The sequence below is a fragment of the Marinomonas phaeophyticola genome (genome assembly GCF_026966905.1).
Classification (GTDB): Bacteria; Pseudomonadota; Gammaproteobacteria; order Pseudomonadales; family Marinomonadaceae; genus Marinomonas; species Marinomonas phaeophyticola.
Genome location: NZ_JAPUBN010000017.1, coordinates 288,358 through 329,453, shown reverse-complemented (window position 1 = coordinate 329,453; position 41,096 = coordinate 288,358). Strand labels below are relative to the sequence as shown.

General features: G+C 40.9%; 27 protein-coding genes and 1 pseudogene. 18 read left to right on the top strand and 10 right to left on the bottom strand.

Annotated features, from left to right (window positions below; all coding sequences use genetic code 11):
* Positions 1 to 12 precede the first annotated feature (12 nt).
* The 3 genes from O1D97_RS12790 (at position 13) to O1D97_RS12780 (ending at position 11,173) form a co-directional block, all read left to right on the top strand.
* Entirely contained in the window at positions 13 to 9,021 is a 9,009-nt protein-coding gene (locus O1D97_RS12790; RefSeq protein WP_269126105.1) for a Calx-beta domain-containing protein, read from the top strand.
* A 163-nt stretch (positions 9,022 to 9,184) separates the two neighbouring features.
* Complete coding sequence (locus O1D97_RS12785) at positions 9,185 to 9,796, top strand: helix-turn-helix domain-containing protein (RefSeq protein ID WP_269126103.1); 612 nt, start codon at positions 9,185 to 9,187, stop codon at positions 9,794 to 9,796.
* 30 nt (positions 9,797 to 9,826) lie between these two features.
* Positions 9,827 to 11,173 carry a class II 3-deoxy-7-phosphoheptulonate synthase gene (locus tag O1D97_RS12780; protein WP_269126101.1) on the top strand — a complete coding sequence of 449 codons (1,347 nt, stop codon included), beginning with the start codon at positions 9,827 to 9,829 and terminating at the stop codon, positions 11,171 to 11,173.
* 124 nt (positions 11,174 to 11,297) lie between these two features.
* On the opposite strand, the gene bfr (O1D97_RS12775) is transcribed toward O1D97_RS12780, so the two are convergent.
* Together bfr (O1D97_RS12775) and bfr (O1D97_RS12770) are read right to left on the bottom strand one after the other, a co-directional pair.
* Entirely contained in the window at positions 11,298 to 11,765 is a 468-nt protein-coding gene (gene bfr, locus O1D97_RS12775) for a bacterioferritin (RefSeq protein ID WP_269126099.1), read from the bottom strand.
* Between the two features lie 17 nt (positions 11,766 to 11,782).
* Complete coding sequence (gene bfr, locus O1D97_RS12770; protein ID WP_269126097.1) at positions 11,783 to 12,247, bottom strand: bacterioferritin; 465 nt, start codon at positions 12,245 to 12,247, stop codon at positions 11,783 to 11,785.
* A gap of 185 nt (positions 12,248 to 12,432) precedes the next feature.
* Between bfr (O1D97_RS12770) and O1D97_RS12765 the strand changes: the two genes are divergently transcribed.
* A complete protein-coding gene (locus O1D97_RS12765; protein ID WP_269126095.1) occupies positions 12,433 to 12,633 on the top strand; it encodes a (2Fe-2S)-binding protein in 201 nt (66 codons plus the stop codon).
* Positions 12,634 to 12,648: 15 nt separating this feature from the next.
* Here the strand turns inward: O1D97_RS12765 and O1D97_RS12760 are convergent, their stop codons facing one another.
* A complete protein-coding gene (locus O1D97_RS12760) occupies positions 12,649 to 13,383 on the bottom strand; it encodes an SDR family NAD(P)-dependent oxidoreductase (RefSeq protein ID WP_269126093.1) in 735 nt (244 codons plus the stop codon).
* Positions 13,384 to 13,613: 230 nt separating this feature from the next.
* Between O1D97_RS12760 and O1D97_RS12755 the strand changes: the two genes are divergently transcribed.
* Positions 13,614 to 14,945: a DUF3422 family protein gene (locus O1D97_RS12755; RefSeq protein ID WP_269126091.1), complete on the top strand. Its 1,332-nt coding sequence runs from the start codon at positions 13,614 to 13,616 to the stop codon at positions 14,943 to 14,945.
* Positions 14,946 to 14,966: 21 nt separating this feature from the next.
* Here O1D97_RS12755 and fdhD read toward each other — a convergent pair whose 3' ends face one another.
* On the bottom strand, positions 14,967 to 15,791 hold the full coding sequence (fdhD, locus tag O1D97_RS12750; RefSeq protein ID WP_269126090.1) for a formate dehydrogenase accessory sulfurtransferase FdhD: 825 nt from the start codon (positions 15,789 to 15,791) through the stop codon (positions 14,967 to 14,969).
* A 172-nt stretch (positions 15,792 to 15,963) separates the two neighbouring features.
* Between fdhD and O1D97_RS12745 the strand changes: the two genes are divergently transcribed.
* A complete protein-coding gene (locus O1D97_RS12745; protein ID WP_269126088.1) occupies positions 15,964 to 16,368 on the top strand; it encodes an MmcQ/YjbR family DNA-binding protein in 405 nt (134 codons plus the stop codon).
* 193 nt (positions 16,369 to 16,561) lie between these two features.
* Here the strand turns inward: O1D97_RS12745 and O1D97_RS12740 are convergent, their stop codons facing one another.
* Positions 16,562 to 17,974, bottom strand: coding sequence for a sigma-54-dependent transcriptional regulator (locus O1D97_RS12740; RefSeq protein ID WP_330221483.1), 1,413 nt, complete (start codon positions 17,972 to 17,974; stop codon positions 16,562 to 16,564).
* 75 nt (positions 17,975 to 18,049) lie between these two features.
* On the bottom strand, positions 18,050 to 19,804 hold the full coding sequence (locus O1D97_RS12735) for a transporter substrate-binding domain-containing protein (protein ID WP_269126086.1): 1,755 nt from the start codon (positions 19,802 to 19,804) through the stop codon (positions 18,050 to 18,052).
* Positions 19,805 to 20,185: 381 nt separating this feature from the next.
* On the opposite strand from O1D97_RS12735, the gene O1D97_RS12730 reads away from it, so the two are divergent.
* Complete coding sequence (locus O1D97_RS12730) at positions 20,186 to 21,160, top strand: TAXI family TRAP transporter solute-binding subunit (RefSeq protein WP_269126084.1); 975 nt, start codon at positions 20,186 to 20,188, stop codon at positions 21,158 to 21,160.
* 194 nt (positions 21,161 to 21,354) lie between these two features.
* The gene (locus O1D97_RS12725) at positions 21,355 to 23,964 is read left to right on the top strand and encodes a TRAP transporter permease (RefSeq protein WP_269126082.1); all 2,610 of its coding nucleotides are present in this window, start codon (positions 21,355 to 21,357) and stop codon (positions 23,962 to 23,964) included.
* Between the two features lie 78 nt (positions 23,965 to 24,042).
* Here O1D97_RS12725 and O1D97_RS12720 read toward each other — a convergent pair whose 3' ends face one another.
* Positions 24,043 to 25,578, bottom strand: coding sequence for a M10 family metallopeptidase (locus O1D97_RS12720; RefSeq protein WP_269126080.1), 1,536 nt, complete (start codon positions 25,576 to 25,578; stop codon positions 24,043 to 24,045).
* Positions 25,579 to 25,835: 257 nt separating this feature from the next.
* Between O1D97_RS12720 and O1D97_RS12715 the strand changes: the two genes are divergently transcribed.
* Positions 25,836 to 26,126 (top strand): putative quinol monooxygenase, encoded by a 291-nt coding sequence (locus tag O1D97_RS12715; protein WP_269126078.1) that lies wholly within the window; start codon positions 25,836 to 25,838, stop codon positions 26,124 to 26,126.
* Between the two features lie 134 nt (positions 26,127 to 26,260).
* Here O1D97_RS12715 and O1D97_RS12710 read toward each other — a convergent pair whose 3' ends face one another.
* Entirely contained in the window at positions 26,261 to 26,740 is a 480-nt protein-coding gene (locus O1D97_RS12710; RefSeq protein WP_269126077.1) for an Lrp/AsnC family transcriptional regulator, read from the bottom strand.
* 235 nt (positions 26,741 to 26,975) lie between these two features.
* On the opposite strand from O1D97_RS12710, the gene O1D97_RS12705 reads away from it, so the two are divergent.
* Both O1D97_RS12705 and aceE read left to right on the top strand, forming a co-directional pair.
* A complete protein-coding gene (locus tag O1D97_RS12705) occupies positions 26,976 to 27,620 on the top strand; it encodes a hypothetical protein (RefSeq protein WP_269126076.1) in 645 nt (214 codons plus the stop codon).
* Positions 27,515 to 29,647: a pyruvate dehydrogenase (acetyl-transferring), homodimeric type gene (gene aceE / locus O1D97_RS12700; RefSeq protein ID WP_269126118.1), complete on the top strand. Its 2,133-nt coding sequence runs from the start codon at positions 27,515 to 27,517 to the stop codon at positions 29,645 to 29,647. The genes O1D97_RS12705 and aceE overlap by 106 nt, the downstream gene beginning before the upstream one ends.
* Positions 29,648 to 29,672: 25 nt before the next feature.
* Here aceE and O1D97_RS12695 read toward each other — a convergent pair whose 3' ends face one another.
* Complete coding sequence (locus tag O1D97_RS12695) at positions 29,673 to 30,770, bottom strand: GGDEF domain-containing protein (protein WP_269126074.1); 1,098 nt, start codon at positions 30,768 to 30,770, stop codon at positions 29,673 to 29,675.
* A gap of 216 nt (positions 30,771 to 30,986) precedes the next feature.
* Positions 30,987 to 32,930, bottom strand: coding sequence for a RecQ family ATP-dependent DNA helicase (locus tag O1D97_RS12690; RefSeq protein WP_269126072.1), 1,944 nt, complete (start codon positions 32,928 to 32,930; stop codon positions 30,987 to 30,989).
* A 205-nt stretch (positions 32,931 to 33,135) separates the two neighbouring features.
* Here O1D97_RS12690 and O1D97_RS12685 point away from each other — a divergent pair, with 205 nt between their 5' ends.
* The 7 genes and pseudogenes from O1D97_RS12685 (at position 33,136) to O1D97_RS19945 (ending at position 40,963) form a co-directional block, all read left to right on the top strand.
* Positions 33,136 to 33,738 carry a response regulator transcription factor gene (locus O1D97_RS12685; RefSeq protein ID WP_330221482.1) on the top strand — a complete coding sequence of 201 codons (603 nt, stop codon included), beginning with the start codon at positions 33,136 to 33,138 and terminating at the stop codon, positions 33,736 to 33,738.
* 128 nt (positions 33,739 to 33,866) lie between these two features.
* Entirely contained in the window at positions 33,867 to 35,066 is a 1,200-nt protein-coding gene (locus tag O1D97_RS12680; protein WP_269126071.1) for a sensor histidine kinase, read from the top strand.
* Positions 35,053 to 35,259, top strand: coding sequence for a sensor histidine kinase (locus O1D97_RS12675; protein ID WP_269126069.1), 207 nt, complete (start codon positions 35,053 to 35,055; stop codon positions 35,257 to 35,259). Before O1D97_RS12680 ends, O1D97_RS12675 begins: the two co-directional genes overlap by 14 nt.
* Positions 35,256 to 36,308 carry an ABC transporter substrate-binding protein gene (locus O1D97_RS12670; RefSeq protein WP_269126067.1) on the top strand — a complete coding sequence of 351 codons (1,053 nt, stop codon included), beginning with the start codon at positions 35,256 to 35,258 and terminating at the stop codon, positions 36,306 to 36,308. Before O1D97_RS12675 ends, O1D97_RS12670 begins: the two co-directional genes overlap by 4 nt.
* A 263-nt stretch (positions 36,309 to 36,571) precedes the next feature.
* Positions 36,572 to 37,702: a 4-oxalomesaconate tautomerase gene (locus O1D97_RS12665; protein WP_269126066.1), complete on the top strand. Its 1,131-nt coding sequence runs from the start codon at positions 36,572 to 36,574 to the stop codon at positions 37,700 to 37,702.
* Between the two features lie 72 nt (positions 37,703 to 37,774).
* A complete protein-coding gene (locus O1D97_RS12660) occupies positions 37,775 to 38,884 on the top strand; it encodes a Bug family tripartite tricarboxylate transporter substrate binding protein (protein WP_269126064.1) in 1,110 nt (369 codons plus the stop codon).
* Positions 38,885 to 38,969: 85 nt separating this feature from the next.
* Positions 38,970 to 40,963 (top strand): annotated as a pseudogene (locus tag O1D97_RS19945) (tripartite tricarboxylate transporter permease).
* Positions 40,964 to 41,096: the final 133 nt, after the last annotated feature.

The following is a 41,096-nucleotide window of genomic DNA, read 5'->3' as shown; positions in this document are numbered from 1 at the left end:
TTTACGGTGAGCTTGGATAAAGCGGCAGAGACGGATGTGACGGTGAAATTGACGTCTTCTACTGACGGTACGAACAGCGCGGAAGCGGATGATATTGGCGCGATGACGGCGACTTACGACGATAACGGTACGCCAGCCGTGTTAACGATTGATAGCAATGGCAACGTGGTGATTCCAGCGGGTGTGAAAGACATCACCGTCAGTGTCGCGACGACAGACGACAGTAATTACGAAGGCGATGAAACCTTCAGTGTGACGGTGGCAGGCGTGACGGGCGCGACGGGCACGGATACCGGCATCGCGACGATTAAAGACGATGGCACGGGTCCAGATCCAGAAGGTCCAGACACCCCAGATGACGATCGCCCAGCGGTGAGCATCACAGAAACCGTGAGCGTGAGCGAAGGGTCACCAGCGGCCTTTACGGTGAGCTTGGATAAAGCGGCAGAGACGGATGTGACGGTGAAATTGACGTCTTCTACTGACGGTACGAACAGCGCGGAAGCGGATGATATTGGCGCGATGACGGCGACTTACGACGATAACGGTACGCCAGCCGTGTTAACGATTGATAGCAATGGCAACGTGGTGATTCCAGCGGGTGTGAAAGACATCACCGTCAGTGTCGCGACGACAGACGACAGTAATTACGAAGGCGATGAAACCTTCAGTGTGACGGTGGCAGGCGTGACGGGCGCGACGGGCACGGATACCGGCATCGCGACGATTAAAGACGATGGCACGGGTCCAGATCCAGAAGGTCCAGACACCCCAGATGACGATCGCCCAGCGGTGAGCATCACAGAAACCGTGAGCGTGAGCGAAGGGTCACCAGCGGCCTTTACGGTGAGCTTGGATAAAGCGGCAGAGACGGATGTGACGGTGAAATTGACGTCTTCTACTGACGGTACGAACAGCGCGGAAGCGGATGATATTGGCGCGATGACGGCGACTTACGACGATAACGGTACGCCAGCCGTGTTAACGATTGATAGCAATGGCAACGTGGTGATTCCAGCGGGTGTGAAAGACATCACCGTCAGTGTCGCGACGACAGACGACAGTAATTACGAAGGCGATGAAACCTTCAGTGTGACGGTGGCAGGCGTGACGGGCGCGACGGGCACGGATACCGGCATCGCGACGATTAAAGACGATGGCACGGGTCCAGATCCAGAAGGTCCAGACACCCCAGATGACGATCGCCCAGCGGTGAGCATCACAGAAACCGTGAGCGTGAGCGAAGGGTCACCAGCGGCCTTTACGGTGAGCTTGGATAAAGCGGCAGAGACGGATGTGACGGTGAAATTGACGTCTTCTACTGACGGTACGAACAGCGCGGAAGCGGATGATATTGGCGCGATGACGGCGACTTACGACGATAACGGTACGCCAGCCGTGTTAACGATTGATAGCAATGGCAACGTGGTGATTCCAGCGGGTGTGAAAGACATCACCGTCAGTGTCGCGACGACAGACGACAGTAATTACGAAGGCGATGAAACCTTCAGTGTGACGGTGGCAGGCGTGACGGGCGCGACGGGCACGGATACCGGCATCGCGACGATTAAAGACGATGGCACGGGTCCAGATCCAGAAGGTCCAGACACCCCAGATGACGATCGCCCAGCGGTGAGCATCACAGAAACCGTGAGCGTGAGCGAAGGGTCACCAGCGGCCTTTACGGTGAGCTTGGATAAAGCGGCAGAGACGGATGTGACGGTGAAATTGACGTCTTCTACTGACGGTACGAACAGCGCGGAAGCGGATGATATTGGCGCGATGACGGCGACTTACGACGATAACGGTACGCCAGCCGTGTTAACGATTGATAGCAATGGCAACGTGGTGATTCCAGCGGGTGTGAAAGACATCACCGTCAGTGTCGCGACGACAGACGACAGTAATTACGAAGGCGATGAAACCTTCAGTGTGACGGTGGCAGGCGTGACGGGCGCGACGGGCACGGATACCGGCATCGCGACGATTAAAGACGATGGCACGGGTCCAGATCCAGAAGGTCCAGACACCCCAGATGACGATCGCCCAGCGGTGAGCATCACAGAAACCGTGAGCGTGAGCGAAGGGTCACCAGCGGCCTTTACGGTGAGCTTGGATAAAGCGGCAGAGACGGATGTGACGGTGAAATTGACGTCTTCTACTGACGGTACGAACAGCGCGGAAGCGGATGATATTGGCGCGATGACGGCGACTTACGACGATAACGGTACGCCAGCCGTGTTAACGATTGATAGCAATGGCAACGTGGTGATTCCAGCGGGTGTGAAAGACATCACCGTCAGTGTCGCGACGACAGACGACAGTAATTACGAAGGCGATGAAACCTTCAGTGTGACGGTGGCAGGCGTGACGGGCGCGACGGGCACGGATACCGGCATCGCGACGATTAAAGACGATGGCACGGGTCCAGATCCAGAAGGTCCAGACACCCCAGATGACGATCGCCCAGCGGTGAGCATCACAGAAACCGTGAGCGTGAGCGAAGGGTCACCAGCGGCCTTTACGGTGAGCTTGGATAAAGCGGCAGAGACGGATGTGACGGTGAAATTGACGTCTTCTACTGACGGTACGAACAGCGCGGAAGCGGATGATATTGGCGCGATGACGGCGACTTACGACGATAACGGTACGCCAGCCGTGTTAACGATTGATAGCAATGGCAACGTGGTGATTCCAGCGGGTGTGAAAGACATCACCGTCAGTGTCGCGACGACAGACGACAGTAATTACGAAGGCGATGAAACCTTCAGTGTGACGGTGGCAGGCGTGACGGGCGCGACGGGCACGGATACCGGCATCGCGACGATTAAAGACGATGGCACGGGTCCAGATCCAGAAGGTCCAGACACCCCAGATGACGATCGCCCAGCGGTGAGCATCACAGAAACCGTGAGCGTGAGCGAAGGGTCACCAGCGGCCTTTACGGTGAGCTTGGATAAAGCGGCAGAGACGGATGTGACGGTGAAATTGACGTCTTCTACTGACGGTACGAACAGCGCGGAAGCGGATGATATTGGCGCGATGACGGCGACTTACGACGATAACGGTACGCCAGCCGTGTTAACGATTGATAGCAATGGCAACGTGGTGATTCCAGCGGGAGTGAAAGACATCACAGTCAGTGTCGCGACGACAGACGACAGTAATTACGAAGGCGATGAAACCTTCAGCGTGACGGTGGCGGGCGTGACGGGAGCGACGGGCACGGATACGGGCATCGCGACGATTAAAGACAACGACACTGTTCCAACCATTGGTGATGGTTCCGCTAGAGTTTCAGAAGAGGGACTTACTGGAGGTATTCAAGATTCGGATGCTCTTTCAGGTTTCGATGATCAAACGAATGCGAATGCTGTTCAGGGTAGTTTAGTGCTAACAGCTTCAGGTACTTCTGCTTTAGTTGGAGAAATTGAGATAGGCAGTTTGCCTGGCGATCTTTCTTCAGGTGGGGCTCCTGTTACCTGGTCATACGATGCTTCCTCTGGTTCAGAGAATAAAGCCATCGTGATTGGTGCTTTAGCCGATGGTACAGAGGTCGTTCGTATTGCACTTAATGATGGTGATACTTCTGTAAATGTGGCCGGACAAATTCCAGCTGCATCTGTCGGTTATTTGGTTACTTTAAGTAATCCGTTAGATCATTCTGACATTACAGGTGAGGACACGCTTCACTTCGATTTTAATGTGAGTATATCTGATGGAGTGAATGATGCAGATAAAGCTAAAGTCTCTATAGCAGTGGAAGATGATGCACCAGTGATAACATCTCCCAATGCCATTATCGAAGTTGTTGATACAGGCATCCCTGAGGTTTTCACTGGTACTGTTAGCTTTAAAGGTAATGGTGGCGGTAAAGATTCCTTTAGTTTTGCTGAAGATGCCATTTCTGTGACAGCTAAAGGTTTTACCTCGACTGGCGACTTAGCTTTAATTGACCGAGATGTTTTCCAAACTAGTGAAGGTTTAGGTGTTAAAAGTTTGCCTGACGACACAAAAGTTCAAGGAACGGATTTCGAATTTAATGGACAGATTGATTTCAGAGAGATTAACGGTACAAGCCAATCTGAAGAACTCACTTTCAAACTTGCGGATGGCAAAGTTGCTTACGGCGTTAAAATTGAATTTGAGAGACTGTTCGGCAGTGAGGCTGATGGAGAGACTGGTGTTGCAAAATTTTATAGGGATGGTGAGTTAGTTTCAACTGAAGTCTTTACTGGTGCTGCAAACAGTAGTGATTATGCGGCTAATTTCGATGTTCATGACGGTGGCTTTGACACTATCGTTATCACGGCAACGGATAATGGCGCTTCAGGATTTGATAATAGTGACTTCTCGGTTACTAGCATGACATTTAGTGGTGAGTCCAGTACTCCGGAAGCTATAGGCTATGCAGAAATCGATTCCATAAATTATCAGTTTGGTGCTGATGGCCCTGGTAAAGCGGCGTTTAATGGCCTTGCTGAATCAATAACACTCGCAGATGGTAGTCTTGTTTCTGTAGTGGTTACTGATAACTCCATTATCGCGAAAGACATATCTGGTGAATTGGTTTTTGAAGCTCAATTCACCCCTGCAACAGGCAAAATTGAATTCTTCCAGTATCAATCTTTTGTTACTGATAACTCAAATGGACCATCACAATTAGATTTCTCATTAAAAGTAATTGATGGCGATGGTGATTATTCAATAGCCACAGTGTCGATAGGCTCTAAATCAAACCATGTTCCTGTTATTGATGATGTCAACTTAGTGGTTGATGAGGCTAATCTTGCTGATGGAACCGCACCAGACTCAAGTGGTCTTGTTAAATCAGGTTCCTTTACTATTGAATCACTCGATGATGTATACGGTTTGACGATTGGTAACTCTGATATTATTTCGAATGGTGTTTACACTAATAATGTTGAAGTTGAAATCGGTTCCGGTACCTTTAAAGTAACGGGTTATGATGTTGATACTGGTGTTCTCCAATATGAGTTTACTTTAGATGATAGCTTTGAATCGGTAGTCGATGAAGCTCAGCACAAATTTGATCTTGATATGGTTATTACGGATAAGGATGGTGATTCAGCTTCATCTAAATTAAATCTTACTATTCTTGATGATGAACCTATTATAAATACATCGACGATTGATAACCCTAGTATTGATATTATTGTCAGTGATACCAGTGTAAGTAATTTTAAAGCTGGTTTTGTTAATGCACTGGGCAGCAATAGTATTGTCTTGTCTAATCATGACTCAGATTCTTATGATGATGAAGTGACTTGGGGGACTGGTGTCGAAGCAAATAAGACTTCAGGTTATACGTTCGTGGATAATGAAGATCTTCGTTCTAACATTATTGAGCCTCTAGATCAGCAGTTTAAATTGGGCACTTTCTCTCACAATAATTTCACTCTAACAAGTTCAAGCCAACCGATAGAGAGTGTCTCTTTGAAACTTGAGTTTGATATTGTAATTGATGGTGTTACAGAGACAGTGACCCACCTAATAAATCTAAATCATACTGAGACACCGAATTCAGGTGACGCTAATCAAAATCGTGACATTGTGACCATTTCTGATTCAACGTTGACTAAAGCGATCACAGTCGGTGGCCGTAGCTTTGAGTTAGTTATTGAGGGCTTTAAAGATGCTGATGGTAATCTTGTTAGTGAAATAAAGACTCTTGAAAACCAAAGCAATCCGTTTGAATTGTTTGCGACCATCAAATCAACAGATGATCTTCCTGATGTATCAGGAAGTGTTAAGGAAAATGTTGATTTTCTAGTAGGGGCCGATGGTTCTGATACGGGGGTTGTATGGGAAGGAGGAACGCTTGTTGATGGCAAATATGTTATTGAAACGGCGGATGGCGTTTTCGTTGGGGAACCAGATGGTTCTTACACATTTACACCAAGTAGAGAAGTCAGAGCTGCTCTTGAAATTGGCAGCGTTAAAGAGGTTACTCAACACTTTAGTGTAACTGACAATGATGGTGATAAAGCGGAAAGTAACGTAACGATCACCTTGAATGGTGTGGCGAATGGCATTGTCCCGATTATAGAAGACAAACAAGATGGCATTGAAGATCAGACACTTAATGTTGCTGCTATCAATGGCGTTTTGGCAAATGACGGTGATCCTTCTTTAGAAGTGACTGGCTTCCATGTTGGCGGAAAATCTGCATTGGCAGGAGAGAGCATTTCAATTGATGAAGGTGTTCTTACTGTTCAACCTGATGGTGCTTACACATTCGCTCCTACTTTTAATTGGTCTGGTTCAGTTCCAGAAATAACCTATATTACGAATAAAGGAGCTAGTACAACTCTTGATATTTCAATTGAGGCCGTTGCGGATAAACCTACATTAGAAGTAAATGCCAAGATTGATGTAGTAGAAAGTCAATCAATTGTTGTTGATAATGTTAATGATAGAGACAGTGGTTTCTCAGTAGAAGCATTCAACTCGTCAGGCAATTCAACCACCATTAGTAAGCATGGTAGTCCAGTAGGTTTTGGTGTTTCTGGTGTTAACGATAATAATGAATCTGGTAGTGGGCATGCGGATGAAATTGGTGGTTCAGAGTTATTGAAAGTGACTTTCGATAACTCCGTAGCATCCGTTGACGTTTCATTCTCTTGGAAGCATCCAGGGGAAAACGCGAAATACACTTTTTATAATGGTGATGACGTTGTAGGAATGGGTATTAGTGTCGGCGGTAGTGATGGCATTGACCCAGCTGTTGAGCTGAAACCAGAAAGTGGCGCTCTTTTTGATAGAATAGAATTTAGTGCTCCTCGTGCTGGTGATGATTACCTTATTCACTCTATCACTTTTGATAAAGTTGAGAGTCAGGACGTTACAGGCGCAATTGTGGTTGATGAAGAAGCTTCAATTAAGCTTGATATAGCCTCTAGCTTAACGGATAAAGATGGTTCTGAATCCCTTGTTGTAATGGTAGAAAGTATCCCAGTTGGTTTTACTTTGACTGATGGTAACCATACCTTTACGGCCGATGCTTCTACAACGAACGTCAACATTACAGACTGGGTGATGAGTAATTTATCATTACAAACAATTGATATTGTGGATACAACGTCTTATACGTTGGACGTTGTTGCTACGTCTACAGAAGCGTCAAATAATGATGCAAAGAGCACATCTTTACCAATCAATATTACAGTGAATTCCCTAAGTACTGTTCTTCAAAAGGATACGGCTCAAATTGATGAGGATAGAACTCTAATTGTAGAGTCATCAAAAGGTGTTTTATCTAATGATACCGATGATAATACAGCCGTTTCTAAATTTGTCGTTGATGGTAATTCGAAAGATGCTGATGAGACGATGAGAATAGATGGAAAAGGGGAGCTTACTATCAATAAAGATGGTTCTTATTCCTTTACTCCAACGCCAAATTGGTCCGGTGTTGTACCTGAGATAACTTATTATACAAACACGGGCCAGAGTTCAACGTTAAACCTAACGATTACTCCTATCGCTGATGATCCTGAGCTGATTGTTAAAATAGAGAAGTCTACGGATTTGTCACCGGTTATCGTTGAGGGTGAATCTATAGAGAACCTTGGCTCGAAATTTGGTGATAGTGTCATTAATAATACTGAGGACTTTACCGAAACTAAAATCCAGACACTTGACTTCGGTAAAGAAAATGCAGGAAAAATGGTTACTTTAAGCTTTACCGCTTTATTTGAAGGCTCTTGGAATGTAGACACATCATCAACCAGAAAAGATTCGTTTATTGCTGAAGCTAATGATCAAAAATTGGGGGATTATGCATATAACGATACTATACCTTCCGGTTTCACGGTTGCTTTGGATGATGACGGTAAATTGGAGCTAGTATTTAAAGTAGATAGTACTGAAAAAGCTGAGACAGTGGATGTTACAAATATTCAAGCGACATTAATTAACTCGGTGTTTGAATACTCTTTAACTATTGATGCTAATCTGACAGACAAAGATAACAGTGAGACACTTGCTGTTACATTATCTAATTTACCTGCTGGTGTTGTATTAGATATTGATGCCAGTAAGTATGATTCTGATACTAAGGTTTGGACTTTAACGCAAGAGGACATTAAAGAACCTATTAAGTTGACGAGTCCTTTAGAGCTAAATTCTAAAGATTCGCTCACCGTTACGGCTATATCTACTGAAGGCTTGAATTCAGTAACCTCTTCTACTGTTCAAACAGTGCTCTTCACTTCAGATATTATTGATACGGTTGTAAGAACTGGTGGTAATACTTCAAATATATTATCTACCAGAGCCTTTTCTGTTGATGAAGAAGAGCAAGAAACGGCATTAGCAGAAAGTTCGGGTTCTGAAAAAGTGGCTGTACAAATTGAACCTGAATTAATGGCAGATTCGTTAGAGGATACCTCTCAACAAGCCGACGTTTCTAATAAAGAAGATAAGTCTGATAAAGAAGATAAGTCTGATAAAGAAGATAAGTCTGATAAAGAAGATAAGTCTGATAAAGAAGATAAGTCTGATAAAGAAGATAAGTCTGATAAAGAAGATAAGTCTGATAAAGAAGATAAATCTGATAAAGAAGATAAATCTGATAAAGAAGATAAATCTGATAAAGAAGATAAGTCTGATAAAGAAGATAAGTCTGACGGCGATAATGTCTCAGAAGAGTCTTCATTTATGGGTGAAAGTGATGAGTTGTTTACCGAGTCTGATGACAATTCAGTAGGTGAGGCGCTCTTTATAATGAGTGAAGAGGATCAAAGTGATGTTCTTCAATTTAATAATGAAGAGGAAGCATTGGATGTTACTGAATTACTTGTTGGTGCAGAAGATGAACCTCAGGATTCTGATGATGTGGATGCCATTAAAGAGTTCTTGGATTCTCATGTTTCAGCTGAAGATGGTGAAGTACAGGTTGATGGTGAGCCTGTAGCTAGATATGAATCTGATGTTTCAGGAGGTTCTGTTACTGTTGTCTTTAATGATCAAGCTCACGACATTAATCCAGACGGATAGTTTGTTGGTTTTATATACAAAAGACTCGCGTTAGCGGGTCTTTTTTTTGGAAAAAACTATAAAATCATCGTTGTTTTGTAGGTTATTAGATCTTCTTTTAGTAAACTCAGTAGTAAGGAAAGTCAATTTGACTTTGGTTACATGTCATTGAGGTTAAAATATTATGGTGAGTCGACCGTCTCTTGAAACCGCTCAAGCCTCAGAACCGGATCGCTTTGTTGAACCTTTAGATTTAGGAAAAAGGGTTAAAGAAATTCGTTTAACAAAAGGGTGGACTCTTGAAGAAGTCAGTAAACGGACTGGTATCGCGCGTTCAACCCTTTCTAAAATTGAGAATGATCAAGTTTCACCAAGCTTTACAATTGTTCAAAAATTGATAAATGGTCTAGAAATGGATCTGCCACAGTTATTTGTTGAAACGAGTGAACACTCGATTGCTGGCAGAAGAGACGTTACCAAAAGAGGTAAAGGGGTTCCACATCCAACGGCTACTTATGAACATGAATTATTAAATTCGTCCATTAGCCGCAAGAAAATGGTGCCTTTTAAAACAATTGTTCGTGCGCGCTCATTTTCTGAATTTAAAGAATGGGTTAGACACGATGGTGAAGAGTTTTTATTGGTTTTGTCTGGGACAGTTCATTTTTTCTCTGAATTCTATGAACCAATTGAATTACATGAAGGCGATAGCGTGTACTATGATGCTGCTATGGGGCATGCTGTTGTTTCAAGCTCCATACAAGATGCTGAAATATTGTGGGTTGTTGCGCGCTAAAACTAAAAATAGAGAGGTAGTTAACATTTTATGAAAACGTGGGATATTGCAAGTTGGAGAAATAAAGAGGCATTACAACAACCAAATTATCCAGATATGGATAAATTGAATCAAGTTGAAAACATGCTAACGGATGTTCCTCCACTTGTATTTGCTGGAGAAGCTCGCCAATTAAAAACGGCTTTAGCTTCAGTATCTAAGGGTGAGTCATTTCTGTTGCAAGGTGGGGATTGTGCAGAGAGTTTTGCGGAGTTTCATGCAAATAACATTCGAGATACTTTTAAAGTTATGCTGCAAATGGCGGCTGTGCTTACCTATGCTGGCAAATGCCCTGTGGTTAAAGTAGGACGAATGGCGGGCCAATTTGCTAAGCCTCGCTCAGCTGACACCGAAGTAATCAATGGGATTGAACTACCTAGCTATCGTGGCGATATCATTAATGGCATAGAGTTTACTAAAGAAGCTCGTATTCCTGACCCTGAAAGATTGTTACAAGTATACAATCAAAGTGCTTCTACGATGAATCTTCTGCGAGCCTTTTCTCAAGGTGGTTTTGCTGATTTACATCAGGTTCATAGATGGAATCTTGATTTTATTGCTAATAGCCCTGCAGGTGAACGCTATGAAGACATTGCGGCTAAAATTGATGATGCCCTGCAGTTTATGGACGCATGTGGTGTAGGCTCTGGTGCTAACCAGTTAAAAGAAACAGAATTTTATACTTCTCATGAGGCCTTATTGCTACCTTATGAACAAAGCTTGACACGTCAAGACAGTTTAACAGGTGATTGGTATGATTGTTCAGCCCATATGTTATGGATTGGTGATCGTACTCGCCAATTAGATGGTGCTCATGTTGAGTTTTTACGTGGTGTTAAAAACCCAATAGGCGTGAAAGCCGGACCAAGTATGAACCCAGATGATTTAGTTCGTCTTGCGGATACTTTAAATCCAGAAAATGAACCTGGTCGTTTGAATATTATTGTTCGAATGGGTGCAGATAAAGTGGCGGATGGCATGCCAAAACTTATCCAGGCAATTAAAAAAGAAGGGAAAAATGTTGTCTGGAGCAGTGACCCAATGCACGGTAATACAACGAAAGCATCAAGTGGTTATAAAACGAGAAGTGTTACCAGTGTATTACGTGAAGTTGAGCAGTTTTTTCAAGTCCATAAGTCAGAAGGTACCTATGCCGGTGGTGTCCATTTTGAAATGACGGGCCAGAACGTTACAGAGTGTGTCGGTGGTGCATTTGAAGTAACAGAAGATGACTTAGGCAATCGTTATCATACCCATTGCGATCCACGCTTAAATGCGGATCAATCTTTAGAGTTAGCGTTTATGATCTCTGAGTCTTTAAAAAGAGCAAGAGCATAATAATAGATGATGAAAGCATTCTAGTATTATATCTAGTATGAGAAAAAGAAAAACCTCTCTTGTGTATTGAATACATTCAATTGAAGAGAGGTTTTTTTATCTTTAGAAAAAATAATTAACAGACTTACATTTGAGATTGAAGGTAGTTTTCCAAACCAATCATCTTAATTAAACGTAATTGCTGTTCTAACCAATACGTATGGTCTACTTCTGTATCCTCAAGCAGTTTTTCTAAGATCTCACGAGATTGATAATCTTGTTCTTCTTCGCAAATTTTAATGACTTTTTTGAGTTGATCGCCAACCTCATATTCAATACGTAGGTCGCTTTCGATCATTTCTATAACATTTTTACCAATTTCAAGCCCTACACGTGTCACCATATCGGGTGTGCCTTCAAGAAAAAGCATTCTTTCTATTAATAGTGCGGCATGGCCCTTTTCATCTTCTACTTCGTGATCGATACGTTCAAAAAGTTTGCTTAATCCCCAATCATCATACATACGGGAATGGATAAAATATTGATCCATTGCGGCCAATTCCATAGCTAACAATGAATTAAGTCCGTCAATAACTCGTTGGTTACCTTTCATGCCTGTCTCCACTCATTTTATAGTTTACTTTGTAAGTAATTTTCTACACCGACTTGACTGATTAAGTGTTGTTGCGCTTCGATCCAATCTAAGTGTGATTCTTCGGCTTCAAGTATTTCTTCTAGCAGATCTCGGCTTACATAATCTGAACGTTGCTCACATAGAGCAATGGCCTCACGTAAAACAAGTAATTGATCGGTTTCAAAATCGAGATCACATTGTAGCATTTCTGGAGCACTCTCACCGATTCGTAATCGATCAAGATGTTGCAGATTAGGCAGACCTTCTAAAAATAAAATACGTTCAATTAGTTCGTCAGATTGTTTCATATCTTTGATGGATTTTTTATATGACTTGTCATTCAGTTCTTGCAGTCCCCAATTTTTATACATACGGGCATGTAAAAAGAATTGGTTAATGGAAGTCAATTCCGCTGTTAATACTTTATTGAGTATTTTAAGTACCTGTGGATCGCCTTTCATAATCTTCTCCTAATAGATTTAAGGAAAACCATATAGGAGAAAAGAGCATATTTCAAAGAGAAATAGGAGAAGTCTGATTTATTTTAGAATTCTCTGTGAAAATGGTTGAAATCCAAGAGGATGAGAATTATTATCAATTCATATGATAATCATTATTAACTACACTATCATGTGAGTCTTTCAATATGTTCATTTGTATTTGTAATGCCGTAACGGATAATCAGATTAAGTCCGCTCTTGATAGCGGAGCAAAAAGTATGTCAGATCTAAATAAAACCCTTGCCGTTGGTAGTTGTTGTGGTAAATGTGTGCGTCCAGCAAGAGAAATTATGAAGCAGCATCAGCTAGATAAAAAATTGGAACTATTGACTTACAATGCCGCCTAATTTCATGGCTTTAGATTACCAGGGAATATCTTCTCCTTTCCAATCGATGAAGGCTGGCTCGCGATTAGATTGATGAGTGAATTTCTTTTGTTGGATTTCTAATAATTGTCTGGCCACGAATTCAGTTGAAAAGAGTTGACCATTGATTACGCTCTTATGGAAAGGCTTGGACAACTCTGTGTCGGTCGTTCCTGGATGAAATAAAATCAATTTTGTCAGCTTTGCTTTTCTTTCTATTTCTATCGCAGCTGATTTAAAGAGCATATTAAGGGCGGCTTTTGATGCTCTGTAACTGTACCACCCACCTAGTTTATTATCTTCAATACTACCTACCCGAGCACTAAAGGCGACAATTGTACAAGGGGTTTTATGGTTCAAAAGAGGCCATAAACTTGAGACACATTGTATAGGAATCAAAGCATTGGCTGTCATGATATCTTGGAAATAATCAACATCAAGCTCGGATAATTTCTTCTCAGGCATTTTGCTTTTTACATGAAGTTGACCATTAAAAATAATTGCCTGCGTTAATATTGTGTTTTTTTTAAGATTCGCGATGATATTGGTTAAACTGTCTTTTGAATAGTCGCTTTGAAAATAAGCCAGTTTTACCGTGTCGCTCTTGATTTGATCCGTGCTGGATCGACTAATACAAATAAGCTGAATGCTTCTATTCAGTGTTTCTAGTTGTGAGATATAGGCCCTCGCAATAGCGCTGTTGGCACCAAATAAAATTACGGTTTCTTTCATGATAGAACCTATTGCTGAATGACAGTTAAGTGATATACGTTCTAATATCCAAAATGGATGCCTATATTTCTTCTTTGCTGCCTATATTTGCAGTTTATAGTATGAATAAGTTGGTTTATCGTGATTTAATGAACAGAATTTCATGCTGTATTTCTTTTATTGTGCTCGTCATTAATAATAAAAAATGCATGTTATTCAGCTCAAAATAGATTTAATTGTTAGGTGATAATGTGGAAAGAGCGAAAAATTCTTATGGGTTGAAAGTGCATCCAATGAGGGATCAGCTTTATGCCGAATTACACTCAAGACCGTTTCAAGTATTGATGAGTCCCGCTAGAGTGAGCTATGTAGCCGTTCTTTCTAGCCCTGAGGAAAAAAGTCAAGATTTTGAACACTTCTGTGGCTTGTACCAGATTAACGGTGAGACGCCTCCAAAGGAAGATGGTGTTTGTATCGAAGTAGATTTGGGGTATCTGAGAATAAGACGAGAAAAGCATGTTGAGTTTATCTCTTATACTTTTATTCGACTTGCTACAAATGCTGATGATGATCCATTTAAAGATAATGCGTTTAATTTTTTACCCGATAACTGGCTGTCAGGTCTACCAGGGACGGTCATCGCGGCATTTCATATCGCGGTAGAAGATGCTAGAAATCAAATTGATCCCGATTTGAGTATCGCAAAGGGCTTATTTGAGAATATGAGGTTAATTGGGAGTCGCCCTCAACATGGAGATGCTCAAGTATGGACGAGTTTTCAAGTTCATAGTGATGGATGTGGGCGTTTTTTAATTTACAATAAAAATATGAGTGATAGTCAGCTTGGTCGAATGGTTCAACGGATAGTTGAAATAGAAACTTATCGACTAATGGCGCTTTTATCCCTTGGCTTAGCTCGTCAATACAGTGCTCAGTTAGCAAAAATGGATGATAAATTAGCGGAAGCAACAGGTCGATTATCTGAATCGAAAGAAAAATTAGATGAGTCTGCCTTGCTTCGTGAGTTAATTGATATGGCGGCTTGGGTGGAAGCGGCCAGAGCTAGGACGACATTTCGATTTAGTGCCACCATGGCGTATCAAGAACTGGTAATGACTCGACTGTCAGAATTAAAAGAGGACGAAGTTTCAGGGCATTTGACCATGACAGAGTTTATGGGGCGTCGACTTGAACCCGCTGTAAGAACGTGTAAGACAACGGGTGAGCATTTAGAAAATCTGTCCAGACGAATAGATCGAGTATCCGATATGATGAGAACTCGAGTGGAAATGTCAATTGAGGTTCAGAATCAAGACGTACTTGCATCGATGGACCGCCGTTCAGAGATACAGCTTGCAATGCAACATACAGTCGAAGGACTTTCTGTTGCGGCTATCAGTTATTACAGTGTGGGCTTAATTAAATTTTTAATTGAAGCGGTTTATGATAAAGGTATCAAATTTGATAAAAGCCTTGTTGTAGGCATTACTGTGCCACTAGTTATCGGTGGAGTTTGGTTTGCAACTCGTCAGATCCACAAACGCTTTTTACGATTAGCAGAAGAGAAAGCCAATTCCAAGTAATGCCATGCTTTAGTGCTTTTTTTATGAGGAGCTAGTAGATAGGTTGAAAATTCGGGGGGAGTCTTTCCGAGGTAAGTGAATGAGTGTTAAGTTGCTTTGCTTTGCCAATGCAACCGCTAAGGTGCTGGGTGATGCCAAATGGATTAGTCGAGAAAGCCCAGCTCGAACTGCTTTTTGAATCAATTCAGTACTGCAACGGCTAGACATGACGACACTGTGATTATGCAATTTGATATTATTCATGAGTGCATAACCAATGACTTTATCCAGTGCATTATGACGCCCTATGTCTTCCATACAGATAATGGCTTTTCCTTGAGGTGAGAGCAGTAAAGCGGCGTGAATTGCGCCGGTTTCCTGTCCTAATGTTTGCTGAGAGAAGAGTAACTCTCTTAAGTGAGCTAATTCTTTTTCTGTTATTGGATCACTTGCAGGTAAAATAGAGAGAGTAGGTAAGGCATGACTAATAGATTCAACCCCACACAAGCCACAGCCCGTTGCTCCTAAACGCGCTTGTTTTGTTTGCTTGAATTCTGATAACTTTCTAGGGCTTAATTCTATATCTATGGTTAAGCTTAATAGGCTAGATTGAGTATCGTGATGTTCTAGTGTTCGTAGGTTTAAATCTCTAATTTCATTTTTATGATTAATTAGTCCTTCACTTAATGCGAAGCCGATCACAAAGGCATCTAAGTGAATCGGTGTTGTCATCATTACAGCATGGGCAATACCATTGACGGTAATAGCCAAAGGCATTTCTTCAACTAAAGAGGCTACACCTGATATGGATGCATTGAGTCCGTACAAGTAAGTAATTTCTTTGGCACTTTGAAAAGAAAAAGACATATATTGACCTAGCTAATAGTATAGATCTGACATACTACTGAAGCGGATTTTATGCGTCTATAGGTTATTGACCAGACCTGTATGATTCAAGTGTTTAGTTGATTGTGTCTGTGTTTATGTGTTTGGATAATAATTGATTTATCCTTTAATTTGATTTTATAAGAGTTGTTGTATGTCGAAAGAAATGTCAATAGAGCATTTAGGGAAAGCATCTGAAGAATGGGTGGACTACTTTTTAAGTAAACTTGGCGCTGTGTATGAGTTTCCTTTTGGCATCGAAGTCATGGTATTTAAAGTGCGTAACAAAATGTTTGGCTTTCTTATGAGGTATCAAGGGCAGTTGGCAATGAACATCAAATGTGAGCCAAACCATGCTTTAGAGTTAAGAGAGGTGTTTAGCTGTGTAATGCCAGGCTATCATATGAATAAGAAGCATTGGAATACGATACTCATTGATGGCAGTTTACCTGAAGGAGAGTTGCAGCGACAAATTGATCATTCTTATGATTTGGTCGTATCTTCTTTGCCCAAAAAATTGCGTCAGTTATTATCCGTAGAACACAGCACTGGAGCCTAGATTAACACCGAATTAGGCTTGATGCTTTGGTTAGATAGCCAGCGGAGGAACAGAGCGAATACGAGTGTTATTTTCAATGGTATTCTTTGAATTGGCTGTCCACCGTCCTTGGTAAGATTTATTCCCTCTAACAAGAGAAGTTTAGGTAAAATTACTTACTGCCCTGTTAAATCACCAGTCACAAAGTATGAACTTAGCGGCCTGTCTTGTTCATATTCTTTAGTCTCTTACTTAACGCGGGTTGAGAAATGCCAAGCATCTGAGAAGCAGTTGATTGGTTGTTGTTAGAACGATTCATGGCTTCTTTTACTAGTTGATCCGCTAATGCCGAAAGAGTCGGTAACCTAGTATTGTTCGGAAAAATTGCAACCGGCTCTTGTTGTTCTAAAAGGCTATCTTGAACAAATAAATGTTTGAAGGCCGATTTATTAAGCTGTCCATTTTGAGAACGACTTACAGCATCAAATATCAAGGATTTTAATTCTCTTGTATTTCCTGGAAATGCATAATGTGACAGTTGTGATGGGAGTGAATTATCATATGACAAGGTATCAATGGACATATCTTCACAGGCTTGTTTGATAAAATGTTCGATCAATATAGGTAAATCTGAGAGGCGATGTCTCAGTGGAGGAATGGTGACCATGTGTATTTTTAATCGATAATAGAGGTCCTTTCGAAATTTACCTTCTATTTGCAAGTGTTCAAGGTTTTGATGAGTGGCGACGATAATTCGAGCTTGAGAACGTTTTGGTTTATCACTGCCCAAAGGATAATATTCGCCTTCTTGTAAAAGTCTTAATAATTTGACCTGTGATGAAGCGCTTAAATCGCCTATCTCATCCAAAAATAATGTGCCTTCACTGGCTTTCTCTATCAGTCCAGAACGGTCTTTATCCGCCCCAGTAAAAGCGCCTTTATTATGACCGAAAAGAGTGTCGGCAAAAATATTATCGTCTAATCCTGCGATATTTACCGTGATGAGAGGCCCTTTTCTTTGGCTTAAATCATGCGTTGCTTGGGCGATTAATTCTTTTCCTACACCGCTTTCACCCATGATCAAAACCGGATGACGGGTGGTAGCAATGGATTCTAAATACTGAAAAATGGACCACATATTGGCATCCGCTGTGACAAAGCGGGTAAATGCTTCCGGTGAAAATACGTCATTGGAGAGTACTTTGCGGCGTAATGCTTGGTTTTCAATAGAAAGCTCTTGAGTTCGTATAGCCCTTTTTAAACCTTCTAAAATTTCACTAGGATCGGAGGTTTTAACAAAATAGTCAAAAGCACCCAGTTTCACGCATTCTACTGCAGTATCTAGCTGATTTATGCCACTTAAAATAATGACACAAACGTCAGGGTATTCTTCATTAAGCCAAGTCAGTAACTCTTTTCCTGAGACGTTAGGCATGGTTAGATCAAGCAAAACTAAGCCGATATTGTGCTCATTCATTAAAGAGGGGACTTGCTCAGGTTGAGAACAAGAAACCAAGTTGGTAAAACCATGTCGTTCAAAACTGAGTAATGTACTGCGTAAAAAAGGAATTTCATCATCCACTAATAAAATTTTAAATTGTGGGTAGATGTGAGCGGCTATGGTCATAATGTTGCTCTCATAATGGCGAGTTTGTTGTCTTTGTAATTAATGGCTAGGGTGAGTATCCGCTTCTATAATAGATCAAGTAATGGTTTGTACTACTGGCAAGGTCACCGTTACTGTTGTGCCTATGCCTATAGCTGAATTAAAACTGATCGAACCATGATGAGACGCGATAATACCTGATGAAACAGAGAGCCCAAGCCCGGTACCACCAATGTCTCTTTTTGTTGTAAAAAAGGGTTCACTTAACCGAGATAAATGCTCTTCTTTAATGCCATGGCCCTGATCTTCAAATTTCATAATAACGCTTTGTTGGTCTTCGTAGTAGGATGTGGTGAGCCGAATGCGTTTCGTTGTATCCTCAAGTGCATCACAGGCATTGATTAGAAGGTTAATGATGACTTGCTCAATACGTTGGGCATTAGCATAAATATGAGGATTCTTTGGATCTAGGCTGAGCTCGAACTGAGTTGTGGCATTGCGTATAGAGGTATCGACCAATCTCACCGCGGTAGAGACCAAGTGATTTAGTGAAACATGGCTTTTGTTGTCCTCAGATTCTATACGAGCAAAATCTTTAAGATCATTAACAATGTCTCTGATTTTGATTGTACTGTGGTTCATCTCATCAATTATATATGGCATTTCTGTTTTTATTCTTTCGAACGACAACCCAGCAAGAGAAATGGGTTCATTTTCCTGCAGGCGTTCTAAATAGGGTAAAGCATCTTCCCAAGCGGATTTTAGTAAAGGTAAGTTGACAATCAAAAGACCTGTCGGGTTATTGATTTCATGAGCCACTCCTGAAACTAAAACACCTAAAGACGCCATTTTATCCGCTTGAATTAATTGTTGTTGTTGGGCTTTGAGTTGTTGAGAACGCTTTTCAACTTCTTTTCTAAGCATACTGTTCCAGACAATGATGCCAATAAAAATTAACCCTAAAAAGCCCAGTATGTAGATAGCAACGGGCCCAATAGTTTTAAGTAAAGATTTTTTATTTTCAAGTGCACCTAGCCACTTATCGTATATTTTTTGTTGCACGCCCGTGTTTTTTAAAATCGCGAGGCCTTCACTGAAACGAGCGATTAAATCTTCGTTTCCTGCTAAAGCCCCATAACTTAAGCGTTGCCCATCAACTGGGTTAAAGATGGGTTGAATGTTATTCAAATTAAACTCTTTACTTAAATAGAGACTAGGTAGATTTGCGACAAGTGCAAAATCATATTTGCCAGCGGACAATTGCCTTAATGCATCAGTATGCGTTTTTGTCGGGACGATAACCGCGTCAATGTTTTTTGCTATAAGGTACTCATGCATAATACTGGCATTTTGCACGAGCACAGTCTTATTCTTTAAGGCTTCAAGGGAGTGAATTTTTGGATCCTCAGTACGAGCAAAAATGGCTTGGTTGGCAATGGAGTGAGGAGGGGAAAAAATAATGCTTTTCGCTCTTTCATCAGAGTAGGCGATGTTCTGAAGTGCATCAAATTCACCACTATATAAACCGCGTAACGCATTTTGCCAATCGGTCATAACAATGTTGACTTTAAATCCCATCACCTGAGCGATCGCTTTGGTTAATTCCACACTGTAGCCAGCAGGTTCTCCTTGATCGTTAAGAAATTCGTAGGGAGGATAGTTACTGTCGGCGGCAATATTAATGGTTAAGCCTTGTGATAACGCGTTTTCTGCTATCAAAAGGCCACTTTCTTTTAAGGAAACTTGGGGTGCGGGCTCAATAGTATTCGCTAGAGTTGAAGTTGAAAAGATCAATATGATGAGAAAAAAACAGTAAGGATAAAAGCCGGATTCTGAAAGTTTTTTGATCATATAGCAGCCTAACATGATAATTGAATTGTGCTTTGTTGAAGAAAACAGCGCCGTACCTTAGCACTTAACGTGAATGATTCAAATATTTGGGGCAAACCGATTAGGCGTATAACTTATATTATAGTTGTTGTTATTAATATAGCTTTGGTTATGAACTGGTTTTCTTCAGTAATATCAATGCGATTTTCACTAGTCATGTCTTGAACAAGGTTATGTAAAGTTACTTGCTATAACTAAAGTTATAAAAAATCTGGAGCAATTTTTAAGATACTAAATAAAATTGTTATTTTTCATTAGGTTAAGGTTATTTCGGTGCTTGGCACACCCCTTGCTATGTCAGTTAACTGTAAGCATTAATATTAAAATGTAAAAGAGGGTGATATGACCATTAAAAAAACAATTCTTAAATCATTAATTGTACCTGCATTTGTAGGAGCATCGACTCTGGTAACCGCGGCAGGCACACAGTTTGTTTCTATTGGAACTGGTGGTGTAACGGGTGTGTATTATCCTGCCGGTGGTTCCATTTGCCGAATGCTAAATAAAGAGCGTAAAACAACGGGTATTCGCTGTTCGGTAGAATCGACAGGTGGTTCTGGCTATAACGTCAACAGTATTCGTGCTGGAGAATTAGAGTTTGGTATCGCTCAATCAGATGTTCAAGCTGCTGCTCTTGCTGGTATCGGACAATTTGAGGGCAAACCTTATCCTAAATTGCGTTCGGTCTTCTCATTGCACCCAGAGCCCATTCATATGATGGCTAGGGCAGATTCTGGTATTAAAACCTTTGATGATTTACAAGGTAAACGAGTAAATATTGGTAATCCTGGTTCAGGTAACCGTTCAATGATGGATCTTTTGATGGCTGAAAAAGGTTGGACAAAAGATACTTTTGCGATTGCGGCTGAATTGAAGTCATCTGAACAGGCGCAAGCCTTATGCGATGATAAGTTTGATGTGACAATTTGGCTGTCAGGCTTACCTAATGGATCCGCGCAAGAGGCAACCACTACCTGTGACATTAACATGATTCCGATGAATGATAATGCGGCCAAAAGCATTATGTTGACACGCAATGAATTTTCATCCGCTATTATTCCAGGTGGTATGTATTCAGGTAATGAAAATGATGTACCAACATTTGGTCCAAAAGCTACCTTGGTTACCTCCTCAGATGTGTCTGAAAAGGTTGTGTATGAATTAACGAAAGCCGTCTTCGAGAATTTTTCTTCTTTCAAACGTTTACACCCTGCATTCGCTAACCTTGACCCTGTAGAAATGGCCAGTTCTTCATTGGTTGCACCTTTACATCCAGGTGCTGAGAAGTACTACCGTGAAAAAGGGTATTTGAAATAAGTTTGTGTTGATCCTAAATCAATAGCTATAAAGCGGACGGCCATTTAGGTCGTTCGTTGATTCTAAATAACACTCCCTACCTTTTTATTCTAATTACTTAGTGTTCGATTGCTTAGTATTCAATTTCGTAGTGCTTGCTAAAATAAGCATTAGGTTGAGTACATAAACTAGAATGCTTTGTTTCTGGAGCTTGTATGTCTATGAATACAAACGGGTCCCCAACAGCAGAAGATTTAGACGATCTTATTGCTGAAGCGGATACAGGAAACCGCCAACCCAAAAGCCGTTTTGCGATTGCTTTGTTGCTAACATTACCGCTTATTTGGTCATTGTTTCAATTGTGGATTGGTTCTCCTTTGCCTTCTCAATTTGGCATTGGCTTTTTAAATGATACTGAGTCTCGAGCTTTGCATTTAGCATTTGCTGTCTCGTTGGCCTTTTTTGCCTTTCCTGCTTTTAAATCAAGTCCAAGAAGTCGTATTCCGTATATTGACTACATTCTGGCATTCATTGCGGCTTTCTGTGCTGCCTACTTATTTTTGTTTTATGAAGATTTGGCGATGCGTCCAGGTTTACCAACGACAGTAGATCTGATTGTGGCGGCGATAGGTATCGTATTGACACTTGAAGCCGCTCGTCGAAGTCTTGGCCCCCCATTAGTGGTGGTGGCTTTATTCTTTTTAGCTTATGTATTTTTTGGTGATAGCGAATATGTGCCTGAAATTTTACGTTGGAAAGGCGCTTCAATAGAAAAAGCCATGACTCATATGTGGTTAACTACTGAAGGTGTTTTTGGTATTGCTCTAGGGGTTTCTTCCGGTTTTGTCTTTTTGTTCGTTCTGTTTGGTGCGCTATTAAATCAGGCTGGTGCTGGCAATTACTTTATTCAAGTGGCTTTTTCGTTACTTGGACACATGCGAGGAGGACCAGCAAAGGCGGCCGTTTTATCGTCCGCAATGACGGGTTTGATTTCTGGTTCCTCTATAGCGAATGTCGTTACAACTGGCACTTTTACGATTCCACTAATGAAAAAAGTAGGTTTTAGTGCAGAAAAAGCCGGCGCGGTAGAGGTCTCATCTTCCGTAAATGGTGTCATTATGCCGCCAGTAATGGGGGCTGTTGCTTTCTTGATGGTGGAATACGTTGGTATCTCTTATATTGAAGTGGTTAAACATGCTTTTCTGCCCGCGACGATTTCCTACATTGCCTTATTATACATCGTTCATTTAGAAGCACTAAAAAGCAATATGCAAGGCCTGCCTAGAGTGACACCTGCTCGTGGTTGGAAAATGCAAGTGCTGAGAAGTGGCATTATTACCGCCAGTTTACTTATTCTTGCCGGGGCTTTGTATTACGTGGTTATGGCAATTCGTTGGCTGTTAGGTGATATTGCAAATATCGGGTTATTAATGCTGGTGGTTTTTGGCTACATTGGATTGTTGTATTTGTCTGCAAAATCAGATGATTTACATATGGATCACCCGGATACAGAAATTGTACGTTTGCCTCTATTTAGTGACATTTATAAGGCCGGTTTATATTACTTAGTGCCTTTAGTCTTGTTGATCTGGTTTCTAATGGTAGAGCGTAAATCCCCTGGTTTGTCTGCTTTTTGGGCTAGTATGTTAATGGCGTTTATTCTCATTACGCAAAAGCCGCTAAAAGCGTGGTTTAGACAGCAAGACAATATCAAAAGTCATGTTATTGCAGGATTGTTAGACTTGGTTGATGGGCTCAACACTGGGGCTCGTAATATGATTGGCATCGGTGTTGCGACAGCGACCGCTGGTATCATTGTAGGTACAGTTACATTAACTGGAATTGGTCAGGTGATGGCTGAATTTGTTGAACTCGTTTCCGGTGGTGTATTAATCATCATGTTATTAATGGTGGCTTTGATTTCACTGGTACTTGGAATGGGGCTGCCAACAACTGCAAACTATATCGTCGTTTCTTCTTTGATGGCCAGTGTGGTGGTGGAGCTAGGTTCACAAAATGGTTTGATTGTTCCTTTAGTGGCTATTCACATGTTCGTTTTCTATTTTGGTATCATGGCGGATGTGACGCCACCTGTAGGGTTGGCTTCCTTCGCTGCTGCTGCCGTATCGGGTGGTGACCCCATTAAGACCGGTTTTACTGCCTTTTTCTATTCCATGAGAACTGCATTACTACCCTTTCTGTTTATCTTTAATACGGACTTATTGCTGATAGATGTGACCTTTATTCAAGGTGTCATCGTGTTTTTTGTGTCTTTAGCGGCCATGTTGATCTTTGCCGCAGCGACACAGGGGTATTTTATGGTCCGTAGTCGATGGTATGAGAGCGCGTTGTTGATCTTGGTTGCGTTTACCTTGTTCCGCCCAGGATTTTGGTTGGATCAAATAATGGAACCTTATGAGGTTTATCAGGCGAATCAAATGCTAACTTATATAGAAAACCATGATGACCTTCATTTCATGAGAGTGTCGGTTGAAGGAGAAAATATAGATGGTCGTTGGATTGAAAAAACAGTCATTATGCCATTAGACCTTCAAGGTGATGCTCAAGACCGGTTGGCAGCAGGTGCAGGTTTAGAAATCAGAGAGGAAGACGATCGTATATTTATCGATAACCTGATGTTTGGTCAATTTGCAGAACAGCAGGGGCTAGATTTTGATTGGGAAATCACTCAATTTCAAGTAGAGGCAACAAGACCAAATAAAGAATGGTTTTTTGTACCTGCTTTCTTGCTCGTTATGTTGATTGTCTATATTCAGAAGAAGCGCTTGCGTAAAGAGCTTTTTACTGCGGGGACATCCGTATAAGAAATACAAAAAGACAAGCGGCTACTTAGTGGCTTGTCTTTTTATAAATTAAGTAAAAAATTTGCTACGGCTTTTGCTTTACGAGAGCATAATACTAACGTTGTCATTAAATACGAGTGTCTCGACCCCTACGATTTCGGCTGCAAAGTTCTCTCCTAAAAGAGTGTAACCGTTGTTTGATTGAACGTAATTGACGGCGGATGAAGATTCATCTACATAGACAGTATCAATACCATCACCACCGTTCACTATATCGTAACCACCATCATATAGTTGGATAATATCATTACCTGATCCCGTATTAATCACGTTGTTTACAGCATTGTCACGGACGATATCATTACCTGATCCCGTTAATACGTTTTCTATCCAAACGCCAAATGCAATTGAAAGATTATTTTGACCTGTATAAATTGAGTCCGCGTTATCGTTATAAACATCATGTATCCAATCTGAAAAGTCTGGCGCCTGTTGATCATCAAGCCACGTTAATGTATCTGCTATTTGCTGGTCAATATCTCTTATATCGACAGAAGAATGCTGTCCAGCCCTTAAGTCAATATGGCTATTTCCTTTTGTGTTCGATACATTGATTGTATCTGTTCCACCAGCATCCCAAATTGTTAGGTATTTTTTATCTGCAAATGACAGTGAATAGGTATTGTCTTCTGTTGCATAAGTGGTATTAACACCATAGATAGCTTGTAGTGCGGCGACATCAAGTAGACTAAAGGCGTCTCTTAGCGCATCTTGACTGTATACGACGTTTATTCCTAAGGTTGATGGATTATAGTCAAAAATCGGTATAACTTCTCTGACATCTGTATAAGACATGATTGAGTAATCTGAATTTTCAAAGTTACTGGCTAACGAGTTTGGTTTTTCAAAAGAATGCTTCAAACCTAAGGCATGTCCTAATTCATGAGCTAAGGTATTCAGCGCTGTACCACCTGCCTTATAGTCATCAGTTGTTTGGTAGACGTTGTTAAGAAAAACCTCTCCTCCAATAGGAGAAACCGACGGATAATAGGCAAATCCATCTGTGCTGCCTGAAAATGTTAATGTATTAAAATTAATGTCTCCTTGGGTTGATGCTACTTCTGAAAAGCTAAGTAAAGTCAAGTTGGAGGTGTCTTGTAATACATCTTTTACGGCCATTTGCGCTGCTAAACTCAATTCTTGCCATCCGCCCTGAGGTCCCGTTGATAGATAGCTGCTTGATAGTGCGGAATAATAGTATTCTGGGAAAGATGTATTAAAACTATAAGTAAGGGTGTTGTTTGACCAATAATCTCCAGACGCTAGTGCATTTATATTAGTACTATTTAATGGCTGTATTGAGTCTGTATTAAGGTCTAAATCTTGGTGGCTAAATATTTCAACATTGCTTACTACTAAATCGAGTACTCGACTGTTTAACCCGGCTTGGTCAAAAAAATTAATCACCTCTTGTAAGCTCACACCTCCATAAATTTCAGCGAGCATGCGATTGGTTACACCATACTCGGCTGAAGTTTGTAAAATAACGCTGGGAGTATTTATGTTCGCTAATATAAAGTCTCTAGCCTCAGTAAGGGTGATGCCAAACCCCTTTAAATAATCCACTGTTGTCATCTGAAATTACCTTATTGAAATGAATAAAGACGTGATTAAATTCCTAACTTGCATGTAGTTTTCCATTAATTCTAGCCTAATGCTAGGAGAACCCTGTAGGTAAATGTACTTTTAAGGAACTACAATGTGTAATAAAGAAAGATTATCTAATTTTATTTGATAATGTTTCAATTATTAAGTGGTTTATTTGGGTTAAATATGAGCTTATCATCACTCAATCAAATCAACATAAACCATCACTAAGTGAGGAATTTAAAATGGCTCAACTTACTATCGTTGCTAATATCGTTGCTAATGAAGACAAAATTGAATTAGTTAAAGCAGAACTTATTAAGCTAATCGATATTACTCGTGCAGAAGACGGTTGCATTAACTACGACCTTCATCAAGATAATACAAACCCTGCACATTTTATGTTTTATGAAAACTGGGAAACGCGTGAACTTTGGCAGACTCACATGGGCAACACTCATTTAGCTGAATACATGGCGGCAACAGAGGGTGCTGTGACATCTTTTACATTAAATGAGATGACAAAAATCGGCTAACCAAACTTAGAACGTTCGTTTCTTTAGCGTAATAATGGGTTAATCATATTTGCGGTTAACTCATTAATTTTTGAACTATATCGAATAGTATTGTTGCACCTATCTCTGTCTTTATTAGATAAATGAACAAGTCCTTATTTTCCTAAGTGATCCAGATTGTAGGCTGTCTTATGTATAGGTTGTCGCATTATGAAATTAGTAATAATGGAGCTGACACCTTCAATGGAGGCTAGGTGGTCTAGCAAGAGCTGTTGATAGTGATCTAAATCACGAGTGACAACTTTTAAAATATAATCAGACTGACTTCCTGTTACTAGATAACACTCCATTACTTCTGGAATGTTTATTACCGCGTCTTCAAATATTTTCAACTTATCCTTACTTTGTTTCTCGAGTGATATTTGAACTAAAATAGTCATTGGTAGGCCAATTTTCTTCGGGTCTAAAACAACGATTTGCCTAGCAATTAGCCCTTGCTTTTCGAGTTGCTTAATACGTCTTCCGCAAGGCGTTTGAGACAAACCAACTAACTCCGCAATCTCAGCAACACTTATTCGAGCATCTTCCTGAAGAATGTCTAAAATCTTTCGATCGATGCGATCCAACGGGTGCATATGTTCTCTCCTAAAGTTTGAATATTTATGAAGTACGATTAGTTACAGCTCATCATAGTAGCATTGCTTAGTTTTTTATTGATGTGTTTTTTTTAGATAATTAAGTCAAATTATAATTAAATATTGACGTTATAAATCAATTATATGTTTATTAACATTGTTTTTTAGCCATTTTCACTCATTACGTCGTGCTACTATTTTTAAAACAATAAAAGCGGGTAGTGAGGGGTTGGTGATGAATGATACAAAGGCTAAGTACACTTATAATAGAGATGAGCTGACACTTGAAAACAGTGATTGGTTAGAGGCAATTGAGTACATTCGTTGCGAGCAAGGAGAAGAGCGAAGCCGTGAAATATTACGTTTACTACAAGATCATTTGCTTAAAAAAGGGGTGGCTTTAACGGAGGCAACACTGAATACCCCCTATCGAAATACCATTCCTTCTTATTTGCAACCTAGCTATCCTGGTGATCTTGCGATAGAACAAAAAATTGAAAATATTATCCGTTGGAATGCGATGGCGATGGTATTAAAAGCCAATGATAATGGTTCGGGTGTTGGTGGCCATATTACTACATATCAGTCTGCAGCTACTATGTTGGAAGTCGGGTTTAACCATTGGTTTCGCAATCGATCAGATTCTTATGGTGGTGATATTTTGATGGTACAAGCTCATTCATCACCAGGCGTTTATGCAAGAGCCTATCTTGAAAACCGCCTTACTACACAGCAAATGGAAAATTTTAGACGAGAATTACAAACGGGGGAGGCCTGCCTTCATACCCTCATCCACGACGATTACCGGATTTCTGGCAGTTACCGACGGCTTCTATGGGACTTTCAACACCGTCTGCAATTTATCAAGCTCGATTTATGAAATATTTAGAGAATCGAGGGTTGAAGCCTCAAAACGGCGGTAAGGTATGGTGCTTTATTGGTGATGGTGAGTCCGATGAACCCGAAGTACTTGGAACCATTAATATGGCTACAAGGGATAATCTTGATAATTTAGTGATGGTCGTAAATTGTAATTTGCAGCGTTTAGATGGACCTGTTAGAGGCAATGGAAAAATTATTCAGGAATTAGAACGCAGTTATCGTGGTGCTGGTTGGAATGTTATTAAAGTCATCTGGGGCAGTGAATGGGATGAATTATTTTCTCGAGATCAGGACGGTTTATTGCAAGCTCGCATGGATAGAGCCGTAGATGGTGATTATCAATTTTATACTGTCTCTGATGGTAAAACAGTACGTGATCATTGGGTAGAAGGTGATGACCGTCTTGCACAATTAATGAACATACTAAATGATGATGAAATTCGAATGATTCGTCGTGGAGGGCATGATCGAAAGAAAGTCTATGCCGCGTTTGAAAAAGCCTCTAAGAATACAGGTAAACCAACAGTAATCTTAATGAAAACCGTTAAAGGTGACGGTATGGGGGCGTCGGCAGAAGGGCAGAATACCGCGCATCAGAAAAAGCAGTTTACCCCGCAAGAACGAATTGATATTGGTAAGCGTTTTGGGATTCCGTTATCGGATGAGCAAATGGCTAAAGCAGAATTGTATAAACCAGCGGCAGATAGTCTCGAAGCTCAGTACCTTCATAGACATAGACGAAAATTGGGAGGGTATTTACCTTCCCGTGATACCACTCAGCCCAACTTAACGGCGCCACCATTAAGTTTATTTAAATCTGCAATAGAGGGGTCATCAAGAGAGCAATCTACAACCATGGCTTTTGTCCGAATGTTGGCGTCTATTTTAAAAGATAAAGCATTGGGGCGATTTGTTGTTCCTATTGTCCCTGATGAAGCGAGAACGTTTGGGATGGAATCCTTATTTAAGCAGTTTGGTATTTATTCAAGTGAAGGTCAAAAATACAATCCTGTCGACGCATCATCATTATTACCTTACAAAGAATCTAAAGACGGTCAGCTTTTACAAGAGGGCATCTGTGAGGCAGGGGCAATGGCATCATTTCTAGCGGCTGGTACGGCCTATTCAAATTTTTCGGTACCTATGATCCCGTTTTATATCTTCTATTCTATCTTCGGTTTTCAGAGAGTTGGAGACATGATCTGGGCCTGTTCAGACTCAATGACTAAAGGTTTCTTATTAGGGGCGACAGCAGGGCGAACCACACTAAATGGCGAAGGTTTACAACATCAAGATGGGCATTCTCATGTACTCTCCTCCACTGTTCCCAATTTGAGAAGTTATGATCCTGCTTTTGCCTATGAATTAGCAGTAATTGTGCAAGCGGGCATAAAGAGCATGTATCAAGAGGGTGAAAATGTATTTTATTACCTTACATTATACAACCAGAATTACCCGATGCCAGCCATGCCAGAAGACGTTGAAGAAGGCATTATTAAAGGCATGTATTGTTATCAAAGAAGTGAACTCACTGGACATAAAGTACACCTTTTAGGCAGTGGCAGTTTAATGCAAGAAGTGATGCAAGCCGCAAAAATACTTGAAAGTTATGCTTGTAGTACAGATGTTTGGAGTGTGACCAGTTACAACGAATTGCTGCGACAGGCCCATCAAGTTGAACGTCAGAATAGATTGACACCAGAAAATACACAGAAGAATTACATCGAACAACTAATGCTTGATGAAGGAGGTGTCGTTGTAGCATGCAGTGACTTTATGAAGTCTTTACCAAGTAGTGTGTCTAATTGGTTTCCTCAGTCTTTTACCGCTCTAGGTACGGATGGTTTTGGGCTTAGTGAAGCAAGGCCTGAGCTAAGAGATTATTTCGAGGTTGATGCACGTTATATTGCTTGGTCTGCGCTGGTAAGCCTGTACGAATGCGGGCAGTTGGATGATGATACTTTGAAAACAGCACGAGTTCAATTACAGGTTCCAACCATGAAACCGGACCCAACGACTTTTTAATTTGGCTGTCTATAGCATGTGCGTCCTAGGCCGCATGTGTTATAAGACGATTGCGCCCAGCTTCCTTGGCTTTATAAAGTGCTTTATCAGCGAGTTGTAGGGAATCTTCAATATTAAGCATCGTCTCACTATGTTCAGTTATACCGATACTGATGCTTATGTTAATGGCATGACCATCTTTAATTAATGGTGTGCTTGATAGTGAGGCAAGCAGGTCTTGGGCTAAACGTTCGGCCTCAGCTAGCGTTGTATTAGGAAGTGCAATGCAAAACTCTTCTCCTCCAAGACGACCAAAAAGAGACGTTTCATCTAGCTGGGTTTGAATAAAGTCAGTGGTGAAGGCTAAGGCGGTATCACCCATTTGATGTCCGTATGTATCGTTGATTTTTTTGAAATGATCGATGTCTATCATCATGACGGAAATAGGGTACTGATGAGTATCTGCTTTACTTCTAATGAGCGCCAGGAAGGCGCCACGATTTAATATGCCAGTAAGGTTGTCGGTTTCGCTAATGTGCCTTAGTTTTGCCTGTAATTCGGTATTCAGTAAAAAACTCAAGCCGAAAGTGATTAATATGGAAAAAATAAAAACGTCTAAAAAGGAAAGCGCGTGTAAGGTATTTGCATCCATGAAATTTGATAGGGGAGTATCAGAGTAAGTGAAGGTGGCCCGCAAGATGAGGTAGCAAGAATGGAGAATAAAAATCCAAGCCAGTATATTTTCTAAAAAACGATAGTCTTCTCTTTTATCCATAAAAAACAGCCACGCACTAGCAAAACCAAGTGCGGATACCGTTAGTGAAATTATTATGATTCGCGCCGTGAGGTTAGGCATAAAATCAGTAAAGAAAAGGAAGGAAAGAAATAACGTCAGGCATACGAGGGTTAATGATCGAGTGGGGATTTTTCGTCCAACAAACACACTAATGCCTGCCAAAATATAGCAATACCCGATTGTAATGAAGGTATTGCTTACTGGAATGGAGAGAAAATCAGGAATGTGATTTCTAAGCCCTAGAAGCAATAATCCCGCCGCAATAAAGCTGTTGCCGATCGCCCAAAAACGCGTACTGCCGTTTTTAGGATAGATAAGAGCAAGTAGTAGCATTACGACGGACATCATTAGGCATACAAGCATTGTTACTAATGATAATGTTCTAATATCAAATATAATAATCTGGACCCTGCATTACTTTAGCGATAATCTAATATAAATACAGATTATAATCTACCGATGACATATCTTTATGTGTTAAATAATGTAAATTCGGTTTTTGATATTCTATTTTGGAAATAAATAGACGTTAACGGCCGGCTGCTTGCTTTATTGTGCTGCGATTTATCTGTGTATTTTCTCGATTAGCGCTAATGTATCTTTATAGCGTAGGTTATGGCATAGCCCAAATCCTTCCAGTTCACGAGCTTTTATTTTACTAAAAAGGGGTTGAGTAAGCCCTAATAGAAAACGACACTGCACTTTTGGTGTGATCCATTCGCTTGCCTCTGGGAATTTTTTATTTACACCTTCAGAAAGTGACGCTAATGCTTCTTGAATAGAATTCATTGATGGCAAGGAAGGGGGATTTGAGTAAGATAACGTTATTGGTTTTCCTAGACAGGCAGAACAATGCTGGCAATTCTCAGGCGCTTTTTTATCATCAAAGTAATGTGCGAGGCTTTTATTCAGGCAACTTTCAAGTTCGAAAAATTGTATAAGGGATTCGATGCGTTTAATTTCACTTTGTTCTTTTTCAAAAAAGTATTGCTCTAGGTGCAAGGGTAAGGAGACTTGATCTAGCTTGTTGAGATGAACATCGTAAACATCAGTCATTCCTTTTGCCGTTAACTCAATCAGTCCTTTTTCAGATAAATACTCTAATGCGGTCATTACCCTTGAGCGCTCAGCGCCATAGTGCTGAAATAACGCGTCGAAGTCTATGTCTCCCCAAACCCTTTTAAAGTGAGTATGGTTAAATATCGCTTCTAGAAAATGCTGCCGTTCACCCGAAAATGAACCAAGAATAGCGCTTCTATCTGCAATAAAGTGATACCGGATTTCTGCAAAATAGCTGTATTTTGGCTGAATAACGTGTAAAAGTTCAAGTTGTACTAAAATGGTTTTAAAGGGTAATTGTCGAATGTTGCATTGGTTCGCTACCTTTAGCAGTTGCATTGACCACTCGCCTTGCTGCTGATTTTTCTTGATGATATCAATGAGAGCGTCAATATTGTGGCGTTCAGGCGTATCAGAATAAATAAAGTTTTCAATGGTATGTAGACCATCTAAGTTGGCCAACAATATACAGTTGGATTTTTTTCCATCCCGGCCCGCTCGTCCAATTTCTTGACTGTAACTTTCTATGGATTTAGGGAGGTCATAATGGATAACAAAACGAATATCGGATTTGTCTATTCCCATTCCAAAGGCAATGGTTGCCACTATGAGGTCGACCTTATTATGCATAAAGTCCTGTTGAACTTGTTGACGAAATTCACTCTCCATACCCGCATGGTAAGGTACGACGTTGAACCCTTGCTGACGCAGTGTATGCGCTAAGCTTTCTGTCGTTTGCTGTTGGGTGACATATATGATACCGCAGCCTGATTGTACTTTAAGAGTCTCAATCAAGATGTGGTTTTTGTCCTCTTCATTAACGCTTTTAATATCGATATTAAGATTTGGTCTATAAAACCCTGTTTGAACAATGTGTTCTTTTTTTATATTAAACTTTTCCGCCATATCCTGTTTTACTTTAGCGGTTGACGTCGCGGTTAGTAATAGTACTAATGGAATCTGTAATTCATGGCGGTAAAATGGCAGCTTTAAATAATCTGGACGAAAGTTGTGCCCCCATTCTGACAAGCAATGCGCTTCATCTACCACTAACATTGATATGGGAATGTCTTTGATGAAGCGCCGAAAGCGCTCATTTTTGAAACGTTCAACCGATACCATTAAAATTTTAATCTTGCCCTGTCTAATTTGCTGCAATCGTGATTGGTATTCGTCTGCGGTGACACTTGAGTCGAGGCTGGTGGCCGCAATGCCGTATTTTTCAAGAAACGCAAGTTGGTCTTTCATTAACGCTAATAGAGGAGACACAACGAGGGTTAAATTAGGTAAATGCAATGCGGTAAACTGATAACATAATGATTTACCAGATCCCGTCGGGAAAATGGCCAATGATGAGTCGCCATTCAATAATTGCTGAATGGTTTCCTGTTGGCCTGAACGGAAATGATCAAAACCAAAAACCTCTTTAAGGGATTGGGTTACGTCCATGTGAAAAACTCCTCTACGTCGATCATCGAATTCTCATATAATGTTATAAATTATCTGGCCTATCTATTGATAAGAACCTTATCATAGGAAAGAAAATAGGCATAGTTGAGATGTAACTGTGTTTAAAAGACATCAATGTAGGTATTTGTTTTACAGTAAGTACCCGGATTTTCGCTTGATAACATATCCATTGAGAAGGTTGTAAATGAGATTATTAGTCATTGAAGATGATGCTGTTTTAGGCAACGCTATCTGTGATCATTACCGTAAACTGGGGCATGGAATCGATCATGTTGTTCGAGGTGATGAGGCAAATAGCATATTAAGGCATCAAAATTATGACTTAATTATTCTTGATTTAAATTTGCCTGAAATGAGTGGCTCTCGAATATTACAAAATCTACGTATTAGGAAAGACAATACTCCTGTCCTTATTTTAACCGCTCGAGCACAAATAGAAGACTGCATTAATCTATTGGATTTAGGGGCTGATGACTATCTCACGAAACCATTTGATTTTGGTGAGCTTGATGCCCGTTGTCGTGCCTTACTAAGACGTTATCAGGGTAATGCTCAAACGGCGCTTATGTTTGGACGGCTGGCAATTGATTTCAATGCGTGCAGTGTTTCACTCGATGGCGAAGAAATACAATTTAAGCGACGTGAATACCGCTTATTAGAAATTTTTTCAAAGCACCTTGGGAGAGTGCTCAGTAAAGAAGAGTTGATTAATCACTTATACGGGTTTGATGAGTTTCCTTCTGAAAATGCGATTGAAACCTATGTTGCCCGGGTAAGAAAAAAATAGAAGGCGGAAGTGTTGAAATTAAAACCATTCGAGGTTTAGGCTATTTGCTTGAGGAGCGTGAAAAAGTAGAGGACAGCAAGGATGATTGGTCTACTTTGTAACGTATAGAAAATGATTAAAATAAGTAATTGGTCAATACGAGAACAACTGATTATTGGAGCCAGTTTATTGTTGATTACTCTGGCGGGGGTGACTTTTTTATAGCTAACGCCTATGGAAAAAGTGCGGCACAATTGTCTTATGATCGAGTGTTATTTGGATCGGCTTTGCAAGTCGTTGAAAATATAAAATTGATTAATAATATCATTGTGGTGGATTTGCCTGTGTCTGCTTTTCAAGGGTTAAGTCTTTCCCCTGATGATAGAGCGTTTTATCAAGTGATTGCGGATAATCAGCATTTGACAGGGTATGAAGATTTATCGAGCGCATTTCGACCTAAAAAACGCATCCGTAGAGTGGATGGACCTTATGAAGCCGAATACTTTGATGGCGTTTACAGTGCTGAAAAAGTGCGTTTTATAAAATTGTCGAGAAAATTAATAGAGGGCGAATTACAGGTGGGTGTGGTTGTTTACCTAGCCCAGACACTGCAATCCAGAAATGAAATGGCGCATGATATTAGTGTCAAAGCACTGCAGCTCGTCAGCGTTATATTTACCATTGCGTTGTCCGTTTGTTATGTCTTTATTTGGTTTATCGTTAGACCGATAAGACGATTAAATACCGTACTTTCTGAGCGTGCGCCTACGGATTTAACGCCGATCGATACCGATGCACCAAAAGAAATTAGCGAGTTATTGCGGACAATTAATCACTTCATGATGCAATTGCAAAATACCTTGGATCGATTAAAGCACTTTACCAGTGAAACGGCACATCAGGTGCGCACTCCCTTAGCAGGTATTCTAGCTCAATCTCAAAATGCCCTGATGGAAAATGATAAACCCAAACGTCACTCTCAAATCACTCAGGTCATTGACTCCTGTGAATCCCTTAGTCGAACCGTAGATCAATTGTTAAATCAGGCGTTGTTAGCCCATCGATTTAAAAGCAAGGCGCTTGAGAAGGTATGGTTAGGTGCGTTAATAAAAGAAGTGTCACGGGATCAGGTGTTAACGGCTTTGCAGCAAAAAGTGGAGTTAGCGTATATCGGCCCTAATGATGATTGCCAGATTGTTGGGGATACAGTAGCACTGAAAAAAATGCTTCAGAATATTATTGAAAATGCCATCAAATACAGCCCTAAACAAGGTGTTGTGGAAATCACTCTCATTATTGAAAAAAATCGCGAAATTAACGATATCAGACCAAGGTATGGGCATTCCTGATTCAGAGAAACAATCTGTGTTTGATCGTTTTTATCGCGTTAGCAACAATCTTCAATCCGGGAGCGGATTAGGTCTCTCTATTTCAAAAGAGGTCGCCGATCATCATGGGGCTCAGTTGATGCTAAAGAATAATCATCCAAATGGACTTCTAGTGGAAGTGGTATTTCTAACCTTAGTGGATGCGTCTTTATGAACAAACCTGTCTTTATTTTGTTGTTGCTTTTGATTCCGTCTATTGAGGCGGCGAGTGTTAAATTTAGTTTTGAAAGTGACGTGTTTGAACGTTCTGTATTAGCGATTTATGGCGCGGCTGATTATCCAGAAATTGCACCAATTATTAACGCCTTTCAGAGAAAATACCCCACAATAAAGGTGGTTTATACAGAATGGAGTACCAATGCGTTATACGATGCCTTTTTAGAAAATGAGGTGGCTCACCCTGATATCATGTTAAGTTCTGCTATGGATTTACAGTTTAAACTGGTGAACGATGGCCATGCAATTAGCCACACTTCAACAGAAACAGAACGTTTACCGAATGGGGCATCATGGCGCAATCAAATTTTTGGTTTCACCTCTGAGCCAGCCGTGTTTGCCTTTAATACCGATGTGTTAGGTGATCAAGATATCCCTCATACTAGAACTCAGTTGGTGCAGTTTATCCAGCAAAATAGTCATCAATTAAACAATAAAATCGGCAATTTTGATATTGAAAATACTGGCATTGGTTATTTAGTATTAGGTCACGATCGTCTACAAACAAACAGTTACTATCGATTATTAGAAGTGCTAGGAAAAACCAATGCCCGCAGTTTTACCAGCAGCTCTTCTATGTTGAAAGCACTGTCTACAGGGGAGTTATTATTGGCTTATAATATCAATGGGTCTTATGCAAATACCTGGTCAAAATCGTACCCTAAAATAAAAGTGGTGATTCCAAAAGACTACACAACCGTTTTTATGCGGAGTGCCTTCATCCCCAAAAAGGCTCAAAATGTATTCGACGCAAAACGTTTTATCGATTTTATTTTGTCTGACGAAGGGCAATTAGCTCTTTCTAGTGAAACCAGCTTTAATCCAATTCGACAGGAATTAATTACGGAAGAAAAACGTGTTTTTATCGGTAGCTCAAGCAGTCTTCGGCCAATTCCTCTGGATCTGTCGTTATTAATATTTACCGATAAAATGAAGCGAGAAGTCATTCTCAATGAGTGGGAATATTTTATGAAAGATTTTGATTAGCCCTCGAACCTTCCCTATTTCAGCGTGTGTTCTTTGATATACCTATTAATTCTGCCTTTGAATACCAGCGCTAAGTCAGCTTGTTGACAGCTTTCCTCTCTACATTTGAACCTCCCAAGGGAGTTTTGGTTGTATTGATAATAGTATATGTCTGAATATTCAGTGGTAACTATAGGATTCTTATTAACTATTATTTGATTTCCCATACTCCCTTTTTATTTCATTTATAGCGTTTGCTATAGCAGAAAAGAAAAGAGGTTGTCATGACTGATCAAATTAAGGTCCCTTGTACCATCATGCGCGGGGGATCATCGAGAGGACCTTACTTCCTAGCAAATGATTTACCTGATGATTGGCCTTCCCAGGAAAAAATAGTGTTAGCTGTGATGGGCTCTGGTGATTCACAGCAAATTAATGGTGTGGGTGGTGGTACGAGTCTGACCAGTAAATCCGCCATAGTATCTAAGTCCAATCATCCAAATGCCGACATAGATTATCTTTTTATGCAGGTGTCTATTAAAGATCAAAAAATCGATATTGGACCTTCCTGCGGGAATATTTTATCTGGTGCTGTGCCATTCGCGATTGAATCCGGTTTAGTGGCGGCTGAAAATGGCGAAACATTAGTAAGAGTTCGTAATGTGAATACGGATTCTTTTATAGAGGTGACCGTGCAAACGCCAAATGGTGTGGTGGAATACGAAGGTGATGCCAGTATTGATGGTGTGCCAGGCACAGCCGCGCCTATTGTTTTGAATTTTTTAGATGTTTGTGGTACCAAAACAGGAAAACTCTTCCCAACAGGTAATGCGCGTGATGTATACGAAGGTATAGAGGTGAGCTGCGTTGATGCCTCCATGCCAATGGTATTAATTAAGGCGGAGTCTCTGCAGAAAACGGGTTATGAAAGCAAGGATGAACTTGATACTGATGCCGCGTTATTGGCTAAGATTGAGCGTATTCGATTAGCGGCCGCACTGGATATGGGGTTTGGTGATGTCACTGGCAAGGTCATACCTAAAGTCGGTTTGCTATCAAAGCCACAATCTGATGGCACGATTACCTCCCGTTATTTTGTCCCACAGAATTGTCATGCTAGCCATTCTGTTACCGGCGCTATTTGTATCAGTGTTGCTGCTGTGCATAAAAAAACCATTATCGGTGACTTAATTGATACGCCCTCCAATGAGACAAACTCGATCCGTATAGAACACCCTAGTGGAAAAATTGATCTGATTTTAAAAATGAAACAAGACGCCGAGACAATTGATATCTTGAGTGTTGGTTTGATTAGAACGGCGAAAAAAATCATGCAAGGTACGGTATCTATTTCAAAAAAGTCATTCTTTAGGTGTTTTGTCAGCTTCCTGACAGGATCACCCCCTAAAGTTTAACCGTACTTGCTATTAAGTAAATGATTACTTGATTCTCTAAATTATAAAAAATCTAAAATAAGAGAGTGAAACATGAATAATAATAAATTGTTTTTAAAACGAAAATTACTAACCTTATTTTCTTCGACCGTTATACTTTCGAGCGCCTTGCTTGTTTCGAACCAGGCCGCCGCCGAAGTCAGTTTTGAAGATAAAAGAGTCGAATGGATTGTCCCTTTTAAAGAGGGTGGTGGCTCCGATACTTGGGCTAGGTTCTATGGTCCACATCTTTCAAAAGCATTACCAGGTAATCCAACTGTGGTTATAAAGAACATTCCTGGTGGTGGCTCTACAAAAGGCGCTAACCAATTTCAGCGTCGTGGGAAAAATAACGGCTTAAATGTATTAGGAACATCTGGCTCTACACAGTTCCCTTATTTACTTGGTGATATTCGCGTTAAGTACGAATACAAGGATTGGGATGTGGTGCTGGCATCGCCAACAGGTGGGGTGTTTTATGTAAGCTCTGACCTTGGCATTAACTCCGCTAAAGATTTATTGCAGCTAAAAAATCATCAATTAAAGTACGGCAGCCAAGGGGCGACTTCTCTTGATCTTGTGCCTTTATTGGCGATGGATTTATTGGATATTGATGTTCAGGCCATTTTTGGAATGAAAGGTCGAGGTGCTGGTCGCCTTGCTTTTGAGCGTGGTGAAGTAAATGTTGATTATCAAACCAGTTCGGCTTACTTGAAAAAAGTCATACCGCTTGTGGAAGAGGGGCGTGCTATCCCCATTATGTCCTGGGGTATGTTGGATGAAAATGGAGATATTCAACGAGATCCGACTTTTCCAGATTTGCCTCATTTCTTTGAAGTGTATGAAATGCTTCATGGTAAAAAGCCTGAAGGACAAGGGTTTAAGGTTTGGAAATCCTTCTTTGTAGCTGGTTTTGCTGCTCAAAAAGGCATTTTTCTTCCACAAGGAACGGCCCCAGAGGTTGTAGAAACCTGGAGAAATGCGGTTGAAAAAGCCACACAATCAGCTGATTTTAAAGCGCAATCTTCTGCTGTATTAGGTGAATATCCGCAACTGGTTCACGAAGAGGCTCAAAAAGCATTTAAGGCGGCCTTAGATATTTCTGAAGAAGATAAAGCATGGGTTGTAAACTGGTTATTTGATAAATACAAAGTGAAATTGTAATTCTCTTTTCTTTTTAATTCTTGTGTTAGATCCATTCAGTCACTTATGGCGTTTATAGGTGGCTGAACTTCTCTAGGTAAATCTTATGATTGATGCTCTTCTTATTGCCTTACAAACCATTTTGTCAGGTACTCATCTGTTGTACTTAACGGGAGGTGTGTTACTGGGTCTTGCTATCGGAATCTTTCCAGGTTTGGGTGGTATTGCCGGTTTGTCTTTGCTCTTACCTTTCTTATACGGAATGGATCCTATTTCCGCTCTGGCTATGTTGATCGGGTTAGTTGCTGTTATACCAACATCCGATACTTTTACGTCGGTATTGATGGGGATCCCAGGGTCAAGTGGTTCCCAGGCGACCGTGTTAGATGGCTTCCCAATGGCGAAGAAAGGACAGGCTGCACGAGCCCTGTCAGCCGCATTTTCTGCTTCGCTGTTTGGCGGCTTATTCGGTGCCTTAGTACTTACTGTCTTTGTATTAATTGCTCGTCCTGTCATCTTGGCTTTTGGCTCAGCAGAGCTTTTTATGTTGACGGTACTCGGTTTGAGTATGGTTGGGGTATTGGCCGGTAGTAGTTTAATTAAGGGATTGGTGGGATGTGGTATTGGGATTCTATTCGGTAGCATTGGTGGTGCACCTGCGACTGGTGAAAACCGTATGACCTTTGAAAACTTCTATCTAATGGATGGTATCCCGTTAGTGGTTGTGGGCTTGGGGATTTTTGCCTTACCGGAAATTATCGATCTATTAAGACAAAACAGGGCTATATCGGATGCCTCAAAATTAGGATCTGGTTGGTTAACCGGTGTAAAAGATTTAGTCGAGCATAAGTGGTTAGCCGTACGTTGCTCCATTATTGGCTGTATTGTTGGCGCTTTGCCGGGACTTGGTGGCAGTGTTGTTGATTGGATTGCTTATGGGCATGCGGTGCAGACAACAAAAGATCAATCGGGTTTCGGAAAAGGGGATGTAAGGGGGTGATTGCACCGGAATCGGCTAACAATGCTAAAGAAGGAGGCGGACTTATTCCGACACTCTTATTTGGTATTCCAGGTTCAGGGAGTATGGCGGTTTTCCTTGGTGGTATGGTGCTGATTGGTTTAGAGCCTGGCCCTGCTATGGTTAGCACGGATTTAGACATTACTTATACTATTGTTTGGTCGTTAGCGGTTGCCAATGTTTTGGGCGCCGGTTTATGTTTGATGCTATCTAAATCGGTATCGCGATTAACGACGATTCCGTATAACTTAATGGCTCCTTTTATGATTATGGTGATTTGCTTTGCCGCCTTTCAAGCGACCCGTGATCTAGGTGATCTTATTACGCTATTGGGTATTGGTGTATTAGGTGTATTAATGAAGCGCTTTGGTTGGCCTCGACCTGCTTTTCTAATTGGGTTTGTATTGGCTAATGGGATGGAAACCTACCTTTACCAAGCGGTTCAATTTGATGGTGTAGGATTTTTGATGAAACCGGGTGTGATTATTATCAGCATTTTAACCGCGACGTCTATCTTTTATGCAGCACGCCATGCCGCTAAAACAACGAAGGCGGAAAAAGCAAAGCCAGCGTCTTTGAAAGAAGAGCGTGCCACGAACTTAGGGCCTCAAACTTTATTTGCTGGATTTGTGTGTGCCTTATTCGCCTATGGTATTTATGATGCAACGACTCAATCCTTTTTAGGTGGCATCTTTACAGGAAGTGTATCGGCTTTGATGTTGGTCTTGTCTCTTATTGTCTTTTATAAGCTATTAACCAATCAAGTGGATGATGCGGTCAATTTTGATAATGAAATATTCTCTGGTTACCGTGGTGATCCTAAAGTTGAGAAGTTAATGCATTATATTTATTGGTTAACAGCGTTAGTAATCGGATATGCCTTAGTGGGTTATATTATTGCGATTACGCTTTTCTTTGTGGTGTTCTTGTCTATTAAAGCAAGGTGCACACCTCAAAAAACACTGTTGCTAACGACCTGTGCAATTGGTTTTTTAGTCACACTATCTCATTTGATGGTGCTCGATCTACCTCAAGGCTTATTGCAGGATATGGTTGAATTGCCGTGGCCATTAGGGTTCTAAAACAATCATAGATACTGTATTGGGTTGATATATCGAATTTTAACGTGTTTTTTCGTTTTGCATGATTATGAGCTTCTCTTTGTAATCATGCTTTTTTTTGCCTGCCGTTTAAGGAGAAAGTAAGTTTGCTGCC

Coding starts and splice junctions, on each gene's coding strand:
- O1D97_RS12785 (WP_269126103.1), top strand. CDS start 9,185: ATGGTGAGTCGACCGTCTCTTGAAACCGCTCAAGCCTCAGAACCGGAT.
- O1D97_RS12780 (WP_269126101.1), top strand. CDS start 9,827: ATGAAAACGTGGGATATTGCAAGTTGGAGAAATAAAGAGGCATTACAA.
- bfr (WP_269126099.1), bottom strand. CDS start 11,765: ATGAAAGGTAACCAACGAGTTATTGACGGACTTAATTCATTGTTAGCT.
- bfr (WP_269126097.1), bottom strand. CDS start 12,247: ATGAAAGGCGATCCACAGGTACTTAAAATACTCAATAAAGTATTAACA.
- O1D97_RS12765 (WP_269126095.1), top strand. CDS start 12,433: ATGTTCATTTGTATTTGTAATGCCGTAACGGATAATCAGATTAAGTCC.
- O1D97_RS12760 (WP_269126093.1), bottom strand. CDS start 13,383: ATGAAAGAAACCGTAATTTTATTTGGTGCCAACAGCGCTATTGCGAGG.
- fdhD (WP_269126090.1), bottom strand. CDS start 15,791: ATGTCTTTTTCTTTTCAAAGTGCCAAAGAAATTACTTACTTGTACGGA.
- O1D97_RS12745 (WP_269126088.1), top strand. CDS start 15,964: ATGTCGAAAGAAATGTCAATAGAGCATTTAGGGAAAGCATCTGAAGAA.
- O1D97_RS12740 (WP_330221483.1), bottom strand. CDS start 17,974: ATGACCATAGCCGCTCACATCTACCCACAATTTAAAATTTTATTAGTG.
- O1D97_RS12735 (WP_269126086.1), bottom strand. CDS start 19,804: ATGATCAAAAAACTTTCAGAATCCGGCTTTTATCCTTACTGTTTTTTT.
- O1D97_RS12730 (WP_269126084.1), top strand. CDS start 20,186: ATGACCATTAAAAAAACAATTCTTAAATCATTAATTGTACCTGCATTT.
- O1D97_RS12725 (WP_269126082.1), top strand. CDS start 21,355: ATGTCTATGAATACAAACGGGTCCCCAACAGCAGAAGATTTAGACGAT.
- O1D97_RS12720 (WP_269126080.1), bottom strand. CDS start 25,578: ATGACAACAGTGGATTATTTAAAGGGGTTTGGCATCACCCTTACTGAG.
- O1D97_RS12715 (WP_269126078.1), top strand. CDS start 25,836: ATGGCTCAACTTACTATCGTTGCTAATATCGTTGCTAATGAAGACAAA.
- O1D97_RS12710 (WP_269126077.1), bottom strand. CDS start 26,740: ATGCACCCGTTGGATCGCATCGATCGAAAGATTTTAGACATTCTTCAG.
- O1D97_RS12705 (WP_269126076.1), top strand. CDS start 26,976: ATGAATGATACAAAGGCTAAGTACACTTATAATAGAGATGAGCTGACA.
- O1D97_RS12695 (WP_269126074.1), bottom strand. CDS start 30,770: ATGATGTCCGTCGTAATGCTACTACTTGCTCTTATCTATCCTAAAAAC.
- O1D97_RS12690 (WP_269126072.1), bottom strand. CDS start 32,930: ATGGACGTAACCCAATCCCTTAAAGAGGTTTTTGGTTTTGATCATTTC.
- O1D97_RS12685 (WP_330221482.1), top strand. CDS start 33,136: ATGAGATTATTAGTCATTGAAGATGATGCTGTTTTAGGCAACGCTATC.
- O1D97_RS12675 (WP_269126069.1), top strand. CDS start 35,053: ATGGGCATTCCTGATTCAGAGAAACAATCTGTGTTTGATCGTTTTTAT.
- O1D97_RS12670 (WP_269126067.1), top strand. CDS start 35,256: ATGAACAAACCTGTCTTTATTTTGTTGTTGCTTTTGATTCCGTCTATT.
- O1D97_RS12665 (WP_269126066.1), top strand. CDS start 36,572: ATGACTGATCAAATTAAGGTCCCTTGTACCATCATGCGCGGGGGATCA.
- O1D97_RS12660 (WP_269126064.1), top strand. CDS start 37,775: ATGAATAATAATAAATTGTTTTTAAAACGAAAATTACTAACCTTATTT.